52 protein-coding genes and 1 pseudogene (1 of these 53 cut by a window edge) are annotated in these 57,671 nt (G+C 41.6%); 5 read left to right on the top strand and 48 right to left on the bottom strand.

Annotated features, from left to right (window positions below):
• Positions 1 to 135 precede the first annotated feature (135 nt).
• From GPW69_RS01525 to adhE, 25 genes and pseudogenes are all read right to left on the bottom strand, one after another.
• Positions 136 to 1,011 carry a transporter substrate-binding domain-containing protein gene (locus GPW69_RS01525; RefSeq protein ID WP_024414389.1) on the bottom strand — a complete coding sequence of 292 codons (876 nt, stop codon included), beginning with the start codon at positions 1,009 to 1,011 and terminating at the stop codon, positions 136 to 138.
• Positions 1,012 to 1,134: 123 nt separating this feature from the next.
• The gene (locus GPW69_RS01520) at positions 1,135 to 2,580 is read right to left on the bottom strand and encodes an amidase (protein WP_074391414.1); all 1,446 of its coding nucleotides are present in this window, start codon (positions 2,578 to 2,580) and stop codon (positions 1,135 to 1,137) included.
• Positions 2,581 to 2,682: 102 nt separating this feature from the next.
• Entirely contained in the window at positions 2,683 to 4,689 is a 2,007-nt protein-coding gene (locus GPW69_RS01515; RefSeq protein WP_074391413.1) for a hypothetical protein, read from the bottom strand.
• A gap of 147 nt (positions 4,690 to 4,836) precedes the next feature.
• Positions 4,837 to 5,973 carry a molecular chaperone DnaJ gene (gene dnaJ / locus GPW69_RS01510; RefSeq protein ID WP_074391412.1) on the bottom strand — a complete coding sequence of 379 codons (1,137 nt, stop codon included), beginning with the start codon at positions 5,971 to 5,973 and terminating at the stop codon, positions 4,837 to 4,839.
• A gap of 756 nt (positions 5,974 to 6,729) precedes the next feature.
• Positions 6,730 to 8,553 carry a molecular chaperone DnaK gene (dnaK, locus tag GPW69_RS01505; RefSeq protein ID WP_002943084.1) on the bottom strand — a complete coding sequence of 608 codons (1,824 nt, stop codon included), beginning with the start codon at positions 8,551 to 8,553 and terminating at the stop codon, positions 6,730 to 6,732.
• A gap of 88 nt (positions 8,554 to 8,641) precedes the next feature.
• Positions 8,642 to 9,154 (bottom strand): nucleotide exchange factor GrpE, encoded by a 513-nt coding sequence (grpE, locus tag GPW69_RS01500; RefSeq protein WP_074391411.1) that lies wholly within the window; start codon positions 9,152 to 9,154, stop codon positions 8,642 to 8,644.
• 12 nt (positions 9,155 to 9,166) lie between these two features.
• Positions 9,167 to 10,201, bottom strand: coding sequence for a heat-inducible transcriptional repressor HrcA (gene hrcA, locus GPW69_RS01495; protein WP_074391410.1), 1,035 nt, complete (start codon positions 10,199 to 10,201; stop codon positions 9,167 to 9,169).
• Between the two features lie 220 nt (positions 10,202 to 10,421).
• Positions 10,422 to 10,577, bottom strand: a complete 156-nt coding sequence (locus tag GPW69_RS01490) for a hypothetical protein (protein WP_156697649.1) — start codon at positions 10,575 to 10,577, stop codon at positions 10,422 to 10,424.
• On the bottom strand, positions 10,574 to 11,089 hold the full coding sequence (locus GPW69_RS01485; RefSeq protein WP_074391409.1) for a DUF2812 domain-containing protein: 516 nt from the start codon (positions 11,087 to 11,089) through the stop codon (positions 10,574 to 10,576). The genes GPW69_RS01490 and GPW69_RS01485 overlap by 4 nt, the downstream gene beginning before the upstream one ends.
• On the bottom strand, positions 11,079 to 11,402 hold the full coding sequence (locus GPW69_RS01480) for a PadR family transcriptional regulator (RefSeq protein WP_053867349.1): 324 nt from the start codon (positions 11,400 to 11,402) through the stop codon (positions 11,079 to 11,081). The genes GPW69_RS01485 and GPW69_RS01480 overlap by 11 nt, the downstream gene beginning before the upstream one ends.
• A 106-nt stretch (positions 11,403 to 11,508) precedes the next feature.
• Positions 11,509 to 12,204, bottom strand: coding sequence for a histidine phosphatase family protein (locus GPW69_RS01475; RefSeq protein WP_074391408.1), 696 nt, complete (start codon positions 12,202 to 12,204; stop codon positions 11,509 to 11,511).
• Between the two features lie 73 nt (positions 12,205 to 12,277).
• Complete coding sequence (locus GPW69_RS01470; protein WP_024384706.1) at positions 12,278 to 13,615, bottom strand: PFL family protein; 1,338 nt, start codon at positions 13,613 to 13,615, stop codon at positions 12,278 to 12,280.
• Between the two features lie 11 nt (positions 13,616 to 13,626).
• On the bottom strand, positions 13,627 to 13,893 hold the full coding sequence (locus GPW69_RS01465) for an ACT domain-containing protein (RefSeq protein WP_074391407.1): 267 nt from the start codon (positions 13,891 to 13,893) through the stop codon (positions 13,627 to 13,629).
• A gap of 90 nt (positions 13,894 to 13,983) precedes the next feature.
• The gene (fni, locus tag GPW69_RS01460; RefSeq protein WP_074391406.1) at positions 13,984 to 15,081 is read right to left on the bottom strand and encodes a type 2 isopentenyl-diphosphate Delta-isomerase; all 1,098 of its coding nucleotides are present in this window, start codon (positions 15,079 to 15,081) and stop codon (positions 13,984 to 13,986) included.
• A gap of 10 nt (positions 15,082 to 15,091) precedes the next feature.
• Positions 15,092 to 16,171, bottom strand: a complete 1,080-nt coding sequence (locus tag GPW69_RS01455) for a phosphomevalonate kinase (RefSeq protein WP_074391405.1) — start codon at positions 16,169 to 16,171, stop codon at positions 15,092 to 15,094.
• Between the two features lies 1 nt (position 16,172).
• A complete protein-coding gene (gene mvaD / locus GPW69_RS01450) occupies positions 16,173 to 17,198 on the bottom strand; it encodes a diphosphomevalonate decarboxylase (RefSeq protein WP_074391404.1) in 1,026 nt (341 codons plus the stop codon).
• Positions 17,191 to 18,126, bottom strand: a complete 936-nt coding sequence (gene mvk / locus GPW69_RS01445) for a mevalonate kinase (RefSeq protein WP_074391403.1) — start codon at positions 18,124 to 18,126, stop codon at positions 17,191 to 17,193. The genes mvaD and mvk overlap by 8 nt, the downstream gene beginning before the upstream one ends.
• Before the next feature lie 243 nt (positions 18,127 to 18,369).
• Complete coding sequence (locus GPW69_RS01440; protein WP_074391402.1) at positions 18,370 to 19,647, bottom strand: MATE family efflux transporter; 1,278 nt, start codon at positions 19,645 to 19,647, stop codon at positions 18,370 to 18,372.
• Between the two features lie 5 nt (positions 19,648 to 19,652).
• On the bottom strand, positions 19,653 to 21,080 hold the full coding sequence (locus GPW69_RS01435; RefSeq protein WP_074391401.1) for an ABC transporter ATP-binding protein: 1,428 nt from the start codon (positions 21,078 to 21,080) through the stop codon (positions 19,653 to 19,655).
• The gene (locus tag GPW69_RS01430) at positions 21,044 to 21,703 is read right to left on the bottom strand and encodes an energy-coupling factor transporter transmembrane component T (RefSeq protein ID WP_074391400.1); all 660 of its coding nucleotides are present in this window, start codon (positions 21,701 to 21,703) and stop codon (positions 21,044 to 21,046) included. Before GPW69_RS01430 ends, GPW69_RS01435 begins: the two co-directional genes overlap by 37 nt.
• Positions 21,700 to 22,293 carry an MptD family putative ECF transporter S component gene (locus GPW69_RS01425; RefSeq protein ID WP_024406780.1) on the bottom strand — a complete coding sequence of 198 codons (594 nt, stop codon included), beginning with the start codon at positions 22,291 to 22,293 and terminating at the stop codon, positions 21,700 to 21,702. The genes GPW69_RS01430 and GPW69_RS01425 overlap by 4 nt, the downstream gene beginning before the upstream one ends.
• The gene (locus tag GPW69_RS01420) at positions 22,294 to 23,955 is read right to left on the bottom strand and encodes an ABC transporter ATP-binding protein (RefSeq protein ID WP_074391399.1); all 1,662 of its coding nucleotides are present in this window, start codon (positions 23,953 to 23,955) and stop codon (positions 22,294 to 22,296) included.
• Positions 23,948 to 25,704 (bottom strand): annotated as a pseudogene (locus GPW69_RS01415) (ABC transporter ATP-binding protein/permease). The gene GPW69_RS01420 and the pseudogene GPW69_RS01415 overlap by 8 nt, the downstream one beginning before the upstream one ends.
• Before the next feature lie 127 nt (positions 25,705 to 25,831).
• The gene (thrC, locus tag GPW69_RS01410) at positions 25,832 to 27,316 is read right to left on the bottom strand and encodes a threonine synthase (RefSeq protein WP_074391398.1); all 1,485 of its coding nucleotides are present in this window, start codon (positions 27,314 to 27,316) and stop codon (positions 25,832 to 25,834) included.
• A gap of 357 nt (positions 27,317 to 27,673) precedes the next feature.
• A complete protein-coding gene (adhE, locus tag GPW69_RS01405) occupies positions 27,674 to 30,325 on the bottom strand; it encodes a bifunctional acetaldehyde-CoA/alcohol dehydrogenase (protein WP_074391397.1) in 2,652 nt (883 codons plus the stop codon).
• Positions 30,326 to 30,777: 452 nt separating this feature from the next.
• Here adhE and adhP point away from each other — a divergent pair, with 452 nt between their 5' ends.
• Positions 30,778 to 31,803 (top strand): alcohol dehydrogenase AdhP, encoded by a 1,026-nt coding sequence (adhP, locus tag GPW69_RS01400; RefSeq protein WP_024408509.1) that lies wholly within the window; start codon positions 30,778 to 30,780, stop codon positions 31,801 to 31,803.
• Between the two features lie 81 nt (positions 31,804 to 31,884).
• Here adhP and hisS read toward each other — a convergent pair whose 3' ends face one another.
• Complete coding sequence (gene hisS, locus GPW69_RS01395; protein ID WP_074391396.1) at positions 31,885 to 33,168, bottom strand: histidine--tRNA ligase; 1,284 nt, start codon at positions 33,166 to 33,168, stop codon at positions 31,885 to 31,887.
• A gap of 274 nt (positions 33,169 to 33,442) precedes the next feature.
• On the opposite strand from hisS, the gene rpmF reads away from it, so the two are divergent.
• Both rpmF and rpmG read left to right on the top strand, forming a co-directional pair.
• The gene (gene rpmF, locus GPW69_RS01390; RefSeq protein WP_002937589.1) at positions 33,443 to 33,625 is read left to right on the top strand and encodes a 50S ribosomal protein L32; all 183 of its coding nucleotides are present in this window, start codon (positions 33,443 to 33,445) and stop codon (positions 33,623 to 33,625) included.
• A gap of 15 nt (positions 33,626 to 33,640) precedes the next feature.
• The gene (gene rpmG / locus GPW69_RS01385; RefSeq protein WP_002262412.1) at positions 33,641 to 33,790 is read left to right on the top strand and encodes a 50S ribosomal protein L33; all 150 of its coding nucleotides are present in this window, start codon (positions 33,641 to 33,643) and stop codon (positions 33,788 to 33,790) included.
• Between the two features lie 185 nt (positions 33,791 to 33,975).
• Here rpmG and GPW69_RS01380 read toward each other — a convergent pair whose 3' ends face one another.
• The 17 genes from GPW69_RS01380 to pezA all read right to left on the bottom strand — a co-directional run bounded on the left by GPW69_RS01380 (position 33,976) and on the right by pezA (position 51,522).
• Positions 33,976 to 34,716 carry a type II toxin-antitoxin system RelB/DinJ family antitoxin gene (locus GPW69_RS01380; protein WP_074391395.1) on the bottom strand — a complete coding sequence of 247 codons (741 nt, stop codon included), beginning with the start codon at positions 34,714 to 34,716 and terminating at the stop codon, positions 33,976 to 33,978.
• 458 nt (positions 34,717 to 35,174) lie between these two features.
• Positions 35,175 to 35,720, bottom strand: a complete 546-nt coding sequence (locus GPW69_RS01375) for an ABC-three component system protein (protein WP_074391394.1) — start codon at positions 35,718 to 35,720, stop codon at positions 35,175 to 35,177.
• Positions 35,721 to 35,905: 185 nt separating this feature from the next.
• On the bottom strand, positions 35,906 to 36,805 hold the full coding sequence (locus GPW69_RS01370) for an aldose 1-epimerase family protein (protein ID WP_074391393.1): 900 nt from the start codon (positions 36,803 to 36,805) through the stop codon (positions 35,906 to 35,908).
• Between the two features lie 67 nt (positions 36,806 to 36,872).
• Complete coding sequence (gene lacG, locus GPW69_RS01365; RefSeq protein WP_024408806.1) at positions 36,873 to 38,279, bottom strand: 6-phospho-beta-galactosidase; 1,407 nt, start codon at positions 38,277 to 38,279, stop codon at positions 36,873 to 36,875.
• A gap of 337 nt (positions 38,280 to 38,616) precedes the next feature.
• Positions 38,617 to 40,296 (bottom strand): lactose-specific PTS transporter subunit EIIC, encoded by a 1,680-nt coding sequence (locus GPW69_RS01360; protein ID WP_074391392.1) that lies wholly within the window; start codon positions 40,294 to 40,296, stop codon positions 38,617 to 38,619.
• Positions 40,296 to 40,613, bottom strand: coding sequence for a PTS lactose/cellobiose transporter subunit IIA (locus GPW69_RS01355; RefSeq protein ID WP_074391391.1), 318 nt, complete (start codon positions 40,611 to 40,613; stop codon positions 40,296 to 40,298). Before GPW69_RS01355 ends, GPW69_RS01360 begins: the two co-directional genes overlap by 1 nt.
• A 31-nt stretch (positions 40,614 to 40,644) precedes the next feature.
• Complete coding sequence (locus tag GPW69_RS01350) at positions 40,645 to 41,478, bottom strand: PRD domain-containing protein (RefSeq protein WP_074391390.1); 834 nt, start codon at positions 41,476 to 41,478, stop codon at positions 40,645 to 40,647.
• A 188-nt stretch (positions 41,479 to 41,666) separates the two neighbouring features.
• Positions 41,667 to 42,644 (bottom strand): tagatose-bisphosphate aldolase, encoded by a 978-nt coding sequence (gene lacD, locus GPW69_RS01345; RefSeq protein WP_074391389.1) that lies wholly within the window; start codon positions 42,642 to 42,644, stop codon positions 41,667 to 41,669.
• A gap of 1 nt (position 42,645) precedes the next feature.
• On the bottom strand, positions 42,646 to 43,578 hold the full coding sequence (locus tag GPW69_RS01340; protein ID WP_074391388.1) for a tagatose-6-phosphate kinase: 933 nt from the start codon (positions 43,576 to 43,578) through the stop codon (positions 42,646 to 42,648).
• 9 nt (positions 43,579 to 43,587) lie between these two features.
• Positions 43,588 to 44,103, bottom strand: coding sequence for a galactose-6-phosphate isomerase subunit LacB (lacB, locus tag GPW69_RS01335; RefSeq protein ID WP_002941130.1), 516 nt, complete (start codon positions 44,101 to 44,103; stop codon positions 43,588 to 43,590).
• A 26-nt stretch (positions 44,104 to 44,129) separates the two neighbouring features.
• On the bottom strand, positions 44,130 to 44,552 hold the full coding sequence (lacA, locus tag GPW69_RS01330) for a galactose-6-phosphate isomerase subunit LacA (protein ID WP_018031056.1): 423 nt from the start codon (positions 44,550 to 44,552) through the stop codon (positions 44,130 to 44,132).
• 204 nt (positions 44,553 to 44,756) lie between these two features.
• Complete coding sequence (locus GPW69_RS01320; RefSeq protein ID WP_074391387.1) at positions 44,757 to 45,524, bottom strand: DeoR/GlpR family DNA-binding transcription regulator; 768 nt, start codon at positions 45,522 to 45,524, stop codon at positions 44,757 to 44,759.
• 166 nt (positions 45,525 to 45,690) lie between these two features.
• Entirely contained in the window at positions 45,691 to 46,281 is a 591-nt protein-coding gene (locus tag GPW69_RS01315; RefSeq protein WP_074391386.1) for a hypothetical protein, read from the bottom strand.
• Positions 46,282 to 46,300: 19 nt separating this feature from the next.
• The gene (locus tag GPW69_RS01310; RefSeq protein ID WP_074391431.1) at positions 46,301 to 48,223 is read right to left on the bottom strand and encodes an ATP-dependent helicase; all 1,923 of its coding nucleotides are present in this window, start codon (positions 48,221 to 48,223) and stop codon (positions 46,301 to 46,303) included.
• Positions 48,205 to 50,271, bottom strand: a complete 2,067-nt coding sequence (locus GPW69_RS01305; protein WP_074391385.1) for an ATP-dependent nuclease — start codon at positions 50,269 to 50,271, stop codon at positions 48,205 to 48,207. The genes GPW69_RS01310 and GPW69_RS01305 overlap by 19 nt, the downstream gene beginning before the upstream one ends.
• Positions 50,252 to 51,046, bottom strand: a complete 795-nt coding sequence (gene pezT / locus GPW69_RS01300) for a type II toxin-antitoxin system toxin PezT (protein ID WP_074391384.1) — start codon at positions 51,044 to 51,046, stop codon at positions 50,252 to 50,254. Before pezT ends, GPW69_RS01305 begins: the two co-directional genes overlap by 20 nt.
• Entirely contained in the window at positions 51,046 to 51,522 is a 477-nt protein-coding gene (gene pezA, locus GPW69_RS01295) for a type II toxin-antitoxin system antitoxin PezA (protein WP_074391383.1), read from the bottom strand. Before pezA ends, pezT begins: the two co-directional genes overlap by 1 nt.
• A gap of 308 nt (positions 51,523 to 51,830) precedes the next feature.
• Between pezA and GPW69_RS01290 the strand changes: the two genes are divergently transcribed.
• Entirely contained in the window at positions 51,831 to 52,499 is a 669-nt protein-coding gene (locus tag GPW69_RS01290) for an MIP/aquaporin family protein (protein ID WP_074391382.1), read from the top strand.
• Positions 52,500 to 52,542: 43 nt separating this feature from the next.
• Here GPW69_RS01290 and GPW69_RS01285 read toward each other — a convergent pair whose 3' ends face one another.
• From GPW69_RS01285 to gla, 3 genes are all read right to left on the bottom strand, one after another.
• A complete protein-coding gene (locus tag GPW69_RS01285) occupies positions 52,543 to 53,157 on the bottom strand; it encodes an NUDIX hydrolase (protein ID WP_044751282.1) in 615 nt (204 codons plus the stop codon).
• 111 nt (positions 53,158 to 53,268) lie between these two features.
• Positions 53,269 to 54,789, bottom strand: a complete 1,521-nt coding sequence (locus GPW69_RS01280) for a helicase HerA-like domain-containing protein (protein WP_024406801.1) — start codon at positions 54,787 to 54,789, stop codon at positions 53,269 to 53,271.
• Between the two features lie 129 nt (positions 54,790 to 54,918).
• Positions 54,919 to 55,764 (bottom strand): aquaglyceroporin Gla, encoded by an 846-nt coding sequence (gene gla, locus GPW69_RS01275; RefSeq protein WP_024384741.1) that lies wholly within the window; start codon positions 55,762 to 55,764, stop codon positions 54,919 to 54,921.
• A gap of 141 nt (positions 55,765 to 55,905) precedes the next feature.
• Here gla and GPW69_RS01270 point away from each other — a divergent pair, with 141 nt between their 5' ends.
• A complete protein-coding gene (locus GPW69_RS01270; RefSeq protein ID WP_074391381.1) occupies positions 55,906 to 56,706 on the top strand; it encodes a formate/nitrite transporter family protein in 801 nt (266 codons plus the stop codon).
• A 35-nt stretch (positions 56,707 to 56,741) separates the two neighbouring features.
• Here GPW69_RS01270 and GPW69_RS01265 read toward each other — a convergent pair whose 3' ends face one another.
• Positions 56,742 to 57,437 carry an LrgB family protein gene (locus GPW69_RS01265; protein ID WP_002937552.1) on the bottom strand — a complete coding sequence of 232 codons (696 nt, stop codon included), beginning with the start codon at positions 57,435 to 57,437 and terminating at the stop codon, positions 56,742 to 56,744.
• Positions 57,430 to 57,671: the 3' portion of a CidA/LrgA family protein gene (locus GPW69_RS01260; RefSeq protein ID WP_002941098.1), read on the bottom strand. It continues 139 nt past the right edge of the window; the window shows 242 of its 381 coding nt (coding positions 140-381); its start codon lies beyond the right edge, outside the window; it ends in the stop codon at positions 57,430 to 57,432. Before GPW69_RS01260 ends, GPW69_RS01265 begins: the two co-directional genes overlap by 8 nt.

Below are 57,671 nucleotides of genomic sequence, written 5' to 3'. Positions count from 1 at the left end.
ACAAGAAAGCATTGAGATATGCCTGCGGCTATTGAGGCGAAATTGCTTCGCCCTATCCCCAGCCTTCAAAGGTTCCCCGAACCTTTGGAGCGAGTACTAAAAGTAAACTAAAAGACTATAATTTGATACTAATTCTTATTCAACTTCGATAACTGGCAATTTATCAGCATTTTCAACAGGGATTGTCAAATCTTGTCCTGCATAGTATTTCTCAGAAATTGCCTTCAAAGTTCCGTCAGCTTTCATTGCTTCAAGAGCTTCGTCAATTTTTTCTTTCAAGCTTGTGTCAGCCTTGCTCATGACAATCCCTTGTTCAGTTGGATTGTATTTTGCATCACCCATCTTCACTTTGATGTCTGGGAAGTTGGCATTTGCCCATTTGATGGCCATGACTTGTGTGTAGTAGTCGTTTGGAATGAAGTCTGTACGACCTGTTGATACATCACGCAAATAAACATCGTTGGTTACGTTGTCATAGATAACTGGCTCTGCACCTTGCTTTTCAGCAATTTTCATGTACTGAGTACCTGCACCACCACCAGCTTTTTTACCAGTCCAGTCGCTCAAGTCAGCTGCTTCGATTCCTGATGAACCATCTTCACGGACAATGTAGCCACCAACTGAATACTTGTAAGGGATAGAGAAGTTGTACTTTTCCTTACGCGCTTCCGTCATGTCAAAGTTGTTAACAGAAATATCAACCTTGCCACTGTCAACAGCTGTAAAGGCTTCTGCCACACCGATTTCTTGGTATTCGATTTCCAATTTCAAACGTTTACCAATTTCATTGATCATGTCAATTTCATAACCGACCAATTCTTTAGCATCGTTGTAGTAAGAAGTTGGGAAAAGGGTACCTGGTGTTGCAACTTTCAAGACACCTGCTTCTTGTACTTTTTCCCATTGAGTCTGTTCAGCAGAAGAACTGCTAGTATTAGAACTTGAGCTAGAACATGCTGCCAAGGTCAAAGTAGAAACCAAGAGAGCTGAGGCCAAAACTTTTTTCAACATAAAACAATCTCCTTTGGAAGCCATAGCTTCCCTTTTACTTTTTCGGTGTTAACCCACCAACTTTTACAGGTTAACATTTTGAAAACGTTTTGGCAAATAATTGAACTGAAAAAATGAATTCCCTTACAAGTTGAGTAAACCTGCTGCCTCCATTTGGTCTGCCAACTGCAAGAGTAAATCCTCTCGTCCCTTGGCTGCTGTCAATTGGATGCCGATTGGCAAGCCGTCAGCCCGCACATAAGTTGGCAGAGAAATGGCTGGCTGACCACAAATATTGGCCTGCTGCGTAAAGGGAGTTAGGGCTAGGCTGTCCTCGAACATTTGCCAGATCAGGGCCTGCTGCTCTTCCATGGAATAATTCTGAGTGTGCTTGAGGCGGTCCAGCAAATCTGCTGGCAGGCCAAATTGCCCATGCTTGGGCGCTACATCAGCCACCGTCGGTGTCAGAAGCAAGTCGTATTCCTCATGGAAACGCGCCATGCTGGCTCCAAACTGGTCCCAGTCCAAGAGGGCCTTGGAGTGCAATTTGGCTGGAATGGTTTGCCCGCTTTGGTAAATAGCCCAGGACATGACTTCCATGTCATCCAAGGTCATCTGGCGCCCAAAAGCTGCCTCGATATCGTCAAACATCTGGGCTGTGTCCACGCTGTTCATCAGGTAGAAGGATTTCATCAGGGCCACTCCATCCAGAGGATATTCTGACAACTCCACCAGCTCATGCCCTAAGTCAGCCAAGTGATGACAGGCTTTTTGAACCGCTTCTACCGCTTCAGGACTGACCTTGCTCCCTACTGGAGACTTGCTATAGTAGGCTATTTTAAGGGGACGAGACAATTTTCCAAACACCTCCGCCTCGCTCAGCTTGGCAAGGGGAAAGGGGGCTTCCAGCTGATAGTCCTGGAAATGGTAAAGTAGGCGCTGGGTATCGCGGACAGACTTGGTCAGGGCAAAATTGACAGATGCCCCCTGCCAGCCACGATAAGACTTGGGACCAACTGGAATCCGACCACGACTGGTTTTGAGTCCGATCAAGCCATTGAAGGAGGCTGGGATGCGAATTGAGCCACCACCATCCGATGCAGCAGCAATAGAAACCATGCCTGAAGCCAGTGCTGCGGCTGCACCACCACTTGATCCACCAGCATTGCGACTGGGGTCCAAGGGAAGATTGACAGGACCATGCAGGCTGGCATCTGAGATATTTTTGAAGCCGAATTCTGGCGTGTTGGTCCGACCGACAATGATGAAGCCCAAGTCCTTCAATCGTTGAACATAGGTATCGGTATGGCCTGCTGGCCGACCAGCAAGCAGGCGAGAGCCTGCAGAAGATGGCTGCCCCTTTTCATTTTGCCCCAAATCCTTCAGCAAGAAAGGAACTCCTGCAAATGGCTTGCCCAGGTAGTCTTCTTTCTCCGCTTCTTTCAGGGCTTCATCATATTGCTTGCTGACAACCGCATTGAGGGCGGGATTGAGCTTTTCAATCCTGTCAATGGTTTCTTGCACCAATTCCTTGGCAGAAACTTGTTTTTGATTGACAGCCTGAGCCATGGCTGTCGCATCTTTCCACATAGGCATCTCCTTGTATTTTTTATTAGCTTATCATGAAAGTAAAAAATCAGCAAGAAGTTCATTTTTCCTGCTGATTTTCATACCTTCAACCCTCACTATAACCTAGTTATCCGTATTCACTTTTTCAACAATCTCAATATCATACTCTCCAAAATCCCCATCTTGCGTCAGTTGAATAGTGTATTTTTTTCCTTTTTCCAACTCAAACGTGCCCTGATAGTCACCACTAATCTGATTATGGTATTCATCCAAAATAAGTAGGCTAGCTACGTCATTTGTCACCGATACAGAGTAGCTACCAGTAGCATCTGGGATAAATTGATAGGTATGTACCTCATTAGTAAAGGTCATTTCAGCTGATAAAAGAGTGTCTAGCGAAATCTTACGCATATCACTAGCATAGCCAATTTTAAGGCTATAATCACTGACTTCCTTCTCCTGGTAAACAAAGATTGAGTATTCCTCATCTTTTTCTAAGGTAACTGCCATCGCTGACTCATAAGAAGAGATTTCTCCTATTTTTTCCTTCAGTCTATTTTTAATCACTACTGACATGACTGCATCCGCCATTTTATCAGTCAATTCAAAGCCATATACTCCGCTACGCGGTGCTGTAAAAGTATAGTGATTGACCTGATCTGTAAATTCTATACTATCCTTCACCAGCGTGTAATTTGTAATATTCTCCAAGGGTTTCTGCACCCCAATATTTAATGTGTAGCTACTTAAGGAGGAATAGGTTTGGTGCCGAACCCCAATTGTATAGTTCTCTGATTCCTTTAAATAAAATGCCGAATAGGAATTTCCACTTGCCTCTAATTTTTTTCCATATGAATCCAACACATAGATAGAAAAACCAGCATCAGCTAAAACTTCTGTTAGACCCAGATGGTACAGACCCTCTCTTGGAGCAATATAAGAATAGACATTCGTTTGACCAGCAAAGGTCACCGAGTCTTTTACAAGGGTTGCCTTAGAAATATCCCTTGTTTCCTTAGCCAGAGTTAATTTTAAACTGTAAGTCACATCTGAATACTGACGTTTGGTTTTGATGGTGTACACTTTTCCAGCATCCAACTCTACAACTGTGCCTCCTGAACTAAAACTTTCTAGTTGTTGATTCGCTTCATCCAGCACTTCTACACTGACGTAACTTCCTTCTTTTAAACCAACCAATTCAAGATAGTAATTTCCTGTAATAGGTGCTGTATAAGAATATTCTTTTAGATTTTCAGACTCAGTTACTGTATCCCGACCTTCTGCTGGGAAAGAAACTTCCTGTGCTGTCTCAATCTCAATCGTTTCTCCCGCAGCAACGGGAGCAACAACTAAACTTTTAGCTTCTTTCTTGGACTCAACCTCTTCAATCGTAGATGAAGATTGTACAGCTTGAGAAGGAACTTCTTTTTGTTGGGTAAATATACCAGAAACCTGTCTATAGCCTATGGTCAGCAAGATGAGCAAAGCACTATAAAACAAGAGTTGGAATTTGTATTGAAAGATAAAAGAGTGCAGAATTGTCAGCAACCATCGTATCAAGTAAAAAGGTGTTAGAAGAATGTTTAACGCTTTATTTTTGGAATTCCCTTTAAAAATGTGTCGGAAATAATCTTTGATTACAATCCCTTTATGATTGTTTTTCAAAGCTAAAAAATCCATGATATTACTTTCACGAATCAAGCTAAAAATAGTAATAGGAATCGTTAACCAGACTGCACTAAGTACAGAAAACTTATCAATAAAATACAGTTGAACAACCGTTGGAATGATCAAACTCAAAATCACCAAAATTAACTCGTTAAAAAACTTAGCTATCTTCAGATAATAAGCTTTCATATACGATTGGAAATAATGTTCAACATCCAGTTCCGACAATTGAAATACTTCTGATAAATTCTGCTTCATCTGCTCATAACTGGAGCTAGCCTCATTCACTATTTTTAGCTCAACAAAGTTCTCCAAGTCTTCATCATCAACCAAGCCAGATATCTGATCCATGGTAACATTTGTCCCCTTATAAACTTGCTCTAGAAAATTCTTTGTAGCTAGCTTAATCCCTTGTTCTTCCCTAAATAGCTCGATTGCCTTTAATATTTTTGAACCAGCCATAATATCTCCTTTTCATATAAACTCCTTATTATAGCTATTCTGACATATTTCCCTGTAAATTTCAACCCCACTACTAGCACTTCTATTATAGAGCCTAAAAAATCAGCAAGCTGGGCTTACTGATTTTGAATGTTTGTTCAAAACAAATTACAATTCCTCAAAGGCATCTTTTACCTTGTCAAAAAATCCTTTTTTATGGGGCTTGACATCAATATTTCCTGCTGCCGCGAATTCTTTAAGAGCTGCTTTTTGGCGGTCATTCAAACCTGTCGGAGTGACGATATTTACTGTGACATATTGATCACCAATAGCTCCACCACGAACACTTGGGGCACCTTTTCCTTTGAGTCGGAAGGTCTTACCAGTCTGGGTACCTTCAGGAATGACCATATCCACATCACCGTGAACCGTTGGCACATGAACTGTATCTCCAAGTGCTGCTTGGACAAAGTTGAGGTTCAGTTTATAGTGAATAGTGGTCCCTTCACGTTCAAACTTGTCTGAAGGTTGGACCTGAATGACAACGTAGAGATCTCCGTAAGGACCTCCATTGAAACCAGCTTCACCTTGACCTGCCAAGCGAATACGTTGACCAGTTTCCACACCAGCTGGCACCTTAACCGTCACAGTATGGGCTTGTTTTTCATGACCAGTTCCATGACAGGTTGTACATGGGTCTTTGATTTGTTTTCCGCGACCATGACAGACATCACAGGTCATTTGACGGCGCATGGTTCCAAGTGGAGTTTGGGTGTCCACATTGATCACTCCAGAACCATGACAACGCCCACAGGTTACTGGACTTGTTCCAGGTTTGGCACCTGAACCTGTACAGGTTCGACAAGTTGCCTCACGGTTATAGGAAACTTCACGTTCCACACCAAAAATCGCTTCTTCAAACTTCAAGTTGACCGCATACTGCAAGTCATCCCCTTGACGAGGTGCATTAGGATTGCGCGTCGCACCACCTCCACCAAAGAAGCTAGAGAAAATGTCTTCAAAGCCACCGAAACCTGCTCCGTCGAAACCACCAAAGCCTCCTGCTCCTCCGCCGAAGCCACCGTTTGCTCCAGCAGGACCATACTGGTCATAGGCAGACCGTTTTTGCGGATCGCTCAAGGTTTCATAAGCCTCTTGGACCTCCTTGTATTTATCCTCCGCACCCGGATCCTTGTTAATATCTGGATGGTATTTCTTTGAAAGCTTCCGATAAGCCTTCTTAATCTCGTCCTGAGAAGCGCTCTTAGAAACGCCCAGACGATCGTAATATTCTGTATTGTTCATAGTTTATGATACAAAAGGCGTTAAGCGGACACAGCCAAAATAGGAGTTTTGACGCAGGACGCCACCGTCCTAGGAAAAACTATCTTTTTGGTACAGTCCGTAGCCCGTGTTCGAATTACCGAACTTGTATTCCTTTCTTTGAAATGTTGAAAGTAGCCCGTGTTCGATTACGAACACTTTCCTTTCTATGAAGATATTAAGCCGTTAAGCGACTCAAAGAAAAATAAGGAGTGAAAGTGTCCGGTGGAACACTTTCAGCCCTATCGCACAAAAATAATAAGCGACAGGTATTCCTCAAAAAGTCTATCCCCAGACTTTTTGACTTTTTCATAGAGTCGTAGGCGTATTCAATTCTGTAAAAGTTAGAAGGGTATTTACCCAAAAACAGAGGCTGGGTTGCAACCTCTGTGATTGGAAATTTTATTGACGAATGATTTCTATTCTCGAGAAGATGAGAATTGAGTTCGAGCTAAGAACTTCGGAAAAAATGATTTTCCAAACCCTAGATACTCAAAGAAATTCAAGACTAGGCTAGGCAACTGGACGAAGATTGAACTAGAGTTCATCGAGGAGAGTTAACAAAGCCTAGTGAAGAATTTCGAAGCTCGGGATAAAAAGGTCTCCTGAACCATTTACGACGTGAGAAAACAAAGTCGATAATACTTTGTTTTCGAGCTAGTAAGACACCTAGGTTAGCCGCAATAGCGGTAACCGTTAACTGATGAGCTACTTTTAGTAGCCATCAGTTTTGGTGTGTTACTTTTCAGTAAACTCGCCGTCTACGACATCATCGCCTGCGTTGTTAGCTGTTTGGGCGCCTTCTTGGCCTGCGGCTGCTTGTTGTGCTGCTGCGGCTTGCTCGTAGAGTTTCACTGCAAGAGCTTGAGCTTTTTCATTGAGGTTTTCAAGTTTCGCTTTCATGTCGTCCAAGTTGTTAGCCTCTTGAGCTGCTTTCAACTCGTCAAGAGCTGCTTGAGCTTGGTCACGTTCTGCGTCGAAGCCTTTGCCTTCCGTTTCTTTAAGAGTTTTCTCAGTCGCAAAGATTGCTTGGTCCACATCGTTACGAAGGTCCACCTCTTCCTTACGTTTCTTGTCTGCTTCCGCGTTTGCTTCTGCATCTTTCATCATGCGGTCGATTTCTTCATCTGTCAAACCTGAGTTAGACTGGATAACGATTGTTTGCTCTTTTTGCGTACCAAGGTCTTTGGCTTTTACAGAAACGATACCGTTCTTGTCGATGTCAAATGTTACTTCGATTTGTGGGATACCACGAGGTGCCGCAGGGATATCTGTCAATTGGAAGCGACCAAGAGTCTTGTTGTCCGCTGCCATTGGACGCTCACCTTGAAGCACATGGATGTCAACAGCTGGCTGGTTGTCTGCCGCAGTTGAGAAGACTTGTGATTTAGAAGTTGGGATGGTTGTGTTACGGTCGATGAGTTTTGTAAATACACCACCCATTGTTTCGATACCAAGTGACAATGGTGTTACGTCGAGGAGGACAACGTCTTTGACATCACCAGTAATCACACCACCTTGGATTGCAGCACCCATAGCAACAACTTCGTCAGGGTTTACAGATTTGTTTGGCTCTTTACCAGTTTCAGCTTTTACAGCTTCCACAACAGCTGGGATACGAGTTGAACCACCAACAAGGATGACTTCGTCAATTTCTGACAAGCTAAGGCCTGCATCTGAAAGGGCTTGACGAACAGGAACTTTTGTACGTTCTACAAGGTCGTAAGTCAATTCGTCGAATTTGGCACGTGTCAATGTCATTTCCAAGTGAAGTGGACCTGCTGCACCTGCAGTGATGAACGGCAAGCTGATTTGAGTGGATGTTACACCTGAAAGGTCTTTCTTAGCTTTTTCAGCCGCATCTTTCAAACGTTGAAGAGCCATTTTGTCAGCTGACAAGTCGATGCCGTTTTCTTTCTTGAATTCTGCTACCATGTGGTCGATAATCTTTTGGTCAAAGTCGTCACCACCGAGCTTGTTGTCACCTGCTGTTGCAAGTACGTCAAAGACACCGTCACCGAGCTCAAGGATAGATACGTCGAAAGTACCACCACCAAGGTCGAATACCAAGATTTTCTCGTCTTTGTCAGTCTTGTCCAAACCGTAAGCAAGGGCTGCTGCAGTTGGCTCGTTGACGATACGTTCTACTTCCAGACCTGCGATTTTACCAGCATCTTTTGTTGCTTGACGTTGGGCATCGTTGAAGTAAGCAGGAACAGTGATAACGGCTTTGGTTACTTTTTCACCAAGGTATTCTTCAGCGTAGCCTTTCAAGTATTGAAGGATCATAGCTGAGATTTCTTGTGGTGTGTATTCTTTACCGTTTGCTGAAACTTTTTCAGAAGTTCCCATTTTTGATTTGATAGAAATGATTGTATCTGGGTTAGTTACTGCTTGGCGTTTTGCCGCATCACCAACGATGATTTCACCATTTTTGAAAGACACAACAGATGGAGTTGTGCGGTTTCCTTCTGGGTTTGCGATGATTTTTGATTCAGTTCCTTCAAGAACTGCAACTGCTGAGTTTGTTGTACCTAAGTCAATACCGATAATTTTAGACATATGTTTTACCTCTTTTTAATTTACTTTCTTTTCAAGTAGTTTTACGACATTTCGGTCAAGTTTTCTTTTTTGGAAAATAGCAGAGCGACTATTCAGATACGACTACCATAGCCGGCCTCAACAGACGTTCATGCAACTTGTAGCCTTTTTGGAAGACTTGTGCGATGTGTTCTGCTGGGCAGTCGTCTGTAGCTGGGACTGTTTGAATGGCCATATGAAGATTTGGGTCAAAGACATCTGTTGCGACTTCTTCTACCCCTTCTTCTTTGAGGGCTTGAATCAAACTTTCTTGTACCATCTCCAAGCCTTTTTTGACATCTTCTGTCAGACCTTCGACTTGAAGGGCACGTTCCAAGTTATCCAAGCTCGGCAAGATTTTCTTAGCCAAGTCTTGCGAACGGTAACGCTGAATGGTTTGGCGTTCCTCGTTAGCACGGCGTTGAATATTTTGCATTTCAGCGTGGGCACGGAGGTACTTGTTTTCAAATTCCTCTGCACGCTCGTTTGCCAAATCCAATTCTGATTTTTCAGGAGCTTCGACAACTTCTTCTGTTGCTTCAACCTCTTCTACGATTTCTTCGTTTTTGATTTCTTCTGACAAAGCATTCTCCTTCTAATTTACCTCATAATGATTACTGCTCAAATATCGGTAGTAATCGGTTAATTTCATAAATAGGACGCGGCTGATGATGTTGATTAAGCTCATCTGCCTACGGTAGTCCATGTCAACAGGACCAAGCAAACTCATCTGGGCCATACCCCGATAGGGGATTGGAAAGCGATGATGAATAACTGTCACATCCGCTAAGGCAGGATCCCTATGTTCCGCCACAGAAATGCTGGTCTGCTGGTTTGGCGCCAAGCCTTGCCGCAACTCTGGGGCTAATAACTGTGGGCTATCCAAGAGCTGATAGGTGGCGAGATTGCCATAGGTCAGCGAAGCGACCTTTCCACTGATAAAGACTGATTCTTGGAAGAGGTTGGAAAAGACGTAGTCCATCAGATCCAAGACATTGTCCGTCGTGGTAAAGTAACGTTGCACCACCTGGGGAATCTCCGTCCGCAGCTTGTAGTGGATTGCCAATACCGTCTGGTCAACGAAGCGTTCATCCACCAAGCGTTTGAGCACTTCCAAGTCCCTGGTCAAAAAGTTCTTGGGAATGGCAAACTGGACGGTAACAGGTTTGGACTGGTCCAAGGTCAAGACTGCTAGAGCATCGTGGCTACTAAGCTGCACGATGTCAAAGGAAGTCAGCTGCTGACTGGTCGGCTCCACATCTAAGATGACCGAAGTGTAGCCTGTCAAATCCGCTAGGACTGTACTGGCCCGCTCCAAGATGTCTTCCAACTTGAAGGCTTCAAAATCGAAGGCCTTGACCACCTGATAAACATCTTCTTCATTGATGTGCTCCAAGTTGAGCGAGTGGTTGACAAAGTATTGAAAACCAGCCCGACTAGGCATCCGACCACTTGACGTGTGGGCCTTTTCTAGCAAGCCCAACTGCTCTAGCTTAGCCATATCATTGCGAATAGTAGCCGAACTAGAAGCAATCATCTCCCGTAGGGCCTTAGAACCAACCGGCTCATGATGGCGCGTAAACAATTCAACAATCAGATTCAAAATATCATTTTGACGTTGGGTAATCATCTCCGCTCCTTTCATGAACAGTGTTGATTTTTATATTTTTAGCACTCTATAACGATGAGTGCCAAACTTTATACTCCCATTATACGCCGAAAAAATGGATTGTCAAGAGAAAAAGACAAAAAATTAGCACTCTTTTACCTAGAGTGCTAAAAATCAGTCTGAGGACCGAGAATGGTGGAGGTCCAAATAATAAAAGTTCTTTTCCACAAATATTTTCGAATTACTTTTCTTCCTTCATATCAATTAAATTCCAAAAATTTAAAATCATTATCAGCGTTATAGCAATCAAGCTGTTAAAACTGTTTCGATTTAGAAAAACCACAGCAAAGATTGCAAGAGCATTGATGAGAGTTGCTATACGTTTTTGTTTTGTCATTTTCCAACCTCCTTATACTTCTGACGCAAACACATCAAGCCGATAGAACAATAAAGTAAAACTGGTAAGTCAGCAATAGCCATACCAATCATAACAGCAGGCAACTTCAAGACATAAAATAACAAGATAAAGAAAGCAAACAAGGAAGTGGCCAGTAGAAACTGTCTGGTAATAATTCTGTCAATCATCTCGAACTTACTCTGACGGTCACTATAAAGCTCAACTTCTCCTAAACTCTCATTCTTTCTAAAGTATGAAAAATGATTGCAATCACCGACATATTCCCAGCCATAATCTGCAAACATCTGGAGATATTCCTCCTTATCCTGACCTTTGGGCTTAAAATCCAGTTGATAGATAACTTCTTCAGGTAGACATTTCTCAAAGACATAGAAAAAGCCAAATTTATTTTTTTGAAATTTCCATCCCTGACGATGTTGCTCTGCCAAATAATGTTCTTCCTTTTCAAAATCAGGCAAGAAGAAGAAATGAATTTCTGTCTTAGTCTCCATAACTTTCCCCCTTGCTATTTCGATAAAGGCGTTCGATTCGAGCCAATTCTATGTCTAGAATTTCTCGACCTGTTGCTGTTATTTGGTAAAACTTTCGCTTGTCTTCTTCTCTAACAAAGGCAATCAAGCCATCCTTCTCCATTTTTGACAAGGTACCGTACATGGTTCCGGGGCTAATCACGACCTGACCTGCCGTGACTTCCTTTGTCTTCTGGGTAATATCATAGCCATGCCGTTCTTCCTGTAAATGAAAGAGAATATAGAAGGCTGTCTCTGTCATGGGAACATAGACCCGTTTTAACTTATCGTTCATAATAGCTCCTTCGCACTACGATATATCGAACTTCGATATGCAAATTATATCGCACCTCGATACACTTGTCAACAAAAAAATCAGAGAAGATCCCTGATTTTATATCTTATTCCCCTTGGGCAATCAATTCTGCCCCGCGTTTGCGGTAGGATAGGTCACCAACGGCTTCAATTAAAAGCTTGCCATTTTCGTATTTGAGGACGGTGATTGAGCCGTTATCGAGGAAGACATTGGCTCCACGCTCTGGCTCCAACAAATGAGCCAGGGTTGCAATGGTCATACCGTGACTGACCACAAGGGCATTGCCGCCACCTTGCTTTTCCAAGTCCTGAGCGATGGATTCAAAACCTGTCAAGATACGATTGCTCAAAACTTCCCATGATTCCGCCCAGCCAGCGGTATCTGCTTCTTGGATACCTGCTGCAATTTCCGCAAAGGACATGCCTGTCGCATCAACTGTCCCTTTCAAACGAGGCAGGACACCTTGGAAAAGCTCGGCATCATACATGCCCTCGAAACTACCAAAGCACCATTCACGGATACGCTTGTCTTGGTAATATGGGATTTTTCCTAAAATTCCCAACTCACGCTGGGCAATGGTCATGGTCTGAACGGTCCGCCCCAAGTCACTGGATACGGCTAGTTTAAAATCAAGGCCCGCATCCTTGAGCCCCAAGCCCAATTCACGAATTCCTTCCTCACCAGCCTTGGTCAGCGGTGTATCACACCAACCCTGCACGCGCCCGATGGTATTAAACATGGTTTTCCCATGTCGAGAAATATATAATCTTACATCTGCCATAGTGTTCTCCTTGTCTTTTCTTACTATTAAGTATAGCAAAAAACCGACTGCTTGTCGCAATCGGTTTACGTTTTTAGTTCTTAAAACTATGAATCGGTGCTGGAATCTGACCACCACGGTTGATAAAGTCAACAGACGAAGCCTGGTTGACCTTCATGACAGGGGCTGTTCCCAGAAGGCCACCAAATTCAATCATGTCCCCTTCTTTTCCAAGTGGAATAATACGGACCGCAGTTGTTTTCTGGTTGATAACTCCAATCGCTGCCTCATCCGCAATCATAGCCGCGATCGTTTCAGCAGGCGTTGTTTCTGGAATGGCAATCATATCCAAACCAACTGAACAGATAGCCGTCATAGCTTCCAATTTTTCAAGGTTAAGCGAGCCATTTTGCACCGCCGCAATCATACCCTCGTCCTCAGACACAGGGATAAAGGCACCTGACAAGCCACCGACTTGGTTGCAAGCCATGACCCCACCCTTTTTGACTGCGTCATTGAGCAAAGCCAGGGCAGCGGTCGTTCCGTGCGTACCTACGGTTTCTAAGCCCATTTCCTCCAATACCCGAGCCACTGAGTCGCCAACGGCTGGCGTCGGGGCAAGGGACAGGTCCACGATACCGAACTTAACACCCAGGCGTTCGCTGGCCATATTGCCGACCAACTGACCGATACGGGTAATCTTGAAGGCCGTCTTTTTGACGGTTTCTGCCACTACATCAAAGCTCTCGCCACGCACTTTTTCAAGAGCACGCTTGACCACACCAGGCCCAGACACGCCGACATTGATAACCACATCCGCCTCGCCGACACCATGGAAGGCACCCGCCATGAAAGGATTGTCCTCAACCGCATTGGCAAAGACCACCAGCTTGGCCGCCCCCATATCAGAAGCCTCCGCCGTCTCCTTGATGATCCGCCCCATATCCCGCACAGCCGTCATGTTGATACCCGTCTTGGTCGAGCCGATGTTGACCGACGAGCAGACTTTTGTCGTTTGGGCCAATGCCTGCGGTATAGAGTTGATGAGGATTTCATCCCCTTTTTGGTAGCCCTTTTGAACCAGAGCTGAAAAACCTCCGATAAAATCGATGCCGATCTCATGAGCCGCCTTGTCCAAGGCATGAGCCAGGGGAAGATAATCCGTGGCATCCGTCGCCGCACCAATCAAAGCAATAGGCGTTACCGACACCCGCTTGTTGACAATGGGAATTCCCAGCTCCGCCGCAATCTCATCACCGACCGCTACCAAGTTCTTAGCCTTGGTCACAATTTTGGTGTACACTTTTTCCGCAGCCTTATCAATATCCGAGTCAATACAGTCCAAGAGGGAAATCCCCATGGTAATGGTCCGAATATCGAAGTGCTGCTCCTCAATCATCTCAATGGTTTCTCTAACCTGTCTAATATCCATGAAATCTCTCCTTACAAGTTGTGCATGGCATCAAAAATCGCCGCACTTTGAATGTTGATTTTCACGTTCAAATTTTGACCAAAGGCATCCAATTCCGCATGAAGTTGCGTGAAATCTTTCTTCTCATCTGATGACACCACCGCCATCATGGTAAAATACTCATCCAAAACAGTCTGAGAAATATCATCAATATTGAGTCCCAACTCCGCAATCTTAGTTGCAACACCAGCAACAATTCCTGACTTGTCCTTACCGACAACTGTAACAATAGCTTTCATCTGAACACCTCTTCTAAATTTTCATTTATTTTATCATAAATATGCAGAAAAAGGTAGAAATCATCTAGATTCTACCTCTAACGTACGTATTTATTTTACCAATTGCGACCGACGGGCATAGGCTTTCCAATCAATCCCACGCGCTTCGCACCAATTTTGTACATTTGGAGCCAAGACCAAATCTTTCTGACGGAGTTCCGCAATGTTTTTAGCACCCAGCATGGTCATGATTTCAGCCATCTGCCATTGGAAGGTCTTGATAGCCTGCAGGCCGTCGTCAAAACGATGCCCCTTACCATCCTTGACATACTGGAGGAAATGATTGGACATACCAACAAGGTCTGCACCGAGGGCCAATGATTTGACAATATCTAGTGGTGTCTTAATACCACCAGATGCAATCAGACTTGGGCGAACTTCTTCAGGAACAGACATGGCTTCCACCAAGGATGTCACAGTTGACTGCCCCCAACCTTCTAAATAGGCATAATCATTGAAGGTCCGACGGGCATTTTCAATCTTGGCGAAATCCGTCCCCCCAGTCCCAGACACATCAATGGTCGTGACACCGACAGAAGCCAGCTGGGCAACCGTTTCTCGGCTCATGCCAAAACCAACTTCCTTGACGATGACCGGTACTTCCATCTCCCGCACTAGGGTTTCAATATTCTTCAACCACATGGTAAAATCACGGTCTCCCTCAGGCATGACAATCTCCTGGGGTGCATTGACATGGATTTGGATGGCATTGGCCTCCAACAAATCCACCGCCCGCTTGGCATTCTCAACACTGTGGTGGGCACCTAGATTGGCAAAAATAATGCCATAAGGATTTTCCCGACGCATAACGGAGAAGGTTTCCGCAACTGACGGATCCTTGATCGCCGCACTAACCGAACCTGAAGCCAGAGCAATCTTCCCAAAATGCCCCATAATTCCCAAGAGGCGATTGATTTCTCGCGTCTTTTTGCTTCCACCAGTCATAGCATTGATGAAGAAAGGAAAGGCAAAGTCCAAACCAGCTACACTGGTCGAAATATCCACTTCATCCACCTTGGTTTGAGGTAGGGAATGATGGACAAACAAGGTCTCCGTAAAGTCCTTGGCCGGTGTGGCACTATATTGCTGGTTGGCCAAGCCAACGTGTTGATCCTTGCGGTCTAAACCAAATTCTCCTAGATAAAACATAGGGTTCTCCTTATTCTCTACTTGTGATCTTTAGTTGGAGTGGAAGAATGCCGGCTTGTTGCCAAGCCTTCTCAATCGCTACTTTTTGTTCCTTACTGTCTACCAAGCAAATGCCGCAGTCACCACCGCCTGCACCAGATGATTTGGCCACCGCTCCATAAGTCTGGACCAGGTCACAGAGTTGGCTCAGTCGAGGCGTTTCAATGACCAAGCCCATCCTTCTCGCAAAGTCTTGTAAGAGCTTGCGGTTTTGAGCAATGGCCTGTCTTACTGACGCTGAGTCATTTGTCTGACAAGCTACTATCAACTGCTCTACACAGGTCTTGGAGTCGGCTAGAAACTGGCTATGAATGTGCTCTTTTTCTGCCTGACTTTTTTGGCTTTCCATCTGGGAAACCAATCGATCTGTCGAAGCCGCCGACCCTGTCCAACCAACCAAGAGGTCTAAGCCTTCAGGTAGCTGGATGGAGCTGATGAACAAACCCTGCCAATCACTTTCTACCAGATCAAGCAGGGACAGCTCTGCCATTTTCCCTAAAAGCCAAGAACGGTCCAGGGAATGATAGGCGATTAAACCACCAAAACTGGAAGCCGCCAAGTCACCGAAGGACCCCGTCATACCTAGCTTGGTCTGGGCCAAAGCTGCCAGCTTGTAGGTCAGGAGGGCATCTGGTCGGTGACCGTAGTAGGTTAGCAGGGCCTTGACCGTCGCAACCGTCACTGCCCCTGACGACCCCAAGCCATACTTGGCACCTGAAGTCTGGTCATCCAGATCAGATTGGACCGCTAGGCTGTAGGTTGCTTGACAGGACTGACCTTTGGCTGTCAGATAGGCTTCTGTCACCTGCATGGCTGTCTCAATCAGAGCATAAGGATGGTCACCTTGGACATGAACGACACCTTCCTGACGCTCCCAGGTCAGATAGAGGTCTGCTTGCTGGCTGGAGTGAAGAAGACCGTGGTCACTTGTTTCAATGGTGACAGTCAGGTATTGGTCAAGGGCCGCAATCACTGCGGGATAGCCTGCCTCGACAACTGCGTATTCCCCTGCTAGAAAGAGTTTTCCAGGTATCTTTACTTGTACTTTCATGCTACAAGCCCTTCTCAAACGTTGCTTGCGAAGCCTGCCACTCGTCTTCGCTGAGGACGTAGGCAGCAGGACCAGGCTTGCTGGTAATGATTTTCTCTCTTGGGAAGACTTTGGCCAATTCAGCTACTAGCTCATCCATTTGACTTGCCCGGCAGAGGACCTTGACATTCGGTCCTGCATCCATAGTCATGTAGGCTGATAAGCCACTTTCCTCACGAACCTGACGGACTGCTTCTTGGGCCACTAGACTATCCGCTGACCAGTAGGTAAATGGCGGATTGGCAGAAAGCGTCGTTGCATGCATTTTCATGCCGTTGTGTTCTGTGATTTGACCAAGTTTTTCAAAATCACGGCCGGCAATAGCTGCCTTGATGTCCACCAAGTCTTGTTTGGCGGTTTCTACCCAGGCGGAATAAAATGGCGAGGTAGCAACCGTGTGGTCCATTCCCTCTCGGCTGGCAATCTTTTTCGGTCCAGTGTTGACGGCTAAGACGACCATGGCAATATCCCAATCGGCATCGTCAATGGGATGAGCCATAGAATCTTCCGAACCCGTTCCCATATCCCACTCGACAAATCCACCGAATAGGCTACGTGTGCTAGAGCCAGAACCCCTGCGAGCAAGGGTTGATAGGGTGGCTGGTGACAAATCTAAATCCAAGGCAGTTGCGGTTGCAAGTGCAAGTGCTGCGAAGGCTGATGCTGAGCTGGCCAAACCAGCCGCAGTCGGAACAAAATTTAGACTTTCCACTCGGGCAAATGCCCTTTCACCTATATATTCGCAAAACAAATCCAAAAATCGAGAAATTTTTAAAATTTCTTTTTCTTTTTGTAAGATTCCGTTGAGATAGAACTCATCAGCAGTTAATTCTGGGTCAAAAACGACCTTGGTATCAGTATAAAATGCGTCAAGGGTCAGAGATAGACTGGAATTCATGGGTAGGAATAATTCCTTATCTCGTTTTCCCCAGTATTTAATCAAGGCAATATTGGTATGGGCACGAGCTATGCCTGTTTGTTTAGTCATTGGTTTCTCCTAAGTACTGTATCCAGGTTTGGCGGGCACCTGCTTGGTCAAGGATGTGTGCAAGATTTTGGGCATCCTGGGCTGTTCTTGCCAGGGCAATCATGCAGCCACCTCGGCCGCCACCAGTTAATTTGGCTCCGAGAGCTCCATTTTCTTGGGCAAGGCTGACTAGCTTATCCAGGCTAGGATCAGACACGCCTAATTTTTGCAGAAGGGCATGAGCTTGGTTCATTCTGCTGCCTAGAAGCTCTGCCTGGTCTGTGGCTAAATCTTCCTTGGCCTGTCGGGTCAAGTTACCCAGTTCTTCTACTAGCTTGATAGCCTCTGGCTTTTTCTCCAACAAATCCGCCACGTCTGAAATGGCTTCTAAGGTGTTTCCCGTCACGCCTGTATCAGCCACTACCAAGTGGGAACGGAGTTTCAGCTCCAAGGGTTCGATGGGCTGGTGCTTGATAAAGAAGACGGGGGACTTGCCGCTGGTGGTCGCCGCATCTATGCCTGATGGATTGCCGTGAGCAATTTTTTCCGAAGATTGGACGACGTCCCAGAGTTCGCTGTCGGTCAGTTCTTTCTTATAGTAGGCAAAGAGGGCGCGTGCTACTGCAACTGCCACAGCTGCACTGGAACCCATGCCTCGCTCGGCAGGAATGGTGGAACTAATCTCAATATGGATCGCTGGGTCTGTCGGCGCACCAATACGATAGAGCGAAAAACGAATGGCATGCTTGAGACTTTCCCAGATTTTTGGCATCTTGTGAACCAGCCCTTCATAGAAGTCACAAGCAACAGTCAGCGCTTCCCCTTGAGCAGTTACCTGAGCAATAATTTCAACAGCAGAAAAAGGCATAGCAATTGCTGGTTGCCCATAGACCACCGCATGCTCTCCCATCAAAATGATTTTCCCATTTGCTTTTCCTACTACCGACATACTTTTCTCCTTATACAATCACTACTATTATACCACTTTTACATAAGAATAAAACACACGAAAACAGCCGACCACGGCCGACTGTTCTCTAGGAGATTATATGAAAAAGATATGCCAGCCGTTTGAGCTTTAGTTCTTACGGATGACGATACTGAATACTATTCAGTAAATTCGCTATTTCTAGCTTGAATATAGTATATAGCTACTAACTTAAAAGAAACTGAAAGTTTTCTTAGCCCTATCTTAAATTGATTCTCGTTTTGAATACCTATACTGAAAAAATAGCACCCCTGCTCGGAAGGCATTATCTAAAATCGTTGCAATCCAAATGGCTGACAAACCGATTTTAAAAAATGTTACAAGTAAACAAGCTATGCCAATCCGCACTAGCCACATACCGATAGTTGTGGCATAAAAGGGTAATCTAGCATTTCCTAAACCTTGCCAAAGAGCTGTCAAAATAAGAGTGCCAGCTGTAAAGGGAACTCCCAACATGGCATAAAATAATACTGTTTGACTAGCTTGTGCTGCTTGAATATCCTTAGTATAAAGACCGATTAGGAAAGGCCCCGCAAAATAAGTCACACCAGCCACCAAAAACATAAACAGCAAAGAAAGGCCAAAGCTTGTTCGAAAAATATGTCGAACCATAGCCTTATCCTGTCTGTGTTTCGCTGTAAGGATGATTGTCGCGGTAGCAATCCCTAAAGCCGGCATATAATTAAACTGCGTCAGGGTTTCTCCAATCGCATTTCCAGCTACCGTCGCTGTTCCTAAGCTGGTAATCAAAGCTACGACTACCACATCTCCCACCCGCATCATCAACCGTTCACCAGTTGCTGGCAGGGCAAGTCTAAGTAGTTCTTTATCAAAGGACCAGGTCCATGGTTTTAAAGAAATTGGTAAGCGAGACCAAAGCAGGCTACAACCAATCAATCGCGATAATACCGTTCCAATCGCAACCCCAGCTACACCTGCATGAAGCACAAAGACTGCAAATGCTGAAAATAGTGCATTTAAAATGTTAGAGAGCAGGCTGATATACATAGGAAAACGTGGTTCCCCCAAGGTTCGTAAGATTGCACTCAAACTTGTCATAAGTCCCAAAAAAAGCGCTCCCCCACCAACCAATATCAAATAAAGACCTCCAGCCCGTACCACTTCTGACTCTGCTCCCAAGCTAGTAAGTACTATTGGACCTGCCAGAACTGAAAAAATTCCTAAAAGGAGACCGATAAAAACTGTAAACTTAACACTTTCACTAGCAGTTCCTCCAATGCCTTCTGAAGTCTCTTTACCCAAAGTCTGAGCCAAACGAGAAGACACCGCTGCTGCTAGGGCAATAAAAACCGCCTGATAGACGGCTAAAATATTATTAGCAAGGGAAACTCCAGACAAAGCTACGATGCCAATACTGGCTACTAGATAAGAGTCTACTACCCCCATTAACAGCTGGAGAAGGTTTTCCCCCATGGCTGGAAAGGCAATAGTTAAAATTTCTTTATAGGTTTGTTTGTTCATAATCTCTATTTCAACTGTTTAATATCTACTATTTTATCACAAACAAGATTCAATAGCTCTTCATCGTGAGAAATTAACAAAACCAACTTATTCTTCATTTTTAAGTCTACTAAAGCGGTAGCAACTTGTTGCATTCGTCTCAAATCCAAGCCGCTCGTCGGTTCATCAAAAATGAAAATTTCCTTATCTGCCAGTAAGCTGGCCACTATCATCACGCGCTGTTGTTCACCACCCGATAAACTGACCGGATGCCTCTCCAACAAGTCCGATAGACCAAAACGAGCTACCAAACGTTCATCGACAGCTCTATTTTTCCTTCCAAGAGTAAGTTCTCGCTTAACACTTTCCGCAAATAGTTGGAGTCGAACATCCTGCATAACAAAGGCTGTTTTTTCCAATCTCTGGCGACTAGACAAGGTTTGACCTTGCCAAGACATCCTACTCTTCTTATCTTCCGCTAAACCGACCAGATAACGAGCAAGGCTTGTTTTTCCAGAACCATTCGATCCAACCAAACCCACCACCTGTCCTGGTGCCAAGCAAAGCTTTTCAATCTTGTAGAGAGTATTCTCTTTCTGACTTACCGATAAATTTTCAACAAGTAACCCCTCTTTATCATTAACAAATTGGCCCGCCAGCTCCGCTATTGCCCGCCCATAAGGCTCCGAGTCATAACAACGCAGTCCCATATCCTGACGGCATTCTTCTGTCCGACTTAAAAACTCATCTGCTAGATAATCCGTCACCACTTGCCCATCTTGAAAATATAAATAGCGATCTGCCAACTGACTGAGATAAGACAGTCTATGCTCGGCAATAATGATGGTCTTTCCTTGGCTTTTTAAAATTTTCAAGATGTCCTGTACAATCGCAATCCCTTCCTGATCTAGGTTGGCAGTTGGCTCATCTAAAACCAAGACACCCGTCCCTTGCATAGCTGCAACGGCCAAGGCTAGACGTTGTTGCTGACCACCTGATAGACTGGAAATCGTTCGCTGACTAAGAGAAGCCAAACCAAATAATTCCATAACCCAAGCCAGGCGATTCTCGATTTCTTCTCTTGACAAACCCTGATTTTCACAAGGGAAAACCAATTCCTGCAAGACCTGACTATGAAAAAATTGAGTAGACGGATGCTGAAAGACGGAAGCAATATGCCGAGATGTTTCTTCCAGACTAGATTTTTGTAAATCCAAGTCCCCTAAGAAAATTTGTCCCGAAAGCTGAGCAGGATAATATTCTGGCGTCAAACCATTCAGTACCTTGAGAAAACTAGACTTCCCAGAGCCACTATGCCCACATAAAACAACACACTGGCCTTCTGGAATGGTCAGATTCTCTATCTGCAAGGCTGGTTTATCTGCCCCTGAATAAGTTAATGCTACATTTTTTACCGTCACAGCTGGACGAGAATCAGAAAACCGATACAACATAAGCAAAGACTCCAATCTAGCACGGTCCAAGACGACCGAATATATGCAGGTGATTTCGTAGATACAGCCAAACCTTTTGTCAGACTGGCTACCGTCAATTCCTGAGCTGTTCGCAAGAGAGACATCATCAAGGGAACCAAGAAAAACTCCATGTACTGGAGTGGCTTACAAACCACATCTCTCTTCCGTAAAAAAATTCCTCTAACCTTCAAAGAGGCACAAATCGTACGAGCATCCTGTTTAATGGCAGGCAGGAAACGAAACATTACTCCCAACGTCAAAAGAAATACCTCTGGCAGGTGCCATTTCCGCAAGCCATGAATGAGTTCGTAACCACTTGTCGTCATCAACAATAGATGTCCTGCCAAAAGCGGAGGCCATGTATAGGTCAATACAAGCAACAAATGCGTCAGCCATGCTGGAAAAAATGTAATATAGGACAACAGACAAAACATAGCATAGGCTATCGGACTCATTATAGCCATTTTCCGCTTTCCATAAAACCAGAAAAGCAGGCTAAGGCCTAAGACCAGCACTGCATTTTCTAGTATTGTAAGACGCATCCCATAGGTAAAACTAGTGAAGATGACGAGAATAATTTTTGTACGAGCATCTAATTTCATGAAAGATAACCTGATTGTTTAAAATAGCGCTGAAGCATATATTGACCAAACAGACCACTGATAAGAGCTGTTAAGATAATGGTCGTTGACAACCATAGCACATTCTCTGGAGTGAAATCAAGCATGACACGAGCGATGTATTCTGCTGATTTTCCACGTGCCAAAAGATTGGCCTCATAGGCATCACGCATGAACCACATAAGAATAATCGGTCCCAGGTTTCCAAAAGAGAAAATGATATAGCTAAGAAGATTGGTCCATTTTTGTTTATAGTGACCTGACTTCGCTACCATTTCTGACAAAAAACCAAAGGTCAAGCTTGGGAGAAAGGCCGCTGTCATATAGCCTGATAGGAAAAAGAAACAGGCCATTACCGCTCCAACCAGACTAATTGAACCAAATTTACCAACCTTGGCTACCAATAACATATAAACAGGTCCTGCCAAAAGGGCTGCTCCAGCAGGTGCATACATCATATTACCCGAACGATCAAAAACCAAGCTCAACAAGGTTCCTAGACCAACACAAACAAAGTAGAGGGCAGCAAAAGCCCCTGTTACCATCAGATCTTTTACTTGTAATTTCTTCATTTATTTTTCCTTTACTAATTGCCCGTCTTCCAAGCGGAAAATGGTATTTGCACAAGCCATAGTTGAGCTTCTATGGGAAATCAAGAAGACCATGCCCTGACAGTGTGCCCTGACCAGCTGGATAAAACGAGCTTCATTGAGCGAATCCAAGTTGCTGGTCGGCTCATCAAAGATATAGCAATCCGCATTTTTGAGCAGGGCCCGCATGAGTTCCAGGCGTTGTCCTTCTCCTGCTGAAAAGTCACTGGCTTCCACAATCGTATCCAAGCCCTGCGGTGCTGCCAAAATCCGTTCTTTCATGTGGCATTTTTCTGCCAAGTCCATAATGGTTTCATCCGACACATCCGTCCGCCCCAAGACAAGATTTTCTCGAATGGTCTGGCGGAAGATTTGCGGTACCTGAGGCACATAGGCAAAGGACCCTTGCAAATGAGCTTTATCCACCTTCCGACTATCCAAGCCAGACAGGCGGATTTGACCTTGTTGCCAATCATACCACCGCATGATTAGTTTCATCAAGGTGGATTTTCCTGCACCGGACTCACCGACCAGACCGATGATGCCTCCCTGTTCAAACTGGACAGACAGATTGCGATAGAGCCCTGTTTCTCGGTCATCATAGTCGAAGTCTAGTTGCTCAATAGCAATCTCCGTCACGCTGACCTCAACCAAGTCGCCTATTCGCTCTGCTTCTTTTTCATCCAAAAGAGCATAGATGTTCCGACCAGCATTCATAGCCCGCTTGAAACCAAGAGGCAGACGGCTGAGCTCCAAGAAGGGAGCAAAGGAACTGGTAAAGGACACCAGGAGGGCTACTCCTGTCGCCAAATCCAAGCTCTGACTGCCAACCAAGTCGAAGGTCAGCCAGGCAAAGCCCATAATAGACATACCTACCACTAAGAATGACACAGCATACTGCATAAAGTTGGTCTGGGCAACCTTTCGCTCCTGACCATTGACCACTTGACTTTTCTGTGTCAGATTGGCAAAACGAGCATCTGTCTGCTGGAATTGCATGAGATCCTTCATACTCTTAAGACTTTCAATAAAGTAGGAAACATAGCCCTTGCGACTGGCATTTTGTTCCTTGAGCAAGGGTTGCAACTGCTGGGCAAATCGATTGGGAATGGCAATCGCTAAAAGGGCGTAGGTCACCAGAGCCAAGAGGGCCAAGCCCCAGCTAGATAGACCAAAATAAACCGTCAAGCCAAGAGCCACCATAATCCCTGTACAAATCGGAGCAATGGTATGGGCAAAGAAAACCTCCAAGGCCTCGATGTCCTCCCCAATCATCTTGAGCAGACTACCACTGTCCTGCCGGTCCAATTTCCCAGGAGCCAAGGCCCGCAATTTTGCAAAAATCAGACGGCGGTAGGCAGCCAGAGTATGAAAGGCCACATAGTGACCGAAGTAGTGCTCGCCATAGCGGAAGGCACCACGCAGAAGAGCTAGAATGACTAGGGCTCCCAAGGTCCATAGCGGAGCAGGATTGCCAGCAAGGGAATCAAAAGCCAGATAGACCAGCGTTACTGGAATAGCAATGGTCACCACCTGTCCCAAGACCGCAAAGCAAACCGCCACCGCAATCCGTGGCAAGAGGTGTTTCATCGAGCCCAAGAGTCTCGGAATCAGCACCCGTGTCGGCATTTCTCTCTTATCCATAAACGGCTTCCTCCAATTCTCTTTGTTGATCGACCAGCTGACGATAGGCCGAGCTAGACTGATAAAGCGTGGTATGGTTGCCTGTCACAGCCCCCTCCGCAGACAAGAAGAGGATATCATCTGCCTGCTCCACCTGCTTCATCTTATGGGTAATAATAATGACAATGGCATCCTTGGCCACCAAGTTAATCAAGTCGTAAATCAAGCCCTCATTGTCCTGATCGACGCTAGACGTCACCTCGTCAAAGATATAGAGCGAGCGTTTAGCCAAAACCGCACGGGCACAGATGACCTGCTGGCGTTGACCAGGGGATAAGAAAGCACCGTCATCGCCCACAATCGTGTCTAGACCGTCTGGCATATTCTTGACAAACTGCAAGACCCCATGCTGATCTGCCCAAGCCAAGATGTCCTCCTTGGACCAGGCACCAGCCATGCGTAAATTCTCATAGATCGACTGGTTGAGCAAGGTTGACTGGCCCGACACATAGAGGACCTGCTCATTCAGAGATAACTGACTGACAGTCGAAATCTCCTGCTCACCCAAGTAAATAGCTCCCTTATCCGCCCGCAAGCGTCCCAAGAGCAGCTGGGCCAAGGTCGTTTTCCCCTGACCTGACTCACCGGCCAAGGCATAGACCTTTCCAGCCGTCATGGTCATGGAAATATCTTCTAGGACTGGCTTTTCTCCGTAGGCAAAGGCCATATTTTCCAGTTTCAGACTGTCAAAAACAGGCAGATGGGCAGCATCGATTTCCTGCTCCGCTGTCATGCTGTCCAAGAAACCAAAAATGCGATCCGCCATCTTGGTATTCATCATGACCAAGTGCATACCGTAGCCCTGCTCCCGTATGGGTGCAAAAAACTCCGTCGCAATGAGGACAAAGAAAAGCATACTAAAGAGGGAGAGATTGCCTGCCGCTAGGCTATTGACCGCCACAAAACCAGACAGACCAATCCCCAGATACATGACCGCATCCATGTAGCCCACCGCTTGCAGCTGGAAACTGAGCAACTCCATGGTCGCATCGCGGAAGTCCTCCGCCTGCTCATTGAAGGTCTTTTCATAAGCCGCGTCCGCCTGGTAGGAATAAAGAGTGTTGAGCCCCTTGAGGTCGTCCAAGAAAGATTGCCCACATCCATGTAGGAGCCCCAGTAGCGATTCATGATCCGCTTGGACCGCTTTTGCATAGCGATAATGGAAATGGGAATCAAGGGCAGGGCCAGGATGAAAATGACCGCACCCAGCGGGAAAATCAGAAAGACCAGCAAGAGAACAGTCGCACAGTTGAACTGGGTCCGCAAGGAAGAGGCCATGTAGTAGGAATAGTAGGTATCCAGACTGTCAATCCCTTGCGAAGCGATGTTAAAGACATCTGCCGCTGTCGCTTTAGACTCAAACTGACCGTCCTTGGCCAAGAGGGCCTCAAAGAAGGACTGTTTGAGGGAATCCCGAGCAAACTGGGAGCCCAAGCCCTGCAAACGCTTGGCAATCAAGGCCATACCATAGCCAAAAGCATTGAGCCCCAGCAAGATAAGGACAAACCTTACTAAATCAACCTGCCCACCCTCATAGTAGGTCACAAAGCCCTTAGCAATCAGATAGAAGGAAATAATCCGCATCAAAAATTGTACCCAGGATAGAAAGGCTGCCAAATAGACCAGCTTCATCTTGGGCTTGATACGTTCTTTGAACCGCTTCAAGAGGGCTTTTTTCTTTTCACGAGAAATTTTTTCTTCTTGTGCCATTGATTACCTCTCTAAAACATATTCCATTATAGTATATCATTCTTTGAATTGTCTGTAAATTTTAATTTTAATAAGAATAAAAAACAAACCACTCAAGATGAGCAGTTTGTCATAAAATGAATCAAAATTAAACACCCAAGTAACGCTCTACTTCAGCCTGCATATCTGCAGCTGCAACAACGGTATTGTGGCGGACTGGTGCAGTTTCCAAGCCGTCCACAGCTGGTGGTAGGGCTACACCTGAAATCTCATGCAATTTGGCAAGGGCTTCAAAGTCAGTCAAGCCTGACTGGCCTGTCACCGCTTCAACCGCAACTACTGGGAACTTGTAAGGACTTGCTGTAGAAGCGATCACTGTCGGAGTTTGGTCACCTGTTTGCTCCACATACTGTTTATAGACAGCTGAGGCAACAGCCGTGTGTGGATCTTCAATGTAGCCTGACTCGTCATAGACACGCTTGATTTCCGCAGCGGTTTCTTCTTCTGTCGCAAAGGCAGCAGCAAAGAGAGATAAGATATCCGCGTCAGCTCCTTGAATGTCATACTGACCAGTTGTGTTCAAAGCTTCCATCAGCTCAGCTGTTTTTGCAGCGTCATTCCCAAAGAGGTGGAAAATCAACCGCTCCAAGTTCGAGGACACCAAGATGTCCATGGACGGACTAGTGGTCACGCGGAAGGTACGGTTCTTGTCGTAAACGCCCGTCGAGAAGAAGTCAGTCAAGACATTGTTGTCGTTGGACGCACAGATGAGCTTGCCAACTGGCAGACCGATCTGCTTAGCATAGTAGGCCGCCAAGATGTTGCCGAAGTTGCCTGTAGGAACGGTGAAGTTGACCTTGTCTCCCGCCGCAATCTCACCAGTCTTAACCAGCTGAGCGTAGGCATAGACATAGTAAACAATCTGTGGCACCAAGCGGCCGATGTTCATGGAGTTGGCTGATGAAAACTGGAGTTTCTTAGCCGCCAACTTGGCACGAAGAGCCTCATCATTGAACATATGCTTGACGTTGGTTTGGGCATCGTCAAAGTTTCCGTCAATGGCCACCACGTGGGTATTAGCCCCTGTCTGCGTGGTCATCTGCAATTCTTGGACCTTAGACACCCCGTCACGTGGGTAGAAAACAATGATTTGCGTGCCAGGAACGTCCGCAAAACCAGCCATAGCCGCCTTGCCTGTATCGCCTGAAGTCGCGGTCAAGATGACAATCTCATTTTCCAAACCGTGCTTTTTAGCCGCCGTCGTCATCAAGTAAGGGAGGATGGACAGAGCCATGTCCTTGAAAGCAATGGTTGAACCTCGGAAGAGCTCCAAGTTGTACTGACCGTTGAGCTTGACAACTGGAGCAATAGCTGGCGTGTCAAACTTGCTGTCGTAGGCATTGTTGATACAGTAGTCCAGCTCGTCTGCCGTGAAATCGTCCAAGAAAGCCGATAAAATCAACTTGGCAACTTCTTGATAAGAAGCGTCTTTAAGAACAGAAAAATCCAAGTCAACTGTTGGAATAGAAATCGGTGTAAACAAACCACCGTCGGTCGCCAAGCCTTGTAAAATCGCCTGACTTGCCGATACAGTATTTTTAGCATCGCGTGTTGATTGATATACTAATGTCATGGTATCCCTCATAAAAAATCTATTTTTTCTATTCTACCATAAATTGACAGAAAATTGTGAAAGATAGATAGAAAAGTCTCTTTTTCTCGGCTAAACCCTAACTTTCCAACCACTTTCGCTTTTTTCAGGATCTCCACCATATTTCTAAACAAACAATCCCCTATTTTTCAATAGAGGATTGTCTTACGATATTTGGAGGCAATTTACCTATAAATCATACTCCATTCAACTGAGCAAGGCTCAGTATACTGACTTGACGCCGAAAAAATTCTAGTCCTAAGCCTTTCTAGGCAGATTGACGAAGGTAGAACTGAAGTTCACCAAGGAAATCTAACGACGAAAGACGACGGAATAGGATTATTTCAAACGACCTGGACGTTCTTTGTAACCGTAGTAGGCGTCTTCGATGATTTCTTGCATGTGGTCAACCATTGCTAGACGTGGGTTAGCTGGTGTACATTGATCTTCGTAAGCAAGAAGAGCCAATTCGCGAGAGTGTTCTTTGAGTTCTTTCTCGTCGATACCTTGTGCTTTCAAGTTCATTTGGATACCGATGCGTTCACCGAGGTCGTAAACTGCTTGTGCGTATGCAGCAACAGCTTCTTCTGGTGTTGAACATGGCAAGCCTAGAAGACGAGCGATGTCTTGGTATTTTTCATCTGCTTTATAGTAGTTGTACTTAGGCCATGTAGCTGTTTTAGCTGGACGAGTACCGTTGTAGCGGATAACGTATGGAAGCAAGATAGCGTTTGTACGACCGTGAACAGTATGGAAACGTCCACCAATCTTATGAGCCATTGAGTGAGAAATACCTAGGAATGCGTTGGCGAAGGCCATACCTGCCATAGTTGATGCGTTGTGCATTTTCTCACGTGATACAAAGTCAGCATTCTTCACTGAGCTTTCAAGGTTTTCAAATACTAGTTTGATAGCTTGAAGTGCTAAACCATCTGTAAAGTCGTTTGCTACTGTTGAAACGTATGCTTCTGTAGCGTGAGTCAATACGTCCATACCAGTATCTGCTGTAACGTGTGCAGGTACTGTCAATACGAGTGCTGGGTCAACGATTGCCACAGTTGGTGTCAATGAGTAGTCAGCGATTGGGTATTTACGGTTGTTTGCTTTATCAGAGATTACGGCGAACGGTGTTACTTCTGAACCTGTACCTGATGTAGTTGGAATCGCGATAAACTTAGATTTCTTACCAAGTTCTGGGAACTTGAAGGCACGTTTACGGATATCCATGAATTTTTGAACTAGGTCATGGAAATCAACTGTTGGTTGTTCGTAGAAGAGCCACATAACTTTGGCAGCATCCATTGGTGAACCACCACCGAGTGCGATGATTGTATCTGGTTTGAAGGTACGCATCAATTCTGTACCTTTATAAACTGTTGTGATGTCTGGATCTGGCTCAACGTCTGAGAAGATTTGGTAAACAACTTTATTACGACGAAGGTCCAATTGTTCGATGATACGATCTAGGAATCCAAGTTCTACCATAGCACGGTCTGTAACGATCATGACACGTTCAACGTCACGACATTTTTGGAGATATTGGATAGAATCACGTTCGAAGTATGTTTTAGAAGGAACTTTAAACCATTGCATATTATTTCTACGTCTTCCTACTTTCTTGATGTTGAGCAAGTTCATAGCACTTACGTTATCACTGATTGAGTTGCGTCCGTAAGAACCACAACCAAGTGTCAATGATGGCAAGAATGCGTTGTAAACATCACCGATACCACCGAAAGTAGATGGAGAGTTCCAAATAACACGGATAGCACGTACGATTGTACCAAACTCTTTCGCCAATTCTGCGTCTTCCGTATGAATAGCTGCAGAGTGACCGAGACCGTGGAATTCAACCATTTGGCGAGCTGCTTCAAGACCTTCTGCACGACCATCAACTTTCAAGACGGCAATAACAGGTGACAATTTCTCACGAGTCAATGGTTCTTTTTCACCGATTTCAGCAACCTCAGCTGCCAAGATGTTTGTACCTTCTGGTACTGAGAAGCCAGCCTGCTCAGCAATCCATGCAGCTGGGCGACCAACGATGTCTGCGTTCAATTTACCTTCTGCACAGTTTTTGCTGTTAGCTTTCACACCGAAGCAGTATTCTTCAAGAAGAGCTTTTTCTTTCTTATTAACGAAGTAAGTTTTGTAAGACTTGAATTCTGCTACAAACTCATCGTAAACTTCTTTATCAATGATAACTGCTTGTTCTGACGCACAGACCATACCGTTGTCAAATGACTTAGACATGACGATATCGTGTGCTGCCTGGCGGATGTTTGCTGATTTTTCAATATAGGCTGGAACGTTACCCGCACCTACACCAAGAGCTGGTTTACCACAAGAGTAGGCCGCACGCACCATTGCGTTACCACCAGTTGCAAGGATTGTTGCAATACCATCATGCTTCATCAATTCAGACGTTGCTTCCATAGATGGTTTTGTTACCCACTGGATACAGTTTTCAGGGGCACCAGCTGCCACAGCTGCTTCATAGACAACACGAGCTGCATGAGCAGAAGATTCTTGTGCAGATGGGTGGAAGGCAAAGACAATTGGATTACGTGTCTTCAAGGCAATCAATGATTTAAAGATTGCTGTAGAAGTTGGGTTTGTTGTTGGTGTGATACCACAAACAACACCAACCGGCTCAGCAATCAAAGTCAAACCTGTTACTTCATCTTCTTCGATAACACCAACAGTTTTCGTGTGGCGCATGTTATTGACAACGTGCTCACAGGCAAACAAGTTCTTAGTAGCCTTGTCTTCGAATACACCACGCTTGGTTTCTTCAAAGGCGTGCATTGCCAATTCACCGTGTTTATCAAGGGCTGCAACCGAAGCTTTCGCTACAATATAGTCTACTTCTTCTTGACCAAGTTTACGGAACTCATCAAGAGCAACCAAACCTTTTTGAACAAGCTCATCGACGTGCTTGCGCGCTTCTACCAACTTTTCTTCTGGTGATACTACTTTTTTATCAGCCATTGTGTTCCTCCAAATATACTCGCTAACTATTTGTTAACTTTTTCACAATGTTATTCTACTATTTTTTATTTTATTTGTAAAGAGAAATTGTTAATTTTTTCACATTTTTTCTGTTTTGTTATAGAAAACGCTTACTTTTTCTCGTTTTCAGAAAACGTTCAGATTTGTTTCTGCTTTGTTTAGTCAAAAAATACATAAAGTAAGACAAATCTTTATAATTTATTCTTTCTCTAACATTTACGATACTAGTTTATCAAGAAAACGCTTCCAAGTAAATAGATTTTTTTGAAAATATTGTAGTAATTACGTGATAATTTTCAATTTCTTATTCATTTGTCCCTTCTTTTCTACTCTTGCATTTTTGTCCACATTGTGATATTCTTAACAATATAAAACAACTATATTAACACATCCAAAAATGTACATAAAATATTAAAACAGGAGGTCTGCTTATGAAAGCAGTCGTTGTAAATCCAGAATCTACTGGTGTTGTCGTTGTCGATAAGGAACTTCGTCCACTCGAAGCTGGTGAGGCTTTGGTCCAAATTGAGTACTGTGGTGTTTGTCACACTGACCTCCACGTTGCCAATGGTGATTTTGGTAAGGTTCCTGGTCGCGTGCTTGGTCACGAAGGAATCGGTATTGTTACAGAAATCGCACCTGGTGTTACCAGTCTAAAAGTCGGTGACCGTGTCAGCGTTGCTTGGTTCTTCCAAGGCTGTGGCATGTGTGAATACTGTACAACCGGTCGCGAAACTCTCTGCCGTACCGTAAAAAATGCCGGCTACTCTGTTGACGGTGGTATGGCTGAGCAATGTATTGTAACAGCAGACTATGCAGTAAAAGTTCCAGAAGGTCTTGATCCAGCTCAAGCAAGTTCGATCACTTGTGCTGGCGTTACTTGCTACAAAGCGATTAAAGAAGCTCACTTGGAACCAGGTCAATGGATTGCTATCTATGGTGCTGGTGGACTCGGAAACCTTGCTGTACAATACGCTAAAAAAGTCTTCAACGCCCATGTTATCGCCGTAGACATCAATAATGATAAATTGGAACTCGCCAAAGAAGTTGGTGCAGATGTGACAATCAACGGACTTGAAGTAGAAGATGTTCCTGGATATATTAAAGAAATTACTGGTGGCGGTGTACACTCTACTGTTGTAACAGCTGTTTCCAAAGTAGCCTTCAACCAAGCTATTGACAGTGTTCGTGCTGGTGGCTATGTGGTGGCTGTCGGACTTCCATCTGAATACATGGACCTCAGTATCGTGAAGACTGTGCTAGACGGTATCAAAGTGGTCGGCTCACTAGTTGGTACTCGTAAAGATTTAGAAGAGGCCTTCCACTTCGGTGCTATGGGACTAGTTGTTCCAGTCGTTCAAAAACGTCCTGTCGAAGATGCCGAAGCAGTCTTTGATGAAATGGCAGCAGGAACTATCCAAGGTCGCATGGTCTTAGACTTCTGCCACTCACACTAATGCGTTCTCCACTATTTTCAAGAAGTGATCATCCAATCGCTTCTTTTTTTGCTTTCTAAAATAAAAAAGAAGCAGCCTAGACTACTGCTTCTCCAATTCTTCTAAAATACTTGCGAAATCTGTTTTGAGTGCTTCCAAGCTTGTTTCAACTTGACTTCTTGTCTGGTTATTTTTAACCACAACCTGTCCAGATTCGATTTCGCTACCACCCAGGGTAATGATGGCCTTAGCTCCAAAAACATCTGCTGATTTAAACTGAGCCTTAAGCTTGCGGTCAAGGTAATCTCGCTCTGCTCGGAAGCCTTGCTTGCGGATGGCTTGAACCAACTCGAGCGCTCCGCCATTGGCCTCCTGACCTAAAACTGCGATGTAGACATCTAGCTGGGTGTCGAGAGGGAGCTCGATGCCTTGCTTTTCAAGGACTAGGATGAGGCGCTCAATCCCCATACCAAAGCCGAAGGCTGGTGTTTCTGGTCCACCGAAATAGGACACCAAACCGTCGTAACGACCGCCGGCACAGATGGTCAGGTCGTTGCCACCTACCTCGGTCATAAACTCGAAAATAGTATGGTTATAGTAGTCCAAACCACGCACCATGTTGGTGTCAATCACATAAGCAATGCCTAAGCTGTCCAGCATGGACTTGACTGCTTCGAAGTGGGCGGTACTTTCTTCGTCCAAGTAATCTAAGATGGATGGTGCATTTTCCACTGCGACCTTGTCTTCTTTTTCCTTGGAATCCAACACACGCAAAGGATTTTCTTCTAGACGGCGCTGGCTATCCTTGGAAAGCTGGGCCTTGAGCGGCGTCAGATAGTCAATCAAAGCCTGGCGGTAGGCGGCACGACTCTCTGGATTGCCCAGACTGTTGAGGTGGAGGCGAATGTCCTTGATCCCCAACTCTTCAAAGAAGTGATAGGCCATAGCAATGGTTTCTACGTCTGTCGCTGGGTTATTGGAACCAAAGCACTCCACACCAATCTGGTGGAACTGACGGAGACGACCTGCCTGCGGACGCTCATAGCGGAACATTGGGCCCATGTAATAGAACTTAGCTGGCTTTTGCACTTCTGGGGCAAAGAGCTTATTTTCTACATAAGAACGAACAACGGGTGCCGTACCTTCTGGACGGAGGGTGATATGACGCTCTCCCTTGTCATAGAAATCGTACATCTCCTTGGTCACAATGTCTGTCGTATCGCCAACCGAACGGCTGATCACCTCATAATGCTCGAAGATTGGTGTGCGAATCTCAGCGTAATTGTACTGTTTGAAAATGCTGCGGGTAAAGTTTTCCACATACTGCCATTTGGCAGAATCCTGCGGTAGTAAATCCTGTGTTCCTTTAGGTTTTTGAAGTTTCATACTAAAGTATATAAAGCCAACTTATGTCGCCCGAAGTTGTGCTTCTTCCTTTCCAAATTAAGTCTTAAGGGCTCAAACTCTACCAGTCGAGCCTTGCAATCCTCCTTATTTTACCATAAATGCTCTGCTATTTTCCAAAAAAGTGAAAAAAATCTGTCAAGTAACTTTACTTTACAAAAAACTTTTGTTATACTGTTAAAGTTGACGAAAGTCATACGCACTATTTTAGATTTAAAAGGGGCTTAGCCCTGACATTTAATGGAGGAAGAAAGAAATGGCAGTACCTGCACGTCGCACTTCAAAAGCGAAGAAAAACAAACGTCGTACTCACTATAAAGTAGCAGCTCCAACTGTGAAATTTGATGAAACTACTGGAGATTACTCACGTTCACACCGTGTATCTTTGAAAGGATACTACAAAGGACGTAAAATCGCTAAGGCTGCTTCAGCTGAATAATAGAAGGGAGATACCATGCGCGTAAATATTACACTTGAACACAAAGAATCTGGTGAGCGTTTGTACCTTACTTCAAAAAACAAACGTAACACTCCAGACCGTCTTCAATTGAAAAAATACTCACCAAAATTGCGTAAGCACGTGATTTTTACTGAGGTAAAATAAGACAACATACAGAAAGCCTATGAAATCAACGTTTCAAAGGCTTTTTTCTTTTGATTTTAGCAAAATAACTGAATTTTAACTGATTAAAATAAATCAAATAATTATTTCTGCTAAATCTATCATAGCCTGTTCAATCTTATGTTTTCCTTTTTAAGATAGATCTTCTCTAAGCATTCCATAATAGACTATATCACTCTTAAATCAACAAAATGTATCATTTCACCCCAACTTTGTCCTCTACTAATTACTTCAATACCGCATTCTTTAAATGCCAATAGCAATGCTTTCTGTTCCTCAATTTGTTCTGTTCTCCAAAAACCAGCATTCATAAACGCAAGCAATTCAACCTCTCTATCTGCCAAATAGGGCAAAACTGAGTTCATAAATAATTGCACCCTCATACTTGCAGAAATCTGTCTACTAAAAACAAAGTATTCATCTAAAATAGCTACTTTTTCTACATCTTCCAGTAAGTCCGTTTGTGTCAAATGCCATGCAACTAATTCATAATCTCCAGAATCTGCATCTGCAACCATCAATAAATCTTGTTTGATTATATCAATAATTTTCAAGTGAGCCTCTGCCAAATCCACCTCTTCTTCTCCAGAGTACTCATCTAAAAAACCTTTTAATTGGACTATTTCATCTATAACCCCTTCGTCGAATTCGGCATTTCTATAAAATTCCCCTACAATTGAGGGATAAGCCTCTGCAATCATTTCGTCTGACAAAGGTAACATTTTCCCTTCAATCCTATCCAACATATTATCGGATTCTATCCTAATAGGAAATGGAAATCCCTTGTTATTTAGAGACATTTTTAAAAAAATCTTTATAGCTTCGTTTGTCGTTGTTCCTAAGGCTTTAAATAACTTATCCGCTTCGTCCTTCACATAGTCGTCTACACGAACTTGAATGTTTTTCATTATCTTGCTCCTCCGTTCTATTTATGGTTCAATTATAGCACATCGCTTTATTTTATGCAAATACATTTCAAAATAAATGCATTTGCATGATTTGTTTACGTAATCGGACATTCTATAACAAAAGGAACAGAGGATGGAAGCTAGCATTTAAGCAACAACCTAAAACAAACATAGGTAAAGCGACATATATTTTACTAAAAAATGTCAAAAAACACTTCCCAAAATTGAGAAGTGTTTGCGTTGTACGATAATTTGAACAAGCAGATTAACGTTTTGAGAATTTCGCTATTGAAAACGAAGAATTCTCACCCCTTACAAATCCCGCTATATCAACATTTACGAAAATGAAACTTCCATGAAAATGGACTAAAATCCACTGATTTGGATAAAATTGACACCAATTAACACCATAAAATAGACTAGTCAGCTATCTCAATTTCGAGATAGTTTTTCATTCATCAAAGATAATACTCTCTAACATTATTTTTTATTTTTCTTTTTAATTGACTACTCTCATTAAGTTCAAACTTGTTTTCAATTTTTACTACATCATAATTTAAATCAATCACACTATCAATTTCATCATCTGTTAACTTGGTAAGCCTATCTACTATATTTGCTATATCTTGTTCGAGTATTTCTTGATTCAAAATATCTCTTATTGCTGATTCATTTAAGCATTCTTTTTTTATCTTCAATAATTTCTGATAATCTTCTTTAGTGGTATTATAATCTTGGGTTGAATGACAATCTTTACACAAAGCTATCTTATTCTCAAACGACTCTGAATTATTTCCAAGTTTCTCCACATTAATAAGTTCTTTTTGCTGATGTGGAGTTGGACTATTCGGATAAATATGAGCTATCTCATAAAGTTTGTTCCCTTTCTTCTGTCCATTTGGCTGTAAGTCTTTTTTGCATAGTGGACATAAAAAATTCACTTCACGCAGATGACGCTTTACATCTATATCATTTGGTTTCTTTCTCGCAACACAATAACTCATTTTACAAGTCCTCTCCAGATACCATCACTATAATTATATTAGAATTTTTTATCTAACTCAATATCTGATCCAAAATACCCAAAACAAATTCTGAATCATTAATTATGAATGTAAAAACTCCCAAACCGTTTATTTCTTTTCAAATAAAACGGCTTGAGAGTAGCTTCACTATCTGAATTTTAAGTTTAATCTATGTCGATAATAATATCAAAATGTTTTTTATCAACTTCTTTTGGAGCCACATAACTAATATTTCGCTTGGCATTGAATATATCAGATTCTTCCAGTGATGTAGAGAGTCCGCTCCAAGGTTCTAATGCAATAAAGGGACTCTGATTTGTGGTTGACCAAATCACTAAATATGGAAAATCATCAAATGCAATCGAAAGAGTCTTCTGATGATTTTTTGATTTCAAAGTTACCTTTCGCGATGCTAATTGATCCAATGTTACGGCATCATGCTCAAACAGTTGATAGGACAAATCCAAGGTCTTTTGATTTTCCAAGAATGACCGACGATCTCGTAGATCAAGTAAGCCAGTTTCTGGAAAACTTCTAGGTACTGTACAAGATTCTACTTTTTCAAATTCTAAATAATAGTCTTCATAACTCTCACCATCCAACAAAGGACAATTAAAACCTGGGTGACCCCCAATAAAGTAAGGTAGCTTTCTATGTCCTTCAAGATTTTTCACCTGATATTCAGTTCGAATTGTATTGCCAAATAGGGAGTAGTTAATGGAAAGTTCAAATTCAAATGGGTAATTTTTTACGGTTTCCTCATTTGATGAAATAGAAAATTCCACAGAATTTTCAGTTATTCTTACATTTTTGAACATCATTTTTCGCACAAGTCCATGCCTTGGAATTGTACCTGTAAATGTCGGTCTTTCTGCAGGTTCATAGATAGCCCAATCATTTCGTAAACTTCCACAAATCGGAAATAGAACTGGTGCTTGACCACTCCAATAGGTCGGATCGCCTTGCCAAAGATACTCGATACCATCCTTGTCTTTGATAGAAATAATTTGCCCACCTAATTCAGAAAATTGTACTGTTAAGTTCTCATTTTTTAATTCGAGCATAAAAACTGCCTCCCTTATATGAAAACAAGGATGCTAACTTGAGCTAAGCATCCTTGTTTTACTTTTTTTATTCAATAACCTGTGTTTCTGCTACTTTTTTATACCAATATGCACTTTTCTTTGGATAACGTTCTTGGGTCTCAAAGTCAACATAGAACAATCCATATCGTTTCTCGTATCCATTTGACCAAGAAAATACATCCATCAAGGACCAGATGAAATAACCTTTAACGTTGGCACCATCTGAGATAGCATCTGAAATCACTTCTAAATGCTTTTTCACATAATCAATTCGACCATCGTCATAGACTGTACCATCTACAAATTCATCTTTATAACCTAGACCATTTTCAGTGATGTAGATTTTCTTATAGTTTGGATAGTCATTTTTCACACGCATAATTTGATCATAAAGACCTTGTGGATAGATAATCCAATCCCAGTCCGTTTTTGGAATATCAACTGGGGACTCTCTACGACCAACTCCTTTGATTTGATACTTAGAACTTCCCTTTTCACCTTTACCATTATGGATAATTTCCGTTTCTCCATCATGAGCTCTCATCCAATCACTCATATAGTAATTGATGCCCAAGAAGTCGTTCAAATCTTTTGCAGCATCTAAGGCTGCAAAGTCTTCATCACGAAGGTCTAATTCCCCACCATTTACTTTCAGAATATGGCGAACACCTTCAAGAGTCTTTTCTGAATAGTAACCCAAGTATGTTGCATCTAGGATAAATTTATTGTGAATAATATCTTCAAGCTCCGCTGCACGGACATCGTCTGGATTGGTTGGATCATAAGGATATTTCGTTGGCAATGCATGTACAACACCAATTTCTCCACTATAACCAGCATCCTTATAGAGCTTAACTGCCTTGGCATGTGAAACCATCATATTGTGATGAGATTGGAATACTTTAGAAAGATCATACTGAATACCTGGTGGGAATTTCCCAACAAGATACTGACCGTCACCAATTGGGCCGATTTCATTAAAGGTAGTCCAGTAATTAACTTCAGGGAATTCTTTGAAACAAAACGCTGCATAATTGACAAAGTGTTCAATGTTATCTCGATTTAGAAAGTCACCATTAGAATGTAGTGTTTCTGGTGTATCAAAATGGTGAAGCGTTACAAATGGTTCTACGTGACGTTTATGGCATTCCGCAAATAATTTATGGTAAAACTCTACTCCCTTTGGATTCACTTCTCCAAAGCCTGTTGGGAAGATACGAGACCACGCAATTGAAATACGAATGCCGTTTACCCCAAATTGTTCACTTAGTTCTAAATCAACTGGATAACGATTATAAAAATCAGAAGCTGGTTCCGCAGTGTACCAGTAATTATCTTCTAGATACTTATCCCATGCAACACGACCTTTTCCATCTGTCTTTGTGGCACCCTCTGCTTGATATGCAGCAGTTGCTCCACCAAATATAAAATCTTTCGGTAATGTTTTAACCATATGCCTACCTTCTTCTATATAAAACTAAAGTCTTTTGGTTTGCTTTTAGTACTAGGCAACGAGATGCAGGCTGTACTAGAGTACGGCAAAGCGAGTTAACGAAGTAATAAAAGATAAACCAAATGACGATAAAAGGGGTAGGAGTTGGAGATTTATAACTCCCTCCCCCTTTTGATTAAGAACCTGTATTCACAAGTGAAGTACTTGTATATAAGAGATAGTTTTTCGCTAATCAAGGCAGTTTTTGAGGGAATACTGACTGTATTTTGAAAAAAACTAACGATGAGTAGCTGAAAAACTAGCCTTAGATGGAAGTGCTGAACTGTGAATACAGGTTCTAGAACTGTTGTTTGACAAAGTCAAGAGCACCTTGACCATCACGTGTGAGTTTAATGTATTGAGCACCTTCAGTTTTGGCGAGTTTAATGCCCAATGCATCGGTTTCTTGTTTAATGTCCTCGTAGTTTGATGCCACCTGAGGTGCAAGGATAACCAATTGATATTCTGGTAAAATCTCACGGTGAGCACCATAGCTTCCTGCTGTTGCTGTGACTGGAACACCGTATTCTTTTGCGGCTTTAGTTAACGCGTTAGCAAGCAATCCACTTGTACCGCCTCCTGCACAAAGTACCAGAACGTTTGTTTGTTCAGAAATTTCGGTATCGACTGCAGCTTTTTCAAGAATAGCATCCGCCTTGGCAGTATTGAAGTTAGCTGCCACTTTCTCTTTCAAGCTATTTTCAACTTTACCTGATTGTTCCTCAGCAAGAATTTGCTCATCATAAACTTTCAAGAATGGATAATAGATAAGTACATCGACAACGACCAACAAGACAGCTAGTGCAAAGGCGAGTGGAGCAAAGTTTGTTCCCATTACAATGCCCAATGGTCCTGGAGTTGTCCATGGTAAGTTGACGCTGAAACTGTTCATTTTTAGCGTATCAACAAAGAATTTGAAAATCCATACGTTAGCAATTGGAGCTAAAATAAATGGAACAAAGAATACAGGGTTGAGTACGAGTGGTGCACCAAACAAGATTGGTTCGTTTACACCAAAGAAGGTTGGAACAACTGAAGCACGTCCAATTGCTTTGTTTCGTTTAGACTTAGTCAACCACATAAACATGAATGGCACAACCAAGGTAGCACCTGTACCACCCATTGTCACGATAAACATTTGAGTACCTGAAGTCAGGATTTTATCCGCGTGTTGACCCGCCTGCAAAAGCTGGAAGTTGGTTTCAATATTAGCATAAGTAATAGCTGCAATTGCTGGCTCAACAATTGATGGACCATGAATCCCGACAAACCAGAACAAGGCATAGGCACCAAAGATAATGGTAATACCCACATAACCGTCTGCTGCTGTAAATAGTGGCTCAAATAATTTCAGAATAGCCTCAGCAACGTTTGTTCCAACCAGTTGACGTGTCGCAAGATCGATTCCATACAAGACAAAGATAGACAATGCATATGGAATCACATCTTTAAATGCCTGGGATACGTTCGGTGGAACTTCATCTGGCATACGAATGGTGACATTGTTTTTCACGCAGACCTTATAGATATTAACTGTAATGAAGGCGGCTAGAAAGGCTGTCAAAAGACCCTTAGTTCCCATGTAACCATTGGCAAACCCACCTTCAATACCGTCAGAAGCCAGTAATAGGAAACCTGAAATTGAGGCAATCATGGTTGAAATGAAGTTGATTTGATTGGTTTTTGGCAATTGACGGTTAAAAGCATCTGTCAAAGATTTTGCTGTCGTTCCTGCAACTAGGATAGCCACAATCCCCATTGTGTAACCGTAAGGTTTCATGATGGCCGCAACCGCTTCATCAGACCAAGTAAATCCAAAGATATTAGGCACGAAAGCTACCAATAGGAAGATACTTGAGAACAAAATAACTGGCATGGCTGCGATAAAACCATCACGGATAGCCCTTAAATAAGGGTTTCTCGAAATCTTTTCAAAGAAAGGCTTCCCTTTCTCAATGAATTCAATCAATTTATTCATTACTTATCACCTCGTTTATAAAGTTCAATCATATGACTCATCATGTCTTTCAATAACAATGTTGTCATGAGATGGTCTTGACCATGCATAAGTGTCACACTAAAGGCTAAATCCTCACCAGCCGCTTCTTTTTGCAACAAGCTAGTCTGAGCATGATGGGCTTCAACAATACAAGCATTGGCAGCTTCAACTAGTTCTTCTGCTTTTGCATATTCACCTTTTTGAGCAGCAGCCAGTGCCTCCATCAATCGAGAACGAGCATCACCAGCGAACGCAACAATCTCAAAACCTAATAACGTAATTTCTTCTCTGTTCATAATATGAACCTCCTTTTAAAATTGAATTGATTTACAATAACCGTTGAATATGTAGTACAATATAGAACCTTTCACTGTCATTTACAGGTTCATCAACCAATGATGTAATCATCTCAAAAATCTGACTACCTATTTGGTAAGCTCTTGGATTCTGGAGCTTGATATACTGTTCCAAACTAGCAATCGATTCATTTGACTGATGGGATCTATCTAAGTAATTCAGAAAATAGGACAGATGAATCATAAAACGATCATAAAAATTGCTATTTTCTTTTGTGCGTTTAATCCCATTCTCCGTTAGAATTTGTTCAACATCTGCTATAATTTTTTTGCTGATGTCCTGTTCTTCACTTGTGGGATGAATGGTTTCACCCTTGGCATTAATTAAGTGAAGTGCAATTCTACCAATCTCATCATTTGGAAAATCTTTTAGCAACTTTTCACGAAACATAGCTAAGGCTTCACGAGCCATTTTATATTCCAAGGGATATTCGGCTGAAATATTAGGTAACCTACTTTCTTGATAGGTATTCTTTAAAACCGCCTGATAGGCACAATAGATATGATCCGTCAGTGTCACATAGAGATATTCTTGTACAGGGTAATGATAGGTTGCTACTAGATGATTGATAACCGTGTAGGTTGCCGAAATAAAATCTAAGGGAATATCTTTTAATAAAGTTAGAAAATTTTCTTTGGCCTCGTCATTTTTTAGCGAAAAGATGTTTTCTATCTTATCCTTAACAATTAAATCCCCTTTCTTCTTTTGAAAAGTTATACCTAATCCCATCACGACTGCCTGTTCCCCATGTTCATTTTTTACCAGAGCAGCGTTATTATTTAGTGACTGTATAATCCTAAACATAAATCCCTCCTATATTTTTAAGCAAAAAAAGACTACAAACAAACCGAGAATATTCTACTCTCAAATCCATTTGTAGTCTTGCCTAATCGAATTAGTTACAATCCACTCTATTCTTACTGATGGGATTATTATAGCATATTCTCAGGAAATGTAAACCCTTTCTTTTAAGAAAATGGTTATTTTTTATATTATTTTTCTAGCCAAGAAGTAGCAGTTTGAGACAAGACCGCATCAAGTCCTTCAATATTTTCACGACCAACAGTTCGTAACCATTCACGTGCTGCTTCTTCTCCTTGTTCAATATAGACTGGCACAACACCTGCCCATGTTGCACGACCACAAAGAACACCGTTAAATTTAGCACCTGCTTCATGTGCAAACACTAGAGTATCTTGGAAGAGTTTTGTAGAAACACCTGCACTAAGATAAATGTATGGCAAATGAGTTGATGCTTCTTGTTGACGGAAATATTCGGCTGCTTCTTCTTTTGTATAAACGACTTCTCCTGTTCCAAAGCCTTCTACAAAATTCATGTTCACAGGTACTTCTACCTTGAGAACATCTACTCCAAAGCGTTCGTCAGAAAATACTTTCATGGCTTCATTTACTTTTCTAGGTTTAACTTTAGCAAACTCAACGCTAGCATTGTCCTCAATCGTCTCATCATAGCTCAAAATTTCCAAGAAGAATGGCAAACCTTCTGCCTGACATTCTGAACCTAAGCGTTCAATATAAGCATGTTTTTGAAGATTAACGTATGGATTACCATCAACGTCATAGTAGAGTAGAAACTTAATGGCATCTGCCCCCTCTTCTTTTAGTCGTTTTACAGACCATTCTACTAGGCAATCTGGCAAACGACTAGTGGAACTGGTGTCATAGCCAGTTTTTTCATAAGCCAAAAGTAATCCACATTGTTCATCGCGGGCGCGTGAAGCTGGCAAACCAAACTCTGGATCTAAAAGAATAGAAGAAGAAAACTGTGTTAGTTCTTCAGAAACTAGAGTTTTTAGCTCTTCCATCTGCTCCACAGTAGGTTCTTCTGCCTGATATTTTGACATCATTTTTTTCAAGGCTCCACGTTGGTCAAAAGCAAGAGCTGAAATGACTCCTGCTTCATTGCTTACTTTTTCCATATATTTTCTTTTTTCTGCTGTTACTACCATCTTAAACCTCCTCGACTTCAATTTGAGAATACAATACTTCTGAATGTTCTAAGTTGACATAACCTGTCTGTTCTTCCTGAGCATTTAACATGCCCAAAACGTTTGCATTTTTTAGTAGTTCGACATCAGGTAATGCATGTTTCAAACTAGCTGCAATACCTGCAACGGTTGAATCACCCGAACCTACTGGATTGACGACATTTATTTTTGGAATTTTAACACGATAGAACTTGTCATTGTGCTTGGCAAAAGCCCCCTTTGCCCCCAATGATACGACTATCCATTCAATTCCTTGGAATAATTGACCAGATAGAACTGCTTTTAATTCTTGAATATCATCTGTGACATTTTTGCCAATTAACTGTGATAACTCCTCTGTATTCGGCTTGATAACTGTCGGCTTCTGCTGGCTTTCTAAAACGTTTTTCATGGCCTCACCAGAACAATCCAGAACAACAGCCACACCACATTTTTTACAAAGTTCAATGACCTTAACATAGTAGTTGCTAGCAAGTCCCTTAGGCAAACTTCCTGAAATAACAACAACATCTACATTGTTCAGAATAATTTCTAGATGTTCGATAAAATTCAAGGCTTCATGTTCTTGAATAGTTGGTCCTTGTTCTAAAATCTCCGTCTGTTGACCATCGTGAAGGACCGCAATGCAATTACGTGTTTCATTCCCAATTTCCACAAAGGAATTTTTAATATCATTTCGAGTGAGTTGTTTCTTTACATAACTTCCAATCTCACCACCAATAAAGCCAGTAGCCACAACATCTTCACCGATTTGTTTCAAAACTCGTGTGACATTGAGCCCCTTGCCTCCAGCTGTTTTTTGAACTTTTTCTACTCGATTGACCGTATCCAAATGAAAGGTATCCAATTGATAGGCAATATCAACGGACGGATTTAATGTGATCGTCAAAATCATGTGAGCCTCCTAGTCGTGGTATTCTCCACGATCCCACTTTTCAAGAAATTCCGTAAAGAACTCTGGATTAGCCTGCTCTTGATTGAGCGTTTCAACTGCTGCAATCTTTTCAATCAAACGTTTGTTTGCTTCAGTTGGTTTGTATTCTGCTTTAATGAAGGCTTCAATGATGTCACACATGAGCAGCTCGCCCGTAATCTTTCCTCCAAAACCAATGACGTTGGCGTTTAACTCTTCTTTTGCATAGAGTGCAGAGGTCATATCACGAACCAGGGCTGATCGAACACCAGGTACCTTGTTTACAGCATTGTTGATTCCAACACCTGTTCCACAAATACAAATTCCCAAATCTGCTTGTCCGCTTGCAACAGCTTCACCAACTTTTTTACCAAAGATTGGGTAATGAGTACGAACATTGTCATAAGTCCCAAAGTCCAATACTTCATATCCTTGATTTTTCAAATAATCTACCACAGCGATTTTTTCATAGGTTACAATATGGTCACAACCGATTGCAATTTTCATCTCTTCTTCTCCTTTATTTACAACAATTAGCACATTTTATTTAGCATATCGACACGAATTTGGTGACGGCCACCATCATACTCACCTTCAACAAATCCTTTAACAATATTTTTAGCAATTCCTTCTCCTACAATCTCACTACCGATTGTAATAATACGCGAATTGTTGTGTCCTCTTGTCATATAGGCAGAACGTTCGTCTGAAACTTCTGCAGCAATCATGCCTTTGACTTTAGTTGCGGTCATAAATGGACCAACACCATAAGCATCAATCACAATACCAAGATTTCCTTCCTCTTGATTGACTGCTGCAACTACTGCCAAAGTTGTATCAACAAAATCACTTCCATCACTGACATCTTTAAAGTCATATGATTTCTCTAGCAAATAATCTTTAATAACGTCTTTTAGTTTTGAGCCCGCTGGATCAGCACCGATAATGATTGTCATAACCTATCTCCTAACAAAAATAGAAAGTTGTAGCCATATGTGGCAGAAAATCGTTGTTTTGCAAAACTTAGAAAAGCGTTTTCGCTTTTTATGTTTAAATTATACAACCAAACAAACATAAAGTCAACATATTTTGTTTTGTTTTTGTTTGTTTTTTTCTTTTACAAACAAAAAACCAACATTTAGCTGTTGGTTTTGATCACTTTATGATTTCGTAGAAATAATTTCAATGTGGTTACTTAATAATTGGTAATTTTCATCCTTTGCATTCATATCTGTCACTAGAGCAGTTACATCGTTCAAATCACAGAAGGAAGTAAAATCATCTTTTCCAATTTTCGAGGCATCTAGCAGTAGATATTTTTCTAAAGAATGTTTAATGGCAATATTTTGCGTATAGGCTTCAGCTAGGGTAGAGGTCATGACATCAGTTCCCTTAAGTCCGTTACCTGAAAAGAAAATCTTGCTGAATCGCATTTTTTCTAAACTTATATTGGTAATTTCTCCTACAAACGATTCTGTCACTTGGCGATATTCTCCCCCCAGGAGAAAGACCTGAAAATCCTCTGTCTTCTTTTGAGATAAGATGGTAAAAACAGGCATACAATTTGTGATGACAGTGAGACGAGGATTTTTAATAGCTTCAGCCAGAAAGGCAACTGTTGTTCCTGGACCTAAAAATACCGTGTCTCCATCTTCTATCAACTGTGCAGCCCTTTCTGCTATCTCTTGCTTGGCTTCCTTATTTTGAATGTGTTTCTCAGAATGAGAATATTCACGATATTGAAATGCCTTATTACTTCTAGCACCGCCGTGTATTTTAGTTAAGACCCCCTGCTCTTCCAATTCGATAAAATCACGTCGAACCGTCATATCAGTAACATTTAGCAATTCAACAATCTCAGAAATTCGTACCGTACCTTTTTTATTTACCAATCGTGTAATTTCTTCTAGTCGTTCTCGTTTATTCATGTTTAATCCTTTGTTGTTTTTTTACATTATATCAAAAATCAACAAGAAGATGTTGGAATTTTGAACATTTGTTCGAAATTGATTGGAGGTTATTTTCTAGCATCGTTTGTTTGAAAGATGTCACATTAGTGAAAAAAGGGAAGAAGATAAGTGGACGCCTTTAAAACTATCTTAAATATTTAGCAAAATATTCTTTAAAGACATACGGTTCTAAACTCTTTTGAGAGACCTCTTTAGAAAGTTTAATGCATTCTTTTGCAGTTCCTTTTCCTGGTCGCAGATAAAATGCTCGTATCCCCTGAAGTAATTGTCCGGCACGGGAATGATACTCTTGATTTGTCATCTCATCTAAACGAATATCTACTGCGAGTGCGAATTTATTCCCATAAAGAATATCCTCTTCATATCTATGCCTAGTCATATAATCTTTAATATCATAAAGCATAGAATTCATATTTCTATAATTTGGTGTTCCTACTAACGCTCTACTCGCTCTATTTATACCGTCAACATAACTATATGCATCGTTTAGAGAATTAAAATCCCAAAACCTCTTAGAATCGAAATACTTATATTCCCTATCTAATTGTGATTTTAATGCTCGTAAAATAGATAATGCAGTACTCTTATCATTATTTTTTATTGCCATATAGGCTTCGTTAACCCCATCATTATAAAAATCAATGTGTTGATTAATTTCAGAACCTAAAATACCAGTAATATCAAATTCCAACAATTCAGTGTCTAATGTAATCATACTTCCTCCTTACTAAAATCTACACATCAACGAAAGACAAAACATCAACAATATCATCTAATTCGAAGTAATCTTGTGCCTTTTCAATAATCTGTTTATCATTACTCGGCATATAAATAATTAAATTTTTCATCGCCCTAGTAATAGTGACATAAAATAATTTTCTCATTCTATTTTGAACGTTCTCATTAGGAGAACCTTTTCCAAACAAGGTATCAAAATTATATTGATTCCATTGTCCATTATCTAATAAAACTAAAACATTCTCATATTCACTACCTTTAACCTTATGCTGCGTTATAACAGATACATATTCTCTGAGATAAGCAATACTATTTACATATTCTTGAAATGGCATTATCTTAAGTCGTGACCATAAATAATGTCCCCTACTTTCAATAAAATTAGTAAATAAGTCATCCTTTGAAATTAATCCACTTTCCTCTGCAAGTTCTATGACTTCTCCAATTGTAATATCATCAACAGAGATTTTTGTCATAACTTTAGATAAACTAATTTTATCTTCTGACGAAGTTATATTAAATTTAGTAATACGTAAGAATTCATTATGCTTACCTGTTTTATACAGCTCTAATAGCTCATAGATTAAATCTAACCTTTTAAGAATCCTATCCCTATCTGTGCCCGCTTCATATCTACTACTTAATCCATTAAATTTATAGGCTAATAAAGAATCTTTGTTAACTTTACACTTACTAATCACTTCTTCAAATGGATATGTCTTAATTTCATCGTAAAAAGCCAAAAGTTCTGGAGTAGATTTAATCACATCAATTATTAATGGGCCTCCACTTCCAACAGATATTTTAGCTTCTTCTACTAGTTCTTCAAACGTTTTTCCTTTATCAACTATCTTATCTTTATTGATTTTTTTCTTTATACCTGTAATTAATTTCACAAATAAATCAGTATTATATAATTCAAATAACTTAGAGAAACCTGCCATTTCTGCATTAAGTTTATGTGTCAGACGTAATTCTTTTGTTTTTTGGGGTGCATTAAATTCTAACTCTCTATATAGTTGACTACCTCTAAGAATTTCAAGTTGCTTAATATCACTCCCATAGACAAATTTCACTGTTCCTGGGATGATACTTCCATTATCCATATTAGGTGCTTTATCATCATTGGAGGGAGTTTGAACCAATCCATCATCTCTAAATTTATTAGCTAAATCAATAACTTTTTTAGGATTGCGACGATTTTGAGCTTTTGCTATCTTTTCTAAATTATACGAACTTAAGTCTCCTACGCCTGAGTCATAGATGGCTTGCATAGAATCTCCAAAAAATCCCACAATATTTTTCTTTGTTCTATTTTGTACATATTCCAATAAAATTTTTACAACTAACGGACTGGTATCTTGGTATTCATCTACAAAGATATAATCGGCCGTATCAATCAAAATATCGCATAACTTAGGGTATGTAGAAAACATTTTTTCAGCTAATATCAGAATATGGTCATGACTAATTTGGACGCGATTATCAATTATACTCATTGAATACCGTTCGCCATAATCTACACGAGTGTTTTCAAAATAAGCAACTGTAAGTGGATCTTCACTTGGATTGTCAAGAGGTCTAATAAATGCTTTCTGCTCATCATCATTTATTAACTCAATTAAACATAATTTGATTTCTTTTTGAAATTTTCCAATTATATACCAGATAAATTCATGAATCGTTGAGACCTTTAATTTATCATTAGTTATCCGCTCTCTAATTTCTGCAACAGCATTGTTAGTATAGGTAATACATACAATGGATTTATCTGGCTCGTCTCTTGAAATTTTTTCAATTATTACAATTAATGAATAAGTTTTTCCGCTGCCGGCTCCACCTTCAAGAATAAAATTTTGATTCCGTTCAATTGCATCAAACACTTTTTCTACTTCCGGCTCTATTGTTCTCTCAACCATAATAACCCCTCTGAAATATATTTAGGAACTTTCCAAGTATTTTTCTCATCTTCAAAATATAATAAACTGGATGCAAATGCAGATTTTTTGTTCACTTTATTCCTAGCAAATTTATAGAAATCTTCTATCTCACCATCATCAAAATTTTCTAAAGCTTCATATTCAATAAGACCATCTTTTCGTTTAATAATGAATTCTTTATTTAAACCGATAAAGGCATCCTCAAAACTAGCAGGCTGATAACCGTTGTCATCTTCAGGAATTTGATATGCAATTCGAAAATTCCCAATGCATTTTTCATCTTTTTGTTTTTCAGCCACTAATTCAAATTGAGTCTTTGCATCAGATTTCAAATTATCTTTTCCAAAAAAATCTATGATAGAGTTATTACTAATATGAGTACCGTCTATAGGAGCACAAGATTTATTAACAGTACGCACTCTTCCATTTTTATCCGTTATTTCTTCTTCCTTCGTACTGTCTATGTCCGTAATAATTAGTACTTTAATTCCTAAAAATTCAAATAGTTTCCTAAATACTTGTGAATGAGCACCTGTTTCAATGATTGAAATGTTTTGAGAAAGTAATGGCATTATATTTGAATTTTGTTTTATCGGATTAGCTATATCCACCTTTTGCATCATCGTTGGCAGTAAAATTCTTTCCGTATCACCCTCAATACAGATCACTTTATCAGCGAAAAATAATTCACTACTATTAAGAGTAAGATATTGCTTCACAAATTTATATCCAAGTCTATCTATACCATATTCTTCTTTTAAAGAATTAAAAGCCTTTGCTGTGGCAGTACCATTATTGCGCTTAAAATAAATTAAATCATTAAAATCACAATCAGATACAATATGCGATGAGTGAGTTGTAATTAAAGACTGGATGTCGTATGTATTACCTTTTCTTTTAAGCTCCTCTACATGTTCTGCTAATAAATCTTTTATATTCTTGATAAAAACATATTGCAATTGTGGGTGTGTATGCGACTCTGGCTCCTCAATATAAACCAAATTAATATCAGCAGGTTTATTTTTTATATCTGACATTAAAGTCTCAATTTCAAAAATCATTCCGTATAGATTTAAATACCCCAATCCATTATAGGTTTCTGGCAACAAACTACCATCGTGTCTATAATATAGTGTTGTATTATTACTTATAATATCTTTTTCAGACAGAGACGAATAAATTGCTAGTTCTGCCTCACCATCACTTCCACCAAATCTTTTTACTCGTTCAAATACCTGAGTAAAAATCCCTTTGCTGTTACCATCCCCACTATACGCTTTGGTTAAAGCTTCATCTGCCTCTATAATTGCAGATTGAAGTAAATTTTTTGCAGCATTATCAATATCATCACCATTATTTGATTTATAAAATAGATTTGATGTTTTAGATAACGAACGGTTATTTTCCTTATTTGATACTTCGCGACTTGCACTAATTCCTTTTACTTTAATAACTTTATGAATGTCTTTCATTTCAAGTAAATCAGACTTTTCTTCCGTCAATTTTTGAGTAGCAGGATCGTACCCTAGTGAAAAAACTTGCATATCGAAAAATTCACTCATATTTTTCTTCATAAATGACTCAAAACTTGAAAAATCATCTATGAAGTCACTAATCTTGTTATTTAAGTCACGGAGTTTTTGAATAGGAATTATATACGAAAATTCAAGAATGATAAAATTATTATCAGGATTTAAATCCATCATAAATGGCTGGATGTTTTGATAAGAATCTTCTTCTGAGTACTGAATCCAAATTTGAAGGTTTATTCCTAAAATAGGCTCTAATTCCGAGTCAGGGGTATCTGAGACCTTTTTTATATTTTCAAAAATTACTTTTCTATGATGTAAATTTATATCTTCCCAGGTTAAACTAGAACTTTTATTGATTATCTTTTCCAATACAGATAAAACTGATGTTTTACCGCAATTGTTTTTTCCAACAATTAATGACAATTCACTCTTCAACTCTAAAGAAAAATCCTTCAATAGACGATAATTTTGAACATTAATTTTTTTTATTTTCATAATTTTCCTCTCTATCTCTGTTACACAACTCCCTCAACCGCTCTTGTCCCACCTTCAACATCTCTTCCTCGACTTTATTCCATTTTCCAAAGAGGCATTCTTGTAGCACTTCTGCTGCGGAACCTTCATCAGTTTCAGAATCATAGACACAAGTTTTATCTCTTTGATAAATTTGAATCTGGTCAAAGAGTTTTTCACTTTCTAACTCCCTCAAGTTATCAACCAAGTTATCAACAATCCCATCGTGGTGTTCTTTTGGTGTTGCCCTGGCCTGATTGGGATCGATGGCATAAAGCTCTTCGTAACGAATCAAGGTGCTGAGATAAGAAAGCTCTGGTTTGGTACCAATTACAGCTAAAGAAACTTGGTATCCTTTCGAAGCTAATAATTGAGCAGTCTGACAAGGAACTTGAGTGGTACGCAAAGTCCCTTCAATCAGCAAATGATAACCCTGCGTGCTGAGTTCGTCAACCAGATGCTCTACCATTTTTCCTGCAAATCCCTTGGTATAGTCCACGCTGTCCCTGCCATACTTTTCTTGCAGGGCTAAGTAATTGGGATGTTGAGAGCGGTAGCTATCACCATCGATGATAATGATATTGCCTTGAAATTCTTTTTGCTTGATACGATGAATAGTCGTCTTACCTGCTCCGCTTTGTCCACCAAGTAAGATAGCTTTCGGTTGATCTGGAATCGTCTTTCCTCGGGTTAAAGCCCGAATTGTTCGTTGTAAAGCTTTCTGAAACTCAGCCACACTAAATTCTTCCAACTTCATTAAGCCACCACCCGATGATGCACCATATCTAACATCCGCTCAATACCGTCTAAATAGCCATTGTAACGCTCGATTTCATCGAAAGTATCGACAAGGTAAATTTTCGTATTGATCAATTCAGCCAAATCATCACTCATGAGAATCCAAGGATTTGTTTCATCATCAAAAGCAATATCTTGACTATCCTGATATCTATAAAGCTGTGATAAAATGGCTGCTCCACGTTCTTTTATCACTTCTACTTTTAAAGTCAATTGGTAATCTTCAACAGGTGTTAACATCTTGTCCTCCCCTACAATATCGATATAAGAGACATTAAATTTCTGACAAATACGGTCGATAAGTTCTGTTGAAACCGTACTGGTCCCATTTTCATAACGACTCAGGCTATTGCGTGAAATCCCAACCATTTTCGCAAATTCTGGCTGTGTTAAATCGTGTGTCCGACGTAGTGACTTGATGTTGTCTCCAATCATAGATAAAGACCTCCTCATATTTGCTTTCATTATACCATAAAAAACGGATAACGCACCAAAAATGGTGCATTCTTATTTTCTTATTTTTGGGTTAGCCGTCTGCAAGCCCCCTCGGAGAGCGTTTGTAGTTTTGATGGACCACAGGACTGTCAAAACTACAAAAACGTTACTTTTTGGCAAAAAGTAACAAAAAGCTAACTGTATCTGAGAGGAATATTTTAACCTTTCCCATCCGCTGGCACAAGTTCAAGGTCTATTTTCTTGAAATTTTCATGAAAATGTTTTGCTATGTGACTGGAGGAAAAAACATGTCTAAAAAGTTTTTAGCCGAATTTATCGGTACATTTATGTTAGTCTTTATCGGGACTGGCGCTGTTGTTTTTGGTAATGGTGTAGATGGTCTTGGTCATCTTGGAATTGCATTTGCCTTTGGTCTTTCTATCGTAGCGGCTGCTTACAGTATCGGTACCGTTTCAGGTGCACACTTGAACCCTGCTGTTTCATTGGCGATGTTCATCAACAAACGTTTGAATGCACAAGAATTTGCTACTTACGTGGCTGCACAAATTTTGGGAGCAATCCTTGCCTCATCAACCTTGATTTTCTTCTTGTCAAATGCTGGACTTTCAACAGCAAGTTTAGGAGAAAACGGATTTACAACTGTAAATGCCGCAGGTGCTTTCTTGTTTGAAGCAATCGCAACCTTTATCTTTGTTTTGGTTATCGTTACAGTCACTTCCGCAAGCAAGGGCAACGGAAAAATTGCAGGTCTTGTTATTGGCTTGACTTTAACTTTGCTCATCATCTTGGGCTTGAACGTGACAGGTCTTTCAGTTAACCCAGCACGTAGCTTGGCACCAGCTCTTTTTGTAGGTGGAACTGCACTTAGCCAGGTTTGGGTCTTTATCCTTGCTCCGCTAGTTGGTGCTGCACTTGCTGCCCTAGTAGGTCAACATTTATTGGAAACTGAAAAATAAGTTCAACGTCATTTGAGATGTTAACAAAAACAGAAAACTTCGCTCATCTGGGCGAAGTTTTTTGATTTATGATTTCCACAAACCGATGGGTAAATTGAGCAGTCATTCCCCAGATATTTTCTGGTAGATTTTCATAAAAGGGGACGGAGCGTTTGTGATGACTGAAAGGATAGTCAACCCCGCCTCTCAAACGTTCAAAGGGAAAGTCACAATCTGGGACAATCTGTGAATCCAGTTGATAATAGACAGGGGCCGTTTTCAGCAAGGTTTCCAGTGGAACTGTAAAGAATCGAGCCACTTCATCATTGGGTTGAAGAGTCTGCCAGTCCAAGTGAAGTCGACCGACAAAACAGCGAATCGTCGAGCGGCCAAAAACTAGATAATCGATTTCCCCTAGCAACTCAATTTGTTCCTGTTGAATGTCAAGTTCTTCTATAACCTCACGAATGGCAGCTTCTTCTGCTGTCTCGCCTTCATCAATTCCACCACCTGGGAAGGAGACTTCTCCCGGTTGAGAAATGGACTCGCTCCGAATCTCATATAAGACCTGCCACTGATTGTCTGACCAGACTAAGGGCAAGAAGACCGCATAGGAACGTTTTTCACCCAAGGGCTGGGGCTGATAGTCTTTCAATAATGCCTGCAATTGATCAGTCATGGCAACTCCCTACTAACTAGTGATTTGTGTTTATTTTAATGAATTTTGTGGCATCTGGCAAGAACTTTGTCTAGATAAAAAACTGAGAAGTTTCCTTCTCAGTCTAGTCCTTTATTTTCCTTTTAACATGCCCATAATGCCACGAGTCACCACGCGCCCAACTTCCCGTCCGACCTGGCTCATCAGGTTCTTGGTAAAGCGGTCCATCATGGAATCTGTTTTGCGACTGGCTGGCTGACTAGCTTTTTGTGCTGTTTTAGCCGCTTCTTTCTGGGCTTTCTCTTCCATTTTTGCGGCTGCCTTAGCCTGTTTTTCCGCCTCGGCCTGCTCGGCTTTTTTGATGAGTTCGGCTTCTTTGGCCTCTGTCATGGCTAAAATCTGCTCGTGGGCAGATTCACGGTTGATCGCGTCAGCATATTTTTCCATCAAAGGAGAGTTGTTGATGACTGACAAGAGGGCGCTCGGCTCCACCGTTCCAAGCATACTCTTCGGTGGATAAATCAAAACCCGATCCGCAAAGCTTGGTGTGCCATCTGCTTGAAGGGTAGACACAACAGCTTCCCCCACTTGCAACTCCTGAATGACCTTAGCCAAATCCTTATCACCTTCTTGACGGAAGGTTTCGGCAACAGTCGCAACTGTTTTGAGCTCTTTTGGTGTAAAGGCGCGAAGACCGTGTTGGATGCGATTTCCCAGCTGGGCTGCCACGCTATCAGGAATATCCGTCGGATTCTGCGTTACAAAGAAGACACCTACACCTTTTGAACGAATCAAACGAACAATTAATTCAATCTTTTCAAGAAGAACTTTTGGAGCATCTTTGAAGAGAACATGAGCCTCGTCAAAGAAGAAGACCATCTTAGGTTTGTCCAAATCGCCCACCTCAGGCAGCACTTCATAGAGTTCTGACAAAAGGCTGAGCAGGACTGTCGAATAAAGAGTTGGTTGATTGAACAGCTCAGTAGCTTGAAGAACGTTAATAACACCACGGCCATCTTCTGCTGTACGCATCAAGTCAGCAATGTCAAGGCTTGGCTCACCGAAGAAAATCTTACCACCTTGTTGCTCCAAAACGACCAGACTACGTAAGATAGCACCAACCGAACGAGCTGGAATATTTCCATAATATTGGCTCAGCTCTGCTGCATTTTCAGCCACAAAATTGAGCATAGCACGCAGGTCCATTAAGTCAATCAAGAGAAGACCACGCTCATCTGCCACGCTGAAAACGATATTCAAGATGGACTCCTGAGTATCATTCAAACCCAGTAAGCGCGTCAATAAGACAGGCCCCAGCTCTGAAATAGTCATGCGGACAGGAGTCCCATTTTCCCCCAAGACATCCCACAACTCAACTGGATAAGCTACGGGACTATAATCTGTATAGTGAGTCTTCTCTAGACGACTAGGGTCAATCTCCTTGGTATTGGCCGCAACCAAACTATTCAAATCACCCTTGATGTCCGATAGAAAGACCGGGATTCCCGCATCACTTAACTGCTCCGCCAAGACCTTTAAGGTCACGGTCTTCCCTGTACCTGTCGCACCTGCGATGATTCCATGACGATTGAGTCGCTTGAGCTGCATCTCTGCTCGACTGCTTCCATAGCCAAAAGCAATAACATCTGACATATTCTAGCCTCTTTTCCGATTTTTTCTAGCTTTATTGTAGCATAGTTTTTGGAAAAATAGCAGAGCAGACAACTTTACATTGGATATACCAAGAGAAAAAGAAAAACCCGACGAATCGGGTTCTCTATATTATAGATACAAGAATTTGAATAGTGCAACAGCGGCAATTGATGCGATAATTGGAGCACATACACCAACCCAAGCATACCACCATTTTGAATCAGCCTTGTTTTCACCAAGAACAGATTTTGGAAGAAGGGCATGGACGATACGTGGACCAAGGTCACGTGCTGGGTTAAGACCAGGACCTGTTGGACCACCAAGAGCCGCAACAAGTGCCATAACTAGGAAACCAATGCCTAAGTGAGCAACTGCAATTGAACCTGCAGTATAGGGAGCAGTCATTGTCTCAGCGACTGTTTTATCATAGCCTTGTTCAATCAATTTACCAACCAACTCTGCACCAAAGAAATGTTTGGTCAAAGCAAGGGCACCGAAGAACAATACAAATGAACCAACGAACTCATTCAAGAAACCATTAGTTGTCGCAGCTTTACGGCTTTCTTTTGTTCCGTTATCAAGCGCACTGATAGTTGAGAATGAACCAAGAATATGGTTAGAATTTTCAGTTTTCAAGAAGTAAGGTTTGTAAACTGCTACAACCACTAACTGACCAAACATTGCGCCTAACAATTGAGCAACAATGTATTGAGCAACGTGAGCCCAAGGGAAGAGACCTGAAACAGCCAAACCAAGTGTGAAGGCTGGGTTGATATGGTTACCAGAAACGTTACCAAACATCAATGCTGGCATCATAACTGCCAAACCATAGCCAATCGCAATGAGAATCCAACCAGAGTTGTTTCCTTTTGTGCCTTTTAAATCAACGTTTGCAACTGTACCATTACCAATGATAATAAGGAGTGCAGTCGCTAAAAATTCAGTGATATATTTCACTGTCCATGTAACATCCATATTTTTCTTATATTTCCTTTCAAAAGTTAAATTTTTTTTGGACAACAACCATTTTATCAAGTATAATAAACAAAGTAAAGCCATTCGACAAAAAGAAAACGTTTACCCTATAAAAGTAGTAGATAAAGTGAGGAGATTAGGATGGGAGCTACCCAAGATACACTACTATATACAATTGAAAAAAGCATTAAGAAAAAAGCAGATTTGTTTGAACACAGTTTTTCTGCCTACGCTGTTCGATCGATGTTAGCCAGCCTCTATCTAGGTTTGGGGATTGTCATTTCTCTTTATACCGCAGATAAACTCAACCATGTCGCAGAAGGACTCGGGAAATTTAGCTATGGGTTGATGTTTGGTTGGGGGCTACTCATGATTTTATATATGAATGCCGAACTAGGAACATCCAACATGATGTATATGACAGTAGCCAGCCATCGAAAAACGATTCCTACTAAAACAGCCCTCAAGATGTTGGCAACCTGTATCCTTTTCAACTTTATCGGTGCTGTCCTTGTTTGTTACTTGGTTTCATTGACACTGCCTTATCAGCACGTTGATGCTCACAGCTACCTATTTGAAGCGACAGTGACAAAACTAGAAAAAACACCTCTTACCCAGTTTATTGAAGGAATCTTTGCTAATATTGTTGTGAATATCGGCGTATTTACCTTCTTACGCATCAAAGATGATGCCGGACGTCTCATTTCCGTTATTTTCATCATCTTTATCTTTGCTTTCTTGGGATATGAGCACGTCATCGCAAACTTCTCCCTTTTCTCATTGGCCTTTTTTGCAAATGGTGGACCAGTTGAGGGAATGACTCTATTAAGTGTACTAAGTAATTTCCTCTTTTCTGGACTAGGAAACTACGTGGGTGGCGGTCTCTTTATCGGACTTCTTTATAGTTGGTTGAATAATCAATCCAAACTTTATGTAGACTAAAAAAAACTACGGTTGAAATTCCTACCGTAGTTTTTTTATTGTAAGATAATCTGCGCAACTATAGGACTAATCACCACATACATGATACCTGTAATCCCAATAGCTAAGCCAGCCATCGCCCCTTGCGTATGCCCATATTTTATCGCTGTACCCGTTCCAATGGCATGCCCTGTTCCTCCCAAAGCAAGACCAACAGCTACCGGGTCTTCAATTTTTAGTAACTTTAAAAAGACTGGGCCAAGAACACTTGTCAGAATCCCTGTTGCAACAACGACTACAAGAGTAACAGTTGCTATTCCTTGCATTTTATCAGTAATACCAACAGCCATAGCAGTGGTGACTGATTTTGGAAAAAGAGAGATTGCTAGAAAAAAATCCATTCCAAACCATTTGGCAATTAGGGCAGTAAAGACAGTATTGACAATACAGGCAACAAAAATTCCCAAAAGAATACTTCGAATGTGATGTTTCATTAGATGGAAAGAACGATACAAAGGAATACCCAGAGCTACTGTTGAAGGCACAATAAGCATATTTAGATAGGAACCTCCTGCATAATATTCCTTATAGGAGATACCTGTCATTTTTAAAAAGACAATAATCAATCCTGTAGCTACCAACAGTGGGGTTGTGATTGGATGAGGAAATCTTCGATAAATCAGCATTCCAATTAAATATGCTGCAATTGATAACATAATACCAAAAATAGGATTGGAAAAAAGTTCAGTCATGAATTCCCTCCGTATCAATGTAGTCACCTTCAAACTTTTGCTTCACAAATTGAACAACAAAACCAATTACTAAGATATTTAAAAAAATGGCGCCTAAAATGACGATGATAATAGGAAGTAAATAATCTTTAATTGCATCAAATCTCTCCATAATGCCCACCGCTGCAGGCAAAAAAAGAATGGTCATGTTAGCCAGCAAAAAATTTCCAACCGTATGAATGTGGCGAAGACGAA

Origin of the sequence: Streptococcus suis, assembly GCF_902702775.1 — a bacterium.
Classification (GTDB): Bacteria; Bacillota; Bacilli; order Lactobacillales; family Streptococcaceae; genus Streptococcus; species Streptococcus hashimotonensis.
Note: the sequence above shows the minus strand (reverse complement) of the source record. Positions and strands in the feature narration are given on the sequence as shown.

Bases quoted from the DNA above. Each gene is read 5' to 3' on its own strand.
- adhP (WP_024408509.1), top strand. From the start codon at position 30,778: ATGAAAGCAGTCGTTGTAAATCCAGAATCTACTGGTGTTGTCGTTGTC.
- GPW69_RS01360 (WP_074391392.1), bottom strand. From the start codon at position 40,296: ATGAATAAATTGATTGAATTCATTGAGAAAGGGAAGCCTTTCTTTGAA.
- GPW69_RS01455 (WP_074391405.1), bottom strand. From the start codon at position 16,171: ATGAAAGTACAAGTAAAGATACCTGGAAAACTCTTTCTAGCAGGGGAA.
- GPW69_RS01435 (WP_074391401.1), bottom strand. From the start codon at position 21,080: ATGTTGTATCGGTTTTCTGATTCTCGTCCAGCTGTGACGGTAAAAAAT.
- pezA (WP_074391383.1), bottom strand. From the start codon at position 51,522: ATGATTGGAGACAACATCAAGTCACTACGTCGGACACACGATTTAACA.
- lacB (WP_002941130.1), bottom strand. From the start codon at position 44,103: ATGAAAATTGCAATCGGTTGTGACCATATTGTAACCTATGAAAAAATC.
- mvaD (WP_074391404.1), bottom strand. From the start codon at position 17,198: ATGACTAAACAAACAGGCATAGCTCGTGCCCATACCAATATTGCCTTG.
- rpmG (WP_002262412.1), top strand. From the start codon at position 33,641: ATGCGCGTAAATATTACACTTGAACACAAAGAATCTGGTGAGCGTTTG.
- GPW69_RS01430 (WP_074391400.1), bottom strand. From the start codon at position 21,703: ATGAAATTAGATGCTCGTACAAAAATTATTCTCGTCATCTTCACTAGT.
- GPW69_RS01375 (WP_074391394.1), bottom strand. From the start codon at position 35,720: ATGAGTTATTGTGTTGCGAGAAAGAAACCAAATGATATAGATGTAAAG.
- GPW69_RS01350 (WP_074391390.1), bottom strand. From the start codon at position 41,478: ATGTTTAGGATTATACAGTCACTAAATAATAACGCTGCTCTGGTAAAA.
- GPW69_RS01425 (WP_024406780.1), bottom strand. From the start codon at position 22,293: ATGAAGAAATTACAAGTAAAAGATCTGATGGTAACAGGGGCTTTTGCT.
- GPW69_RS01490 (WP_156697649.1), bottom strand. From the start codon at position 10,577: ATGACAAAACAAAAACGTATAGCAACTCTCATCAATGCTCTTGCAATC.
- GPW69_RS01270 (WP_074391381.1), top strand. From the start codon at position 55,906: ATGGGAGCTACCCAAGATACACTACTATATACAATTGAAAAAAGCATT.
- thrC (WP_074391398.1), bottom strand. From the start codon at position 27,316: ATGACATTAGTATATCAATCAACACGCGATGCTAAAAATACTGTATCG.
- GPW69_RS01465 (WP_074391407.1), bottom strand. From the start codon at position 13,893: ATGAAAGCTATTGTTACAGTTGTCGGTAAGGACAAGTCAGGAATTGTT.
- pezT (WP_074391384.1), bottom strand. From the start codon at position 51,046: ATGAAGTTGGAAGAATTTAGTGTGGCTGAGTTTCAGAAAGCTTTACAA.
- GPW69_RS01320 (WP_074391387.1), bottom strand. From the start codon at position 45,524: ATGAATAAACGAGAACGACTAGAAGAAATTACACGATTGGTAAATAAA.
- GPW69_RS01515 (WP_074391413.1), bottom strand. From the start codon at position 4,689: ATGGCTGGTTCAAAAATATTAAAGGCAATCGAGCTATTTAGGGAAGAA.
- GPW69_RS01440 (WP_074391402.1), bottom strand. From the start codon at position 19,647: ATGAACAAACAAACCTATAAAGAAATTTTAACTATTGCCTTTCCAGCC.
- dnaK (WP_002943084.1), bottom strand. From the start codon at position 8,553: ATGTCTAAAATTATCGGTATTGACTTAGGTACAACAAACTCAGCAGTT.
- GPW69_RS01285 (WP_044751282.1), bottom strand. From the start codon at position 53,157: ATGACTGATCAATTGCAGGCATTATTGAAAGACTATCAGCCCCAGCCC.
- GPW69_RS01485 (WP_074391409.1), bottom strand. From the start codon at position 11,089: ATGGAGACTAAGACAGAAATTCATTTCTTCTTCTTGCCTGATTTTGAA.
- lacA (WP_018031056.1), bottom strand. From the start codon at position 44,552: ATGACAATCATTATCGGTGCTGATCCAGCGGGCTCAAAACTAAAAGAC.
- GPW69_RS01310 (WP_074391431.1), bottom strand. From the start codon at position 48,223: ATGGTTGAGAGAACAATAGAGCCGGAAGTAGAAAAAGTGTTTGATGCA.
- hisS (WP_074391396.1), bottom strand. From the start codon at position 33,168: ATGAAACTTCAAAAACCTAAAGGAACACAGGATTTACTACCGCAGGAT.
- lacG (WP_024408806.1), bottom strand. From the start codon at position 38,279: ATGGTTAAAACATTACCGAAAGATTTTATATTTGGTGGAGCAACTGCT.
- GPW69_RS01420 (WP_074391399.1), bottom strand. From the start codon at position 23,955: ATGGATAAGAGAGAAATGCCGACACGGGTGCTGATTCCGAGACTCTTG.
- GPW69_RS01475 (WP_074391408.1), bottom strand. From the start codon at position 12,204: ATGGCAGATGTAAGATTATATATTTCTCGACATGGGAAAACCATGTTT.
- fni (WP_074391406.1), bottom strand. From the start codon at position 15,081: ATGTTTTATCTAGGAGAATTTGGTTTAGACCGCAAGGATCAACACGTT.
- GPW69_RS01470 (WP_024384706.1), bottom strand. From the start codon at position 13,615: ATGGATATTAGACAGGTTAGAGAAACCATTGAGATGATTGAGGAGCAG.
- GPW69_RS01315 (WP_074391386.1), bottom strand. From the start codon at position 46,281: ATGATTACATTAGACACTGAATTGTTGGAATTTGATATTACTGGTATT.
- dnaJ (WP_074391412.1), bottom strand. From the start codon at position 5,973: ATGAACAATACAGAATATTACGATCGTCTGGGCGTTTCTAAGAGCGCT.
- lacD (WP_074391389.1), bottom strand. From the start codon at position 42,644: ATGGTAGTAACAGCAGAAAAAAGAAAATATATGGAAAAAGTAAGCAAT.
- gla (WP_024384741.1), bottom strand. From the start codon at position 55,764: ATGGATGTTACATGGACAGTGAAATATATCACTGAATTTTTAGCGACT.
- GPW69_RS01290 (WP_074391382.1), top strand. From the start codon at position 51,831: ATGTCTAAAAAGTTTTTAGCCGAATTTATCGGTACATTTATGTTAGTC.
- hrcA (WP_074391410.1), bottom strand. From the start codon at position 10,201: ATGATTACCCAACGTCAAAATGATATTTTGAATCTGATTGTTGAATTG.
- GPW69_RS01355 (WP_074391391.1), bottom strand. From the start codon at position 40,613: ATGAACAGAGAAGAAATTACGTTATTAGGTTTTGAGATTGTTGCGTTC.
- GPW69_RS01305 (WP_074391385.1), bottom strand. From the start codon at position 50,271: ATGAAAATAAAAAAAATTAATGTTCAAAATTATCGTCTATTGAAGGAT.
- GPW69_RS01480 (WP_053867349.1), bottom strand. From the start codon at position 11,402: ATGAACGATAAGTTAAAACGGGTCTATGTTCCCATGACAGAGACAGCC.
- GPW69_RS01525 (WP_024414389.1), bottom strand. From the start codon at position 1,011: ATGTTGAAAAAAGTTTTGGCCTCAGCTCTCTTGGTTTCTACTTTGACC.
- GPW69_RS01380 (WP_074391395.1), bottom strand. From the start codon at position 34,716: ATGAAAAACATTCAAGTTCGTGTAGACGACTATGTGAAGGACGAAGCG.
- rpmF (WP_002937589.1), top strand. From the start codon at position 33,443: ATGGCAGTACCTGCACGTCGCACTTCAAAAGCGAAGAAAAACAAACGT.
- GPW69_RS01280 (WP_024406801.1), bottom strand. From the start codon at position 54,789: ATGTCAGATGTTATTGCTTTTGGCTATGGAAGCAGTCGAGCAGAGATG.
- mvk (WP_074391403.1), bottom strand. From the start codon at position 18,126: ATGTCGGTAGTAGGAAAAGCAAATGGGAAAATCATTTTGATGGGAGAG.
- GPW69_RS01340 (WP_074391388.1), bottom strand. From the start codon at position 43,578: ATGATTTTGACGATCACATTAAATCCGTCCGTTGATATTGCCTATCAA.
- GPW69_RS01265 (WP_002937552.1), bottom strand. From the start codon at position 57,437: ATGACTGAACTTTTTTCCAATCCTATTTTTGGTATTATGTTATCAATT.
- GPW69_RS01520 (WP_074391414.1), bottom strand. From the start codon at position 2,580: ATGTGGAAAGATGCGACAGCCATGGCTCAGGCTGTCAATCAAAAACAA.
- adhE (WP_074391397.1), bottom strand. From the start codon at position 30,325: ATGGCTGATAAAAAAGTAGTATCACCAGAAGAAAAGTTGGTAGAAGCG.
- GPW69_RS01370 (WP_074391393.1), bottom strand. From the start codon at position 36,805: ATGCTCGAATTAAAAAATGAGAACTTAACAGTACAATTTTCTGAATTA.